Below are 49228 nucleotides of genomic sequence, written 5' to 3' on the forward strand. Positions count from 1 at the left end.
TAGCTGCGCGCTCTTACCCGAATCACTGACTTGAGTCAGCTCATCAGGATGCGTTTGCTGGCTGCCTACCTGCAACTTCAATGACTTTGGAGAATGACTTGTGTCCTTGAAGCCGCAGGGGTGTTAGCTGCGCGCTCTTACCCGAATCACTGACTTGAGTCAGCTCATCAGGATGCGTTTGCTGGCTGCCTACCTGCAACTCCAATGACTTTGGGGAATGACTTGTGTCCTTGAAGCCGCATGCGACTAGATAAAACTCACCTCTTCACCCGCCTGCGCGCTAGCCGCTTGCGATAATTTGGCGAAGAACTCTTCGCCGCTGCGTGAGCAATACCAGTGGCCTTCACGATAATTGAAATGGTAACCACCTGCTTTAGTCGCCAACCATACCTGATGCAGTGGCTCTTGGCGGTTGATAACAATCTTACTGCCATTTTCGAATGTCAGGGTCATCACCCCGCCATTAGTTTCATAATCGACATCACTATCGCCGCTAAAACCATCCAGTGTCTCTTCAATGTAAAGCATCAATTGATCGGCTAACTGATGAAACTCGCTATCGTTCATATTCGATTCCTATTGCTTTTCATGATCCACCTGCGATTATAGAGAGCATGAACGCATGAATCACAAGTATTAATGCGATTATACCCTTCATACTTGAAGCCGCAGGGGTTAGCAGTGTGCACTCACCCGAATCAATTACCGATGTAAGCGCATTGGGATTCGTTTGCGGCCAACCTGCAACGCCAGATTCTTTGGGTATAATAGGTGCTAAAACAATTTACAGGCGTTAAAAATGAAAAAAGAATTATGTTGGCCGCTGGCTGCGATGATGGTATTCGCACTGGCGGGTTGTGGCTTGAAAGGCCCGTTATATTTTCCACCCGCTGACAAACCAAAAGTAGAAACCGCGCAACCGGATAGTGGTCAGGTAGAGCGAAACCAGCAGGACCTGTCAGGTACCAACCAGACAAAATCTATTGCCGGGCCGCAGTAATTATTTTTATCGCAGCCAGATTGAGTCAGTATTTAATTTGCCCGTGCCAAATTTAGCCGGTAAATGAAAGTCAGCGGAGTATGAAATGCAGTTCTCCAAAATGCACGGTCTTGGCAACGACTTTATGGTTGTCGATGCAGTTACCCAAAATGTTTACTTTTCGCCGGAGTTAATTCGTCGATTAGCAGACCGGCACACTGGCGTGGGCTTTGATCAGATGCTGGTGGTTGAACCGCCTTATGATCCTGAGCTGGATTTTCACTACCGTATTTTTAATGCCGATGGCAGCGAAGTTTCTCAGTGTGGCAATGGTGCACGTTGTTTTGCCCGGTTTGTTCGGTTGAAAGGGTTGACCAATAAACGTGATATCAGTGTGAGTACCCAAACTGGCCGCATGATATTGAGTGTTACTGAAGACGAGCTGGTTTGTGTCAATATGGGCGAACCCAATTTTGACCCGCAAACGGTGCCTTTCAGAGCAACTAAAGCAGAGAAAACCTACATTTTACGCGCGGCGGAACATACGGTGTTGTGCGGCGTGGTATCAATGGGCAATCCTCACTGTGTGATGCAGGTTGATGATGTTTCGGTTGCTAATGTTGCCTTGCTGGGTCCAGTATTGGAAAGCCATGAGCGCTTCCCCGAACGGGCTAATATTGGTTTTATGCAGGTGGTTAGCCGCGAGCATATACACTTACGGGTATATGAGCGCGGTGCTGGCGAAACGCAAGCCTGTGGTAGCGGTGCTTGTGCAGCAGTGGCGGTGGGGATCCAGCAAGAGTTGTTGGCTGAAGAGGTTCATGTTGAACTGCCAGGTGGCAGCTTGCATATCAGTTGGAAAGGGCCGGGCCACCCACTGTATATGACCGGGCCGGCAACACATGTGTATGATGGCTTCATTCATTTATAGTATACCCGTCATACTTCAAGCTGCATGTGTGTTGGCCGCCTTCATGCAACTCGAATTATTTAGGGTATAAATATTCATTATGGCGGGTATTAAATGAAAAGTTATGAGGAGCAGGCGTTAGCTGGCATCGAGTTGGACGACGATGCTGTCATGCAGTACTTATTGCAAAACCCTGACTTTTTTATCCGCAATGCCCGTCTGGTCGAACAGATGCATATTCCTCATCCTGTTCGCGGCAGTGTCTCGCTGGTGGAGTGGCAGCTAGGGCGACAACGTAATCAGATTGGTCAGTTGGAAGAAGAGATCACCTTGCTAATGGAGCAGGCGGGCTTGAATGAAGTGTTGTTTAATCGCTTGCTGCAACTACAAAGCAATTTGGCTGCGGCCAGCAGCTTGCAAGATATGCTTAATCGCTTGCAGCGCTGGGCACGCGACTTCGGCTTGGCAGGTGCTAATGTGCGCTTATTCAGTGACCGCTGGCATATTGGTGCGCCGTCTGATTTCACCCATTTGGCACTTGCCCGTCACGCCTTCGAGCCACTACGTATTCAGCGTTTGGGGAGCGATAACCATTATCTGGGCGGTTTGAACGGGCCGGAACTGCTGTTGTTATTGCCTCAGGCCAAGCAGGTAGGGTCGGTCGCACTCTCGTTACTGGGCAAAGATGGCGATCTAGGTGTCATTATCTTCAGCAGCCGTGATACGCAACATTATCAGCAGGGCATGGGTACCGTGATGCTGAATCAGTTATCGACGTTATTGCCGAGCCTGCTGGAGCGTTGGATAGAGCCGGTATGACCGAATTCAGTGCCTCACTTGCCCCGCAGGTAGAGGCTTTCTTGCGTTATCTCAAAGTTGAGCGTCAGCTCAGTCCACTGACTATTACCAGTTATCGACGCCAGCTACAGGCACTCATGGAAATGGGCGAGCAAATGGGCCTGGCGCACTGGCAGCAGCTTGACGCGGCTCAGGTGCGGTCACTGGTTTCTCGCAGTAAACGTGCCGGTTTACATTCCTCAAGCCTTGCGCTGCGCCTCTCAGCTTTGCGCAGCTTTCTTGATTGGCTGGTGAGTCAGGGCGTATTGCAGGCCAACCCCGCAAAAGGGGTGAGTACACCGCGTTCAGGCCGCCATCTGCCAAAAAACATCGATGTCGATGAGGTCGATAAACTGTTGGATATCGACCTCAATGATCCCTTGGCGGTCCGTGATCGGGCGATGCTGGAAGTGATGTATGGCGCGGGTTTGCGTCTATCCGAACTGGTTGGCATGAACTGCAAACACGTAGATTTAGCCAGCGGTGAAGTCTGGGTGATGGGGAAAGGCAGTAAAGAGCGTAAAGTACCGATTGGCAGGACCGCAGTGACCTGGTTACAGCATTGGCTGGAACTGCGCGAGTTATTTGAACCTGTTGACGATGCTATCTTTTTAGCCAATACCGGTAAGCGAATTTCAGCGCGCAATGTGCAAAAACGCTTTGCCGAATGGGGTGTAAAGCAAGGTGTCAGCAGCCATATTCACCCACACAAATTGCGCCACTCTTTCGCCACTCACATGTTGGAATCCAGTGGTGATTTGCGCGCGGTGCAGGAGCTACTGGGCCACGCCAATCTGACGACCACACAAATTTATACTCATCTCGACTTTCAACATCTGGCGACAGTGTATGATGCTGCTCATCCACGCGCCAAACGAGGCAAATCCTGATGCATTTTTATCGCCCACTCGAGAGTATTTCCGCCATTAGCTTCGATTTGGATGACACCCTGTATGATAATCGGCCAGTGATTACCCGCACTGAACAAGAGTCGGTGGCATTCTTACAGCAGTATCATCCCAATCTGGCGCAGTTACAGGCCGCTGATTTTCACCGTTTTCGCGCTGAATTGCTGGCGCAGGACCCGGGCATCTACCACGATGTTACCCAGTGGCGTTGGCATGCGATTGAACTGGGCTTGATACGTCATGGCTTAAGTAAGTCTGAGGCGCAATGTGGCGCTGATGCAGCCATGGAGAATTTTGCCCTATGGCGTAGCCGTATTTATGTGCCAGCGGCCACCCATGACACTTTGAGCGCGCTGGCGGAGCATTATCCGCTGGTGGCTATCACCAATGGCAATGCCGATCCTAAAGCCTGTGGTCTGGATCGATACTTCCAGTTTGTGCTGCGTTCCGGCCCCCATGGCCGTGCCAAGCCTTTTCGCGATATGTACCATAAAGCGGCAAACCATCTGGATATCCCACTCAAACAGATTCTGCATGTGGGTGATGATTTGACTACCGATGTCGCCGGCGCGCTACGTTGCGGTATGCAGGCTTGCTGGATTAATGACCGTCAGCAGAACCTGATGACAGCCAGTGATAGCCGCTTATTGCCACATATTGAGATTTCTCAGTTGGCTTCCCTGACAGCATTGCTATAATCCCCTGCAATAAATCTGTATAAATTCACAGTGGAATGGTGGCAAAATACCCGAATACTCGGCGATTTCGCTATTTTCCCTTACCCGATAAACGGTGCCTATGGACGTTTCTGATCTGCTCGACAGCCTGAATGAAAAACAACGCGAAGCCGTGGCTGCGCCACGCTGCAACCTGTTGGTCCTGGCCGGTGCAGGCAGTGGCAAAACCCGGGTGCTGGTTCATCGCATTGCCTGGTTGTTATCAGTAGAAAATGCGTCTCCGTACTCAATTATCGCAGTGACGTTCACCAATAAAGCGGCGGCCGAAATGCGCCACCGTATTGAACACTTGATTGGCACCAGTCAGGGCGGAATGTGGATTGGGACTTTCCATGGGTTGGCGCACCGCTTGCTGCGCGCTCACCATATGGATGCCAACTTGCCGCAGGATTTTCAGATTCTCGACAGCGACGACCAGCTACGGTTATTAAAGCGGTTGGTTAAAGCACTGAATTTAGATGATAAACAATGGCCACCGCGTCAGGCGATGTGGTACATCAACGGCAAAAAAGACGAAGGATTACGACCACAGCATATTGAGAGCTATGGCAATCCGGTTGAAGCCACCTGGCTGCGTATCTATCAGGCGTATCAGGAAGCTTGTGACCGCGCCGGTCTGGTGGATTTTGCCGAGCTGTTGCTGCGAGCACACGAATTGTGGCTAAACAAACCCCATATTCTTAATCATTATCGTGAACGCTTCACCAACATTTTGGTGGATGAGTTTCAGGATACTAACAATATCCAATACGCCTGGATTCGTCTGCTGGCAGGCGACCGTTCTAATGTGATGATTGTCGGTGACGATGACCAATCAATCTATGGCTGGCGTGGGGCGCAGGTGGAAAATATCCAGCGCTTTTTGAAAGATTTCCCCGGCGCTGAAACCATCCGGTTGGAGCAGAATTACCGTTCTACCAGCAATATTTTGACGGCAGCAAATACCCTGATTGCCAATAATGATGGCCGCATGGGGAAAAATCTGTGGACGGACGGTGCCGAAGGCGAACCGATCTCACTCTATTGCGCCTTTAACGAACTGGATGAGGCGCGCTTTGTGGTTAACCGCATCAAAGCCTGGCAGGACAACGGTGGTGCTCTGAATGATTGTGCCATCTTGTATCGTAGCAACGCCCAATCGCGCGTTTTGGAAGAAGCACTATTGCAGACCGCGATGCCGTACCGTATTTATGGCGGTCAGCGCTTCTTCGACCGTCAGGAGATTAAAGATGCACTGGCTTATTTGCGGCTAATTTCCAACCGTAATGATGATGCTGCTTTTGAGCGAGTGGTCAATACACCTACTCGCGGTATTGGCGATCGTACCTTAGATGTGGTGCGCCAAACCGCCCGTGACCGTCAGCTAACGCTGTGGCAATCAACCCGTGCCATGTTGCAGGAAAAAGTGCTGGCAGGCCGCGCAGCCTCTGCACTGCAACGGTTTGTTGAGCTGGTCGACTCCCTGGCTCATGAAACGGCGGATATGCCGTTGCATGTCCAAAGTGACCGGGTGATTCGTGATTCCGGTTTGTGGTCGATGTACGAACAAGAAAAAGGTGAAAAAGGTCAGGCGCGCGTTGAGAACCTTGAAGAGTTGGTCAATGCGACCCGCCAATACAGTTATCAGGATGAAGATCAGGATCTGATGCCACTACAGGCATTTTTGTCTCATGCGGCGCTGGAAGCGGGAGAGGGGCAGGCCGATGCTTATCAGGATGCAGTGCAATTAATGACTCTCCATTCCGCGAAAGGCTTGGAGTTCCCACAGGTGTTCATTGTGGGTATGGAAGAGGGGATGTTCCCGAGCCAGATGTCACTGGATGAAGGTGGCCGCTTGGAAGAAGAGCGCCGACTGGCCTATGTTGGGGTCACCCGCGCGATGCAGAAACTGACTCTTTGCTATGCAGAGAGCCGCCGTCTGTACGGCAAAGAAGTGAATCATCGGCCATCCCGTTTTATCGGCGAACTGCCGCAGGAATGCGTCGAAGAAGTACGGCTACGTGCAACGGTTTCTCGCCCGGTTAACCACCGCAATATGGGGACGCCGATGAATGAAAATGACAGTGGTTTCTCACTGGGTCAACGGGTGCGTCACCCTAAATTTGGTGAAGGTACCGTGGTTAATCTGGAAGGTAGCGGCGAACACAGCCGGTTGCAAATCGCTTTCCCCGGAGAGGGGATTAAGTGGTTGGTCGCGGCTTACGCCCGATTAGAGGCTGTATAAATTTACCCTGCGGTCTTGACGCCGCAGCGGCGTTAGCGGCACTCACTTACCCGAATCACTTGACTGTGTAAGCTCATCGGGATGCGTTCATTTGCTGCCTTGCTGCAACGCCAATAACTTTGGGTAATTAATGTAGCCGCGGCATTAGCGGCTCTCATCCTGAGGCGCTTGCCTGGCATCGGTTTCAGCCTGCAACAAAATCGCTTTCCCCATCCACTGCGTCACATCTTGAATACCCGCATCATCCAAATGCCAAATATCTTTCAGCACCATAAACACTTCTGAGCCATAGATTAACGAGAAAGCATAGATCACCCGTTGCAAGGCTTCCGGTGACAACTTCCCTTCCAGCGGCTCGACAGCCAGCTTCAATAACCGCTTACGGTTACCACGCACCAACTTCTCTTCACTGTTAGGATTGCTGCGGTCAGCCGCCCATTGTTGCAATGACAGATGCAGCGCGGCACGAAGTACACCTTCGTGTTGCAACATGCGTGGATAAGCAAAAGAGAGCAGTTCCGCAATGCGTTGCCGGGCATCTGGTTGGGTAGGCTGCCATGCCAATATCGGCCCAAGGCTTTCATCGACCATGGCAGAAACCAACGCACTTTGCGTCGGGAAATAACGATAAGCCGTAGCGCGCGAGAGTTGCGCCGCATTTGCTACGTCTGTTATCGACGGAAATGTCCCTTGTTCATACATCGACATCGCCGTATCGATCAGTAACCGCCGGGTTCTGGCTTTGATGGTGGTCAGTGATGGAGAGGCGCGCTCCTGTTTATCCTGATTATGCACGGTCACTCCATGGTCAATAACGAGTATCTGCGCTCACTATAACAAACCGACCGCACAAATCGCCATGAATGCATTTCACCTGCAAACTAATTTTGAGACTCCAGTCTCAAAAAACAGCAGTACCCTTTGCGAAAATGATACTCTAGTCTCAATATGATTCTATCTTAACCAACTCGCTTCGTTGTTCGGCTGTAAGTAGAAAATAAACTTCCAATAAAAAGAAGTGAGCTACACGCGCATTCATAGAAGGATGTTCAGATGCCTCGTCATATTTTTATCGCGACTACCACAGATACCAAAGGCGAAGAGCTGACGTATGTCAGTGAATTGATTAAAGCAACCGGGCTAACAACGGTCACGGTGGATTTATCGACTAAAGAAGGCCAACGAGCCAGTGGCGCAGATATCTCTGCCGAGACAGTAGCGGGCTATCACCCGGATGGGCGTCAGGCGGTGTTCTGTGGTGATAGGGGGCGGGCGATAAGTGCAATGGCCGTCGCTTTTGAGCGTTTTATTGCCAGCCGTGATGATGTGGCCGCGTTATTAGGTCTGGGAGGTTCCGGCGGCACCGCGCTGATTACACCGGCGATGCAAAGCTTACCGATTGGTATTCCTAAACTGATGGTATCTACCATGGCTTCTGGTGATGTTTCAGGTTACATCGGTGCCAGTGATATCGCCATGATGTATTCCGTCACCGATATTGCCGGGCTTAACCGTATTTCTCGTCGTGTACTGAGTAATGCGGCTCACCAGATTGCCGGAGCAGTCTATTTCGCCAAAGAAGAGTTACTGGTTGATGATAAACCGGCGCTGGGCTTGACCATGTTTGGTGTGACAACTCCCTGTATTCAGGCCGTCAGTGCCGCATTATCAGACGAATATGACTGTTTGGTATTCCACGCCACAGGTAGCGGCGGCAAAGCCATGGAAAAACTGGCCGAAAGTGGCTTGCTGGCGGGGGCACTTGATCTGACCACCACCGAGGTCTGCGACCTGTTATTTGACGGGGTATTGGCCTGTGGGCCGGAACGCTTCGATGCTATTGCTCACAGCAACATCCCGTATGTCGGCTCTTGCGGTGCATTGGATATGGTCAACTTCGGCAGCCCGGCAACTATTCCGGCTAAATATGCCGATCGCTTGTTCTATAAACATAACGCCCAAGTGACACTGATGCGCACCACCGAGCAAGAGAATATTCAAATGGCACGCTGGATTGGTGAAAAGCTCAATCGTTGTCAGGGTGAAGTGCGCTTCTTAATTCCAGCCGGCGGATTCTCAGCATTGGATGCGCCGGGCCAGCCATTCTGGGATGAAAAAGCGTTGAAAGCCTTTATTGATACGCTGGAAGAGACCGTCATTCAAACTGATAAACGCCGCTTGGTGCACTATCCGTTCAACATCAATGACCCAGAATTTGCCCAGGCCGCAGTAGAAAACTTTAAAGAAATAACAAAGAGCCCATCCCATTAGGGCCATTTTATTCGTGGAGAAACATATGCCAAAATTTCAACGCCAGGCCATTTTAGCCAAATTTCGGGAAATGATTGCCCGCCGTGAGCCGATTATCGGTGGCGGTGCGGGCACAGGGCTGTCAGCTAAATGTGAAGAGGCTGGTGGAATTGATCTTATCGTTATCTATAACTCAGGCCGCTATCGTATGGCGGGGCGTGGGTCGCTGGCAGGTTTGCTGGCCTACGGGAATGCCAATGAAATCGTGGTCGATATGGCCAAAGAAGTGCTGCCGGTAGTCAAAAATACGCCAGTGCTGGCGGGAGTGAATGGTACTGACCCATTCTGTCAGTTCGATCACTTTTTGGACCAATTGAAAGCATTGGGTTTTTCTGGCGTGCAGAACTTCCCAACCGTTGGGTTAATTGACGGTAACTTCCGTGCCAATCTGGAAGAGACCGGCATGGGTTATGGCTTGGAAGTGGATATGATCCGCCTGGCTCACGAAAAAGATTTACTGACCACCCCTTATGTTTTCAGTGCCGCCGATGCGGTTGCCATGACACAAGCGGGTGCTGACATTATTGTGCCACATATGGGGCTGACGACTGGCGGTAACATCGGTGCGGACACGGCACTGAAACTGGCGGACTGTGTGCCTCTGATTAATGACTGGGCTGCGGCGGCAAAAGCGGTACGTGAAGATATCATTGTGCTGTGCCACGGTGGGCCAATTTCCTCACCAGAAGATGCCCAATACATTATGGATAACTGCCCGCAATGTGACGGTTTTTATGGTGCCAGTTCGATGGAACGTCTGCCGACTGAAATTGCACTAACGGACACCACCAAACAGTTTAAAAATATAAAGCGTTGATATTTTGCCAATACCAAAGGGAAAGCCTGTTTTGTGAATTTTGCCGGTTTTTGGCTAAATGAAGATGCAGGATACACAAAACCGAAGTCGATGTTGGCTTCGGTTTTTTTTTGCTTTTTAGCCAGTTCATGCCAAATAGCTGCCGCCAAGATGTGTTATCGCCTGTTGTGTCCGTAACAACTAAAAATAAAGCTCAGCTATTAACTACTTTTAACCGGTTGACAGTCTTTTTCTTCTCGGCGTAACATGCGCGCACTATTCTTGATGAGGACATTCGCCTTGGACACACCCAGTAGATACTGGCTCAATAACCTGTTCATATGGTGCAACTTCTAAGGCTATCCTCATATTTGCTGATAGCCTTCGTGGTTGTCAGCGGCCCCGCTAAGCCGTCGCTGTGAGTCAGATCTCCTTATGGTCTGAAACATAGAGTATTTCTCAATACCTCGCTGTTTCTGTGCTTCAATGCGTTATCCCTATCCATCACCGCAAGGGAGTTTTGGCACATGCTGAGCGCATTTAAATTAAGTAACAATCGCTTATCCCGTTTGGAGCTGGATGAATCAGATGAGTCAGATGATCTGACCTCATCAATTTGGGTCGACTTAGTTGAACCGGAAGAAGGGGAGCGCGAACGCGTCCAGTCTGAGTTAGGGCAAAGCCTGGCGACCCGGCCAGAGTTGGACGACATCGAGGCTTCCGCTCGCTTCTTTGAAGATGAGGATGGCCTGCATATCCACTCCTTCTTCTATTATGAAGATGCTGAAGACCATGCGGGTAACTCAACCGTGGCATTTACCATCCGTGATGGTCGCCTGTATACCCTGCGTGAGCGCGAGTTACCGGCTTTTCGTTTATATCGGATGCGGGCGCGTAACCAAACACTGGTTGATGGCAATGCCTATGAGCTGTTGCTGGATCTGTTCGAAACCAAAATTGAGCAGCTAGCCGATGAAATCGAAAACATTTATAGCGATTTGGAAGCCTTAAGTCGCGTCATTATGGAAGGGCAGCAAGGTGATGAATATGACGCCGCGTTGTCTACCTTAGCGGAACAGGAAGATATCGGCTGGAAAGTGCGCTTGTGTCTGATGGATACCCAGCGAGCACTGAATTTCCTGGTACGTAAAGCCCGCTTGCCGAGTGGTCAACTGGAGCAAGCCCGTGAGGTATTGCGCGATATCGAATCCCTATTGCCACACAATGAATCCCTGTTCCAGAAGGTTAACTTCCTGATGCAGGCAGCAATGGGCTTTATCAATATCGAGCAGAACCGGATTATCAAGATCTTCTCGGTGGTATCGGTGGTGTTCCTGCCGCCAACACTGGTGGCATCCAGCTACGGGATGAACTTTGAGTTTATGCCGGAATTGCGCTGGTCATTTGGCTATCCGGGCGCGATCAGTTTGATGATTATCGCGGGTTTAGCACCGTATCTCTATTTCAAGCGCAAGAACTGGCTCTAACCTAACCTTCGCCCTTGAAGCTGCAGGGGTGTTAGCTGCGTTCACGCACCCGAATCACTTGACTGTGTAAGCTCATCGGGATGAGTTCACTGGCAGCCTACCTGCAACTTCAAGTTCTTTGGTTATCAATATCATAACTCGATGAGTAACCGGGCATGTTTTGTCGGCTTGATATCTAGGCGCGGCGCTTACGTTGGGTGTAGAGCGCATCCAATGTGAACAGCAACAGTGCCGCCCAGATAAAGGCGAAAGTCACCATTTTATCGTTGCCAATGGTTTCGCCGTAGAAGGTTACCGCCAGAATAAACATCAACGTTGGCCCGAGGTATTGGAAAAAGCCCAATGTCGATAGTTTTAAGCGAGTGGCGGCGGCGGTGAAGAACAGTAGCGGGATAGTGGTAATCACCCCGGCTGCTGCCAATAACAGGTTAAGCGACCACGCATTGGTGCTCATGTGGCTGGTTGGGCTATCGGCAATAAAGAACAGATACACCGCTGCTATCGGCAATAGCCACATAGTTTCCACCAGCATGCCGGTTTGGGCATCTATCCCGAGTTTTTTACGAATCAGACCGTATAAAGCAAAGCTTATCGCGAGTCCCAGGGCGATTATCGGTAGCGAGCCAAACTGCCATAATTGAATCAATACCCCGCCGAACGCTAATGCCACCGCAACCCACTGCATGCGACGAAAACGCTCACCCAGAAACAACATGCCGAATAACACATTTACTAGCGGGTTAATGAAATAGCCCAAACTGGCTTCCAGCATATGATTGTGGTTTACCGCCCAGATAAACAACAGCCAGTTACTGGCAATCAACACAGCAGTAACTGCTAGCAATAACAGGCGTTTGCCGTTTCTACAGGCACTGCGTACCTGTGGCCAATTGCGGCTAACAGTTAGCAGGATCAACATAAAGAAAAATGACCAGATAATCCGATGAGTCAAAATTTCATCAGCCGGCACCTGCTGGATGAGCTTGAAATAAGCTGGGGCAATACCCCAAATAAAATAGGCTGCCAGAGCAAATAAAATGCCCTGACGGGTTCGTTGTTTATCCATGGTGTAGCTCGGGACAAGAAAGGAGATGCGGTGAGTGTACTTAACTTCGCGTTACGAATCATCACCGCTGACGGGTAAATCAGCCAACCAGATAAGTTGCCGTTGCGCTAGCGATGTGCATTTGGCTTTCATTATGCAGCTCAACCCGGGCAACCGACACTTTATTGCCACTGCGCAAAATACTGCTGCTGGCAATAAAATGTTTGCCGCGGCCGGGGCGTAGATAGTCAACACGCAGATCGATAGTGCCCATTTTAGCCAGATATATTTGCAATTGTTCTTTAATGAGCGGTTCATGGCGTACCAGGCTATTCCCAACGCACACCAGTCCGGCAGCCACATCCAGCACTGCGGCAATAACGCCACCATGCAAAATTTGTTGTGCAATATTGCCAACTAACTTGTCATTATTATCGAAAGCAATCTCGGCGTAATCTTGCTCGAAACGGGTTAATCGCAGACCAAGCTCACGGTTAAATGGCATGTGATACACAAATACTTCGCCAATCATGCGGCGAGCATCCTCTAACGTTAAAGTTGTTGCTGGCATTTTTCCCTATTCTCTTCTTGGTTGCCGATAAGCAATCATAGTGTGAGTTAACGAATTGTTTATTTTATGCTTCTGCTTTGTTGTTTTCCAGCCGTTAAGCCATAAATATAAACAACACTAATCTCAGATAACATTTGTGTGTAGAATGAGCTGTTTTCATTACAAATAGAAATAATCCGTAAGGTGATGGGGGAATAATGGGAAGATTTTGGCGGATACTGATAGCGCTGTTACTGGTGCCAACGTTGGCACAGGCAGAAGCTGCAACGGTTGAGAAGATTCATGATGCACCTGAGGTGCGTGGTAGTATTATTGCGGCAATGTTGCAGGATCACGATAATCCGTTTCTGCTTTATCCATATGAAACAAACTATCTGTTATATACCTATACCAGTAATATCAATAAAGATGCTATTAGCTCTTATGATTGGGCTGAAAATGCCAAGAGAGATGAAGTTAAATTCCAACTGAGTTTAGGTTTCCCTATTTGGCGTGGTATTGCCGGTGATAACTCATTACTGGGTGCTTCTTATACTCAACGTTCTTGGTGGCAGGCATCCAATAGTGATGAGTCCTCGCCATTCCGCGAAACAAACTATGAACCGCAACTGTTCCTGGCATGGGCAACTGATTACGAGTTGGCGGGCTGGACTTTCCGTGAAGTAGAGTTTGGTTATAACCACCAGTCTAACGGTAAAGCGGATCCAACCTCACGTAGCTGGGACCGTGTTTACACCCGTGTGATGGCACAGCGTGGCAATTTAGAAATTGACTTGAAGCCTTGGTATCGTCTGCCAGAAAGCGACGAGAAAGATGACAACCCGGATATCAATAAATACATGGGTTATTATCGTCTGAAAGTCGGTTATGCCTTGGGTGACAGTGTATTCAGCGTGGATGGCCATTATAACTGGAATACCGGTTATGGCGGCGCAGAAATGGGTTGGAGCTATCCTATCACCAAGCATGTTCGTTTCTATACCCAAGTGTTCAGTGGCTATGGTGAGTCAATGATTGACTATAACTTTAGGCAAACACGGGTGGGTGTGGGTATCATGTTAAACGATGTCCTTTAACGTCATCCGGCGTTAGAAAAGTTTCAGACACAGGCCGGTTAACCGGCCTGTGCAGATCTTATAGTTGGGGAAGAGTGTGTCGACCGCAGCAGTGATAAATAGGGAATTACTGGCAGTGCAGGTATTGCGAGATACTTTCGGCTATCAGCAATTCCGGCCCGGACAACAGGAAATTATCAACGCCACCCTATCAGGGCAAGACTGTCTGGTAGTGATGCCTACCGGTGGTGGTAAGTCCTTGTGTTATCAGATTCCGGCACTGGTGACGGATGGGTTGACGCTGGTAGTCTCTCCGTTGATCTCGCTCATGAAGGATCAGGTCGACCAACTGCTGGCTTACGGCGTTGGTGCGGGGTGCTTAAACTCATCGCAAACGCGTGAACAACAGTTAGCCGTGATGGACGGTTGCCGTAGCGGTCAGATTAAGCTGTTGTATATTGCCCCAGAACGCTTGGTCATGGAGAGTTTCCTCGATCAATTGTATCAGTGGCGGCCGGCTTTATTGGCGGTGGATGAGGCGCACTGTATTTCTCAATGGGGTCATGATTTCCGCCCGGAATATCGTGCTCTAGGCCAGTTAAAGCAACGTTTCCCTGATTTACCGGTTATTGCGCTCACTGCCACGGCGGATGACGCGACGCGGGGGGATATTGTTCGTCTGCTTAATCTGGATCAGCCACTGATTCAAGTCAGCAGTTTTGACCGCCCCAATATCCGTTACACCTTGGTAGAGAAGTTCAAACCGCTCGATCAATTATGGCGTTTTGTGCAAGACCAACGTGGCAAAAGTGGCATTATCTATTGTAACAGCCGGGCAACAGTGGAAGACACCACCGCCCGTTTGCAGAGCCGTGGCTTAAGTGTGGCGGCCTACCATGCCGGGCTGGATAACGAGCGTCGGGGGCAGGTGCAGGAAGCATTCCAGCGCGATGATCTGCAAGTGGTGGTCGCGACCGTGGCCTTTGGTATGGGGATTAACAAACCCAACGTCCGCTTTGTGGTGCATTTTGATATCCCGCGCACTATCGAGTCTTATTATCAGGAAACCGGCCGTGCCGGACGTGATGGCCTGCCTGCTGAAGCCGTGTTGCTGTACGATCCGGCGGATATGGCGTGGTTACGTCGCTGTCTGGAAGAGAAACCTGCAGGGGCACAGCAAGATATTGAACGGCATAAATTAAATGCTATGGGCGCTTTTGCCGAGGCGCAGACTTGTCGTCGTCTGGTGCTGCTCAACTATTTTGGTGAGGGTAAACAGCAGTCGTGTGGTAACTGTGATATTTGCCTCGATCCGCCGAAGCGCTACGATGGGCTGGCTGATGCACAAAAAGCCCTCTCGTGTGTTTATCGTGTCGGACAGCGGTTTGGTCTGGGGTATATTGTCGAGGTGCTGCGCGGGGCGAATAACCAGCGTATCCGTGAAATGGGTCATGACAAGTTATCAGTGTATGGGATTGGCCGCGAACAAAGCCACGAACACTGGGTCAGTATATTGCGCCAGCTTATCCATCTCGGGTTGCTGAGCCAAAATATCGCAATGTTTTCAGCGTTACAACTGACTGAGGCCGCTCGCCCGATTCTGCGTGCTGAATTGCCGTTACAATTGGCAGTGCCGCGTATTCAGAGCCTGAAAGTGCGCAGTAGCGCTAATCAAAAATCTTATGGCGGCAATTATGATCGCAAGTTGTTCGCCAAATTGCGCAAGTTGCGTAAATCTATCGCTGACGAAGGCAATATTCCGCCTTATGTGGTGTTTAACGATGCTACCTTGCTGGAGATGGCGGAACAGATGCCGATTACTGCCAGCGAGCTGTTGAGCGTCAATGGTGTTGGGCAACGCAAACTGGAGCGTTTTGGCGCGCCGTTTATGGCGATGATCCGCGACCATGTAGACAACAACGACGACTAACCAGTCGCCTTTCGCTAACGCCCCTGCGATTTTCGGTTCGCAGGGTATATGAGAATCTATCATGTTGATGCTATTCCTTACCGTTGCGCTGGTCCATCTGGTTGCATTAATGAGCCCAGGGCCGGATTTCTTTTTTGTCTCGCAAACCGCCGCCAGCCGTTCGCGCCGTGAGGCGATGATGGGGGTGGTCGGGATCTCGCTGGGAATTGTTATCTGGGCTGGTGTGGCGCTGATGGGGTTGAACCTTATCTTGCAGAAAATGGCGTGGTTACATCAGATTATTATGGTCGGTGGTGGGCTATATCTGTGCTGGATGGGGTGGCAACTGCTGAAATCTGCCCGAGCCAAACGTCATGGTAGCGAGGGGGAGGTTCAAGTTGCACTACCCGCCCGTGGTCGGACCTTCCTGCGCGGCTTCCTGACTAATCTGTCGAACCCGAAAGCCGTTATCTATTTTGGCAGTGTGTTCTCACTGTTTGTCGGCGATGACGTCAGTGCGGGTGCGCGCTGGGGCTTGTTCGTGCTGATTGTTGGTGAAACCTTCGTCTGGTTCACTATTGTCGCCTGCGTATTTGCCTTGCCGGTGATGCGCCGTGGCTATCAGCGTTTATCAAAATGGATTGATGGGCTGGCGGGAGTACTGTTTGCCGGTTTTGGTATCCATTTGATCTTATCGCGCTAATTAATGCCCCAACTGGCAGATGATGCCGGTTGGGTAATCATTTGTTTGAATTAGCATTACACTTTTCTGGCGGTTGCCAATAACGCGCCTACCAGCATAAATAAGCCACCAAATATCCGGTTCAGTAATTTCATTTGTTGTGGTGATTTAATCCAGCCAGCAATTCGGGTGGCAAGGGTGGCGTAACCAATCATCACAATAATATCAACCACCACGCTGGTGGTGCCGAGAATCAGATATTGCGCCACTTGCGGTTGATGTGGCAGCACAAATTGTGGGAATAATGCCGCCAGAAAAACGATGCTTTTTGGGTTGGTAAGGTTAACAAACACCGCGCGTTTAAACAGTTTTCGCCGCGGCATACTGTTGGCTAGCGCATGCAGATCCAGCGCACCGGCAGCGCGCCATTGCTGAATCCCAAGCCAGATTAAGTAAGCTGCACCAAGCCATTTTAGTATTTCAAATGCCAGCAAGGATTGTGAAATCAGTGCACCCAACCCCACGCCAACTAATACAATGTGCACGGCTAATCCCAATTGCAGTCCGCAAATTGAGGCTACAACCCCGCGCGTACCGTGGCTGATGGCGGTGCTCATGGTGTTAATGGCCCCAGAACCAGGGGACAGGCTGAGGATCAATGTGGTCAGTAGATAGGTTAACCACCAGTCTAAGGTCATCGGCAAAGCTCCCTGAATGCATAAATTTATGCCACAATACTCTATTGCTAATAGTTGTGCTATGGCTCACAGAACGACTGGGTTTACCAGAATATCAGGTGTATTGAACATTGAGCAATTCCGGTCAAAGGATGTCATCAGTCATGATTTACAAGGTCATGCTATATCGAGCCACGCTATGCCGTTAGACAATAGCTGGTTAATGCGTGAAGAGCAGTTTGCTGCTTTTGTTAACGGGCCGCTGTTAGATTTTTGGCAACAGCGAGATGAGGATGAGTTTATCGGCGTCGATGATATTCCGATTCGCTATGTCCGCTTTCGTGCACCACAACACACTCGAGTGGTGGTGGTGGTGCCCGGCCGCATTGAAAGTTACGTTAAATATCCTGAAGTGGCTTATGATCTGTTTCAGCAAGGCTATGATGTGATAGTGCTGGATCATCGTGGGCAAGGGCGGTCGGGTCGCTTGCTTGAAGATGGTAACCGTGGTCATGTGATTAAGTTTGATGATTATATTGAGGATTTTGCGCAGTTAGTGCAGCGCGAAATAACTGATAGCCATTATCAGCAGCGATTTGCCCTGGCTCATTCAATGGGGGGGGCAATTCTCACGCGTTATCTGGCCAGAGAACCGGATGTGTTTAATGCGGTAGCATTATGTGCTCCGATGTTTGGTATCCACTTACCGATGCCCGGCTGGCTGGCTCACCGCATTGTCGACTGGGCCGAAAGGTATCAAACGCTGCGCGACTATTATGCTATTGGTACCGGCCAGTGGCGGCCACTACCCTATCTGGTCAATGTGTTAACCCATAGCCGTGAGCGATATCGCCGCTATTTACGCCAATATGCGGATACACCGGAAATACGTCTTGGTGGGCCAACCTATCATTGGATCCGAGAAAGTCTGCTGGTGGGCGAGCAAATCATCGCGCAAGCAGAAAAGATAACCACGCCGGTTCTATTATTACAAGCCAGTGAGGATCGGGTAGTACATAACCCGGCTCATGATGCTTTTTCTCAGGCAATGACTTTGGCAGGACACCCTTGCGAAGGGGGGCAACCTAAGAGAGTTCAAGGTGCACGCCATGAGATCCTGTTCGAGCGGGACCAGCTTCGTGCCGAGGCGCTGAGCGCCATATTGCGCTTTTTCGCGCAACATCAATCATCAGTCGGCCATTATGGCTCCGACGCCACCAGAGGTTAGAACATACCGCTATGTATCATGTTGTTGCTTCCGATTTAGATGGCACCCTGCTATCACCTGATCATCTTTTAACGCCATATACCAAAGAAACACTCAAGTTGCTGACGCAGCGCGACGTGCATTTTGTGTTTGCCACTGGTCGCCATCATATCGATGTGGCACAAATCCGCGATAGCTTGGAAATCAGTGCCTTTATGATTACCTCCAACGGCGCACGGGTGCACAACACGGCGGGAGAGCTGATTTTTAGTCATAACCTTGATGCAGATATTGCGCGTGATTTGTACAATATTGAACACCATAACCCGGATATCCTGACCAACGTCTATCTGAACGACGAATGGTTTATGAACCGTGAAAGCCCGGCACAGAAAGAATTTTTCCGTGAGTCGGTATTTAATTATCAGGTATTTGAACCTGCATTACTGCCAACCGATGGTGTGTGTAAGGTTTACTTCACCTGTGAAGATCATGACAAGTTGTTGATTTTAGAAGAAGCCATCAATGCACGTTGGGGCGATCGAGTTAATGTCAGTTTTTCTTTCCCAACCTGTCTGGAAGTGATGGGCGGCGGTGTCTCTAAGGGGCATGCGCTTGATCAAGTTGCCAAAATTATCGGTTATTCACTGAAAGAATGTATCGCTTTTGGTGATGGTATGAATGACCTGGAAATGCTGTCGATGTCTGGCAAAGGCTGCATCATGCGTGATGCGCATCAACGGCTAAAAGACATGTTACCGAATCTGGAAGTGATAGGTTCAAACGCCGATGATGCTGTTCCACACTATTTGCGTAAGATGTTTTTAGGTACAGATAAGTAACTGATTTATAGAAGTAAATGCAACTTGCCGTAAACGAAAAAGTGGCGCATTAAACATAATTGCGCCACTGGTTTATTCCGTTATCTCAGAGCATCAACTTACTGGTGTTGCCCCTGTTTTTGCAGGAACTGCACACCTTGATCCGGGAAGTCAGTAAACACCCCGTCAACCTGTGCTTGATTGTAGATAATATCGAATAGCTGATTGACGTTAGTCGCGTATTTCGGCAGCTTATCCGCACGGATGGTGTATGGGTGAACCATCATATTGTTGGCATGCGCATCTTTGACCATATTGGTCAGCTTGATGTTATCCGGCGTAGAGGTTTCAACCACCAGCATATGGTAGTCAGGGCCGATGCCATCGGCATACTGTGCTACTTGCTTCATCGCTCCTGGCTTGAACATCCAGTCGTAACTGTAATTGACCCATTTGCCATCAGGCTTCTGTTCGTAGGTTTCATTCCAGTCGGTATAAGCCACCAGTTGGACCAGTTTTAGGTCCATACCCATCTTCGGTTCCAGCTCGTTTTTGATGCGCTTTAATTCATTGGCATCAAAGCATTGCAGATAAACTTTATCGCCCTTGGTGGTGTAACCGTACTGTTTCAGTACTTCCAACACCTTGGTTGAGATGTCTTTCCCTTCTTGTTTATGGAACCACGGTGCTTTTATTTCTGGGTAAATCCCAACGTTTTTACCGGTCGAATGATTCAAACCTTGAACAAATTCAATCTCCTCCTGGAAGGTATGTACACGGAAGTCAGATTTGCCCATCGGGAAACGGCCCGGATAGCTCTGCACTTTCTTACCGTCTTTATCAATATCAAAGCCTTCGGTAAATTTCAGTGATTTAATTTCTGGTAGCGTAAAGTCAATGGCGTAATAGCGGCCATCTTTGCGTGCGCGATCGGGGAAGCGCTCAGCCACATCGGTCACGCGATCCAGATAATGGTCGTGCAGAACCACCAACTCATTATCTTTGGTCATCACCAAATCTTGTTCAAGATAATCCGCACCTTGCGCGTAGGCCATGGCTTTAGCGGGCAGTGAATGCTCCGGCAGATAACCACTGGCACCACGGTGTGCGATGACAACTTTGCTTGCCGACGGTTTGGTGACTACTGATGACTGCTCGGCGGCCTGCGCCATACCGGTAACTGAGGATGCCAGAATAATACTCGCCAACAGGGTTTTGATGTGGGTTTGCATTGATAGTGCTCCATTTATCAATCTCAGGGTATGAAAAAGGCTATGTCGCTATAAATCCATCAATAACGACACAGCCTGAAAAAACGTAACTAGATGAACTTATAAGCCCTGTTTTCTAGCCAGCTCTGCGTGATGCTTTTTCTCACTAAACATCACAACGATCAGTAACAGAACAGCCAAGATACTGCCGCCGATCATGACCATAAAGCCGCCGTCCCAACCGAAGTAGTCCACGGTATAACCGACGATGGCACTCGCTGCTACCGAGCCGCCCAGATAACCGAACAAGCCGGTGAAGCCCGCGGCGGTCCCTGCTGCTTTTTTCGGTGCTAATTCAAGCGCATGTAAGCCAATCAACATTACCGGGCCATAGATCAGGAAGCCGATGGTGATCATACAGGCCATATCGATACCTGGGTTACCGACCGGGTTCAGCCAGTAAATGATGGTAGCGATAGTCACCAGAGTCATAAAGAACACACCGGTAGCCCCGCGGTTACCTCTAAACACTTTGTCGGACATCCAACCGCACAACAGCGTCCCTGGAATACCAGCGTATTCATACAGGAAATAAGCCCATGAGGATTTATCCAGTGCGAAGTGTTTCACTTCTTTCAGGTAGGTCGGTGACCAGTCGAGGATGCCGTAACGCAGTAAATAAACAAAAACGTTAGCAATCGCGATATACCACAACAGTTTGTTGGGCAATATGTATTGCATGAAGATCTGTTTAGCAGTCAGTTCTTCTTCTGCTTCTTCGCTGTAGTCATCTGGATAGTCGTTTTTGTACTCTTCAATCGGGGGCAAGCCCACGGATTGAGGGGTATCACGCATCAGACCAAAGACAATCAATGCCACCAGAATGGCACCAAAAGCAGGCATGTAGAGTGCGGCTTTCCAGTCGTTAAACCACGCCATCCCCAGCAGGAACAGTAATGGTGGTAAGCCACCACCGACGTTATGGGCGCAGTTCCAGACTGACACGATACTGCCGCGTTCCTTCTTCGACCACCAGTGCACCATGGTACGGCCACATGGCGGCCAACCCATACCCTGGAACCAGCCACATAAGAACAGCAGCACGAACATCACGGCGATACTGGATGTTGCCCAAGGCACAAAGCCCATAAACAGCATCACGGCGGCGGCGAGAATCAAACCGGCAGAGAGGAATACCCGTGGGTTAGACCGGTCAGAAACCGAACCCATGATGAATTTTGAGAAACCGTAGGCAATAGAAATACCCGATAACGCGAACCCCAGATCCCCGCGAGAGAACCCTTGTTCGATCAAATACGGCATGGCGAGAGTAAAGTTTTTACGCACCAGATAGTAAGCGGCGTAACCGAAAAAGATGCCCATAAAGATTTGCCAGCGTAGGCGGCGGTAGGTGGGATCAATCTGTTCTGCTGGAAGCCGGGCCTGATGCGGCGCGGGCTTAAAAATACTCAACATGAGTGCCTCCGATGGCTTTTTTGTAGTTTTTGACCCCGGTATAGCCTGGTATCTACCCGGTAGTTAAACGGCTAACTTGCTGTCGTTTATGTTCCATAACGAGCGCCATGCTAGATAAATTCGCATAACTTATCTGTGAGTGATGGCTCATTTGTTACAGTTATATGAAAGCGGCGGCAATTTTGAGCGATTGGTTAACATTTTGAAACCCACAATGACAAATTACCTGTGACTTTGATCACAATCATGGTTTTTAAACACCACATTGCTTTCGTTTTTCGTTCGTTTTTGTTCCTTATCAAACAATAACCTTAAAGATTGTGGCCCAATAGACGCATAATTAGCCGCCAGGCGGCTGTCTGATAATGTGGGGTCCTTCATGACGAACAGTTCTCCTTACACAGAAACGGATGTCATCATCATTGGTGGTGGTGCGACCGGCGCCGGGATTGCCCGTGACTGCGCTCGCCGTGGTTTAGCCTGTACGCTCTTGGAGAGGCATGACATTGCCACTGGTGCGACTGGCCGTAACCATGGCTTGCTACACAGCGGCGCACGCTATGCGGTAACTGATGGCGAATCTGCCCGCGAATGTATTGAAGAAAACCGTATTCTGAAACGTATTGCACGCCATTGTATTGAGCAAACGGATGGCCTGTTTATCACGTTGCCGGAAGACTCGCTGGAATATCAGCAGCAATTTATCGCGCGCTGCCAGGACGCCGGTATCGAGGCCGAAGCCATTGATCCAAAGCTGGCCTTACGGCTGGAGCCGGCTGCTAATCCGACGTTGATTGCTGCCGTCCGCGTGCCAGATGGTACCGTCGATCCCTTCCGTTTAACTGCCGCGAATATGCTGGATGCGCGCGAGCACGGTGCGAATGTACTGACTTATCACGAAGTTATTGGCTTGCTACGCCACGGTGATAGGGTGAGCGGCGTGCGCGTTTTCGATCATAAGAATCAGCGCCAGTATGATATTCATGCACAAATAGTGGTCAATGCTGCGGGGATCTGGGGGCAACATATTGCTGAATATGCTGATCTTCGTATCCGCATGTTTCCGGCAAAAGGTGCTCTGTTGATCTTGGGCCATCGGATCAACAACATGGTGATCAACCGCTGTCGTAAACCGGCTGATGCTGACATTTTGGTTCCGGGCGACACCATCTCATTGATCGGGACGACCTCAACCCATATTGAATACGATCAAATCGATAATATGGTAGTAACGGCACAAGAGGTGGATACCTTAATCCGCGAAGGATCAAAACTTTCACCCCAGTTGGCGCAAACGCGCATCTTACGTGCTTACGCCGGTGTCAGGCCGCTGGTTGCCAGTGATGATGACCCGTCGGGGCGTAATGTCAGCCGTGGTATTGTGTTACTGGATCATGCTAACCGCGATGGTCTGGAAGGTTTTATCACCATTACCGGTGGCAAACTGATGACCTACCGTCTGATGGCTGAGTGGGCAACAGATAAAGTGTGTGAAAAATTAGGTATTACCGCAGCCTGTACCACCGCCCAAGCGCCACTACCCGGTTCACAGCAATCAGCGGAGCAAACTCTCAGCAAAGTCATTTCTCTGCCTGCCAGTATTCGTGGCTCAGCGGTTTATCGCCATGGGGATCGCGCGACACAACTATTGGCCGGAAACCGTCTGGATAACAGCCTGGTGTGCGAATGCGAGGCAGTGACTGCCGGCGAAGTGCGCTATGCGATTGAATCGCTATCGGTCAATAACCTACTGGATTTACGTCGTCGTACCCGTGTTGGCATGGGGACCTGTCAGGGTGAACTCTGTGCCTGCCGGGCCGCGGGTTTACTCAGCCGCTTTAAAGTGACCACGCCGCAGCAATCCCGTGAACAGCTGGTGCAATTTCTTAATGAGCGTTGGAAAGGTGTGCGCCCGATAGCTTGGGGTGATGCTTTGCGGGAGAGTGAATTTACGCATTGGGTCTATCAAGGGCTGTGTGGTCTGGATGACACCCCGTCTGCGGCCAACGTTCAGGAGAAACACGATGAAATTTGATGTCATTATCATCGGTGGTGGCTTGGCTGGTCTGGCGTGCGGTATCCGCCTGGCTGAGCAAGGCAAATATTGTGCGATTGTCAGCGCCGGGCAAAATGCGCTGCACTTTTCCTCCGGCTCTTTGGATCTATTGGCAAAATTACCGGATGGGCAGGCAGTCAGCCAGCCGTTATCCGCACTCGCGACCTTGGCTGAATTAGCGCCTGAACACCCCTATAGCAAGATGGGGCAAGTGGCACAAGTGGGTGAATTAGCACAAGAAGCTGAATCCCTGTTACAGCGGTGCGGCCTGAAATTGGTGGGCAGCGCGGCGAAGAACCATCTGCGGCTTACGCCGTTGGGCAGTTGCCGACCAACCTGGCTCAGCCCGGCGGATATCCCGGTTGCGCCATTGGAAGGCCCACTGCCGTGGCAAAAAGTCGCGGTAATTGGTATTGAAGGTTTCCTCGATTTCCAACCACAAATGGTTGCCAGCGCCTTACAAGAGCAGGGTGTTGATGCGACGCCAGATTATCTGCATTTACCGGCGCTTGATCGTCTGCGGGATAACCCTAGCGAATTTCGTGCGGTCAATATTGCTCGTGTGCTGGATTTACCAGAAAACCTGCAACCGCTGGCGGATGAGTTATCCCGTCTGTCATCAGCAGCAGAAATGATTTTACTACCAGCTTGTATCGGGCTGGATGTGTCTGCGCCACTGGAAGCATTGCGAGCCGCAGTCGGGAAACCCATTCAACTGCTGCCGACGCTACCACCGTCGTTACTTGGTATGCGATTACATCAGGCTCTGCGCCATCGCTTCCAGCAATTGGGGGGCATTATCATGCCCGGTGATGCGGTATTACGTGCTGAGCTGGTGGGGGACCGGATTACCGGGCTTTATAGCCGTAACCATGGCGATATTCCGTTGCGTGCCGCCCAGATGGTGCTGGCCAGCGGTAGCTTCTTCAGCAATGGGTTAGTGGCCACTTTTGAGCATGTTTACGAACCGATACTGGATCTGGATATTTTATCGCTACCGAACCGTGCCGACTGGAGCCGCAGCAATATGTTTGCGCCCCAGCCTTATCTGCAATTTGGGGTTAACACTGATAACCGGTTACGGGCGCTACGTGGGGGTATTGCACTGGATAATCTACATGTTATCGGTGCGGTACTGGGGGGATACGATCCGTTGCAACAAGGCTGTGGCGCAGGGGTTTCACTAACCAGCGCACTGTTTGTTGCAGAGCAGATTGTCAACGCAATGGAGGTGACATTATGACGTGGTTACCGCAGAACGGAGACAGCAACACTTTTTCTCAGAATCAACATTTGCCGCAGGATAAACACTTGGCACGGGATAACAGTTTTGAAAGTTGTATTAAGTGCACGGTTTGCACCACTTATTGCCCGGTCGCCAAGGTTAACCCGCTTTATCCGGGGCCGAAGCAGGCTGGCCCTGATGGTGAGCGCTTACGTTTGAAAGATCCGGCACTGTATGACGATGCATTGAAATATTGCACGAACTGTAAACGTTGCGAAGTGGCATGCCCGTCCGATGTTAAAATCGGCGACATCATCCAACGTGCGAAAGCCAGTTACAGCAGCAATAAACCCAAACTGCGCGATGCGATCCTCAGTCATACCGATATCATGGGCACCCTCTCAACACCGTTTGCACCGGTAGTGAATGCGGTCACCGGTTTGAAACCGGTGCGTGCCTTGTTGGATAAAGCACTGAAAATTGATCATCGGCGTGAATTACCAAAATACTCGTTTGGTACCTTTCGCCGCTGGTATCGTAAACAGGCTGAAAAACAGCAGCAATATAGCGAACAAGTGGCATTTTTCCATGGCTGCTTCGTAAATTACAATCATCCCCAGTTAGGTAAAGATTTAGTCAGTGTATTCAATGCGATGAACATTGGCGTTGAATTACTTAAACGGGAAAAATGCTGTGGCGTACCACTGATTGCTAATGGATTTATTGAGCAGGCGAAAAAACAGGCACGGGTGAATCTGGAATCACTGACTGATGCGGTTATCGGGCGGGATATCCCGGTAGTGGCAACTTCATCAAGTTGCACCTTTACCTTGCGTGATGAGTATCCACACTTGTTAGATGTTGATACTGCCCCCGTGCGCGACAAAGTGGAGTTGGCGACACGCTATCTCTACCGCTTATTGGATCAGGGCCGCGACTTACCGTTGAAAGCGCTGTTCTCGGCAAACAATACGCCGTTGCGTATTGCCTATCACACGCCTTGCCATATGGAGAAAATGGGCTGGACGGCCTATACCCTGGCTTTGCTACAGCGTATCCCCGGTATTGAGCTGGTGGTATTGGATTCGCAGTGTTGCGGGATTGCCGGAACTTATGGTTTTAAATCAGAGAACTACGCAACATCGCAAGGGATTGGTGCCTCACTGTTCCAGCAAATCGAGGAGAGTGGGGTTGATTCGGTGATTACCGATTGCGAAACCTGTAAGTGGCAGATTGAAATGTCGACCAGCAAAAAATGCGAACATCCGATCACTTTATTGGCACAGGCTTTAGCTTAATTTTGGAATAGGATAATGCAGGCAGAGCGCTGATGAGCCGCGCTCTGTTAAGGAATACTATTTTAGCTTGAGCGTGCTAATAATCGATTCAGCTTCAGTCTGAGCTTGCTGCTGATTATCTGCGGGCAGCGTAATTTGTATTGTCATCAAATGGTTATCGACTTTACCCATCAACACGGACGAATAGGCTTTCTGGCCGCCACTGGTAATAATGCTATCTAACTGCTGGAACGGTTGTCCGTCAATTTTAATGGCTTTATTGGTGACGACTTGCAGGTTAGCATCACGGGCGCGTTGCTGGTCTGCTAAACGCGTTGTCAGCACTTCCAGTTCTTCATTGGTGTTATCACCTAAAATCACGATAACTGCTTTATCGCCGGTTTTATTGGCGTAAACGTGCATGTTATTCGCTTGATTGCCCATCTTTCCGCTTTGATCAGACAAGTCTGCCGGCAAGCTGAAGGCCACTTTGCCTTCCAGCAGGCTGACCGGTTGGCCCACGTTACTATTGCTGTTGCCATCACAAGCACTTAATCCTGCAACCAACAGACCGACAGCAAGAAATTTGGTTATTTTATGCATGGGAATCCCTTTATTGATGATTAATATCCCCTTGTTACTTGAACTTACAGGGGGTTAGTGACACCCCTGCAACGCCAACTAATCTGGGTATAGCCTTATCGCACCTTATTCAGACGCTAAAAGCAATCTATTGTTCAGTGGCAGTAGCCTGCTTTAGTGCTTGCTGTTCGGTTTGTCGGGCAAAATATTTCAGCAATACATTGAGCATCACGCCATAGGCGGGAAGGAAGAACAACATGCAGATCAGCAGCTTAAAGCTATAATCCACCAAAGCGATTTCTACCCAGTTTGCAGCCATAAATGGGTCAGTACTGCGATAGAACGCAATAAAGAAGAACGCCATGGTGTCACTGATATTGCCAAAGAACATGGCAGCAGTAGGGGCAACCCACCAGGCACTGCGCTGACGCAGGCGGTTAAATACCTGAACATCCAGAATCTGGCCGAGTACATAGGCCATAAAGCTGGCAATCGCGATACGGGCTACCACCAAATTAAAGCTGGTTAATGCCGGTAACCCCTGCCAACTCCCCTGATAAAACAGGGCTGAAATCAGATATGAAATCAGCAACGCTGGCACCATAACCGACAGAATGATCCGGCGCGCCAAAGGAGCACCAAAAATCCGCACAGTCAGGTCAGTGGCAAGGAAGATAAACGGAAAAGTAAAAGCGCCCCAGGTGGTATGAAAACCGAAGATAGCGATCGGTAATTGCACCAGGTAGTTGCTGGAGGTAATGATGACAATATGGAATAGCGACAGCCATACCAAAGCGGTCATCCGCTGTTGGGCAGTAAACGAAAACATAAATGTGACCTTTTTGGTTATTGGGGTGAGGGAACCCAAACAGAATGTGCCGCAATTTCTGCGACGCGGCGGCATAATACGCGTTTGCGCAACGAATGCAATGGCTAATTTTAACGCAAACGTTAGCGTCGCTTGCGCCTAAAAATCGACGGGGTAAACTATCCGCCTTCGCACACAGGCTTATATTTTATCTTTATACTGCTAGCAAACCCATAACGACCAACAAGAGACTCACCATGACCGATATTTTTGCCAATCCAGACAAAACACTTGATGCACTGGGCCTGCGCTGCCCTGAGCCGGTGATGATGGTGCGAAAAACGGTCCGGCACATGGAAGATGGCCAAACTCTACTGATTATTGCTGACGACCCTGCCACCACCCGCGATATTCCTGGTTTTTGCCGTTTTATGGACCATCAGTTGTTGGCACAAGATACCGGGCAGACGCCGTATCGGTATTTGGTCAAGAAAGGGGCAAAAGCGCAGTAACACCCGCCTCTGCCCCAATTATCAGAACCGATGCTTGATTCAAACATCCCGCTTGCGCAGTAGCCGTAACGCATTGGCTGTTACTAAGGCGGTAGCACCGGAATCTGCTAATACTGCCAACCAGAGACCGGTTAACCCCAGTAGTGTGGTAACCAGGAAGATTCCCTTTAGGCCCAGTGCGATAGTAATGTTCTGGCGGATATTGGCGTTGGCCGCCCGTGATAACAGAATAATTTCTGCTAATCCGGTTAACCGGTTGTGGGTCAACGCGGCATCGGCTGTTTCCAATGCCACATCGGTGCCACTGCCCATGGCAATACCAATACTGGCTGCTTTCATCGCCGGAGCATCATTGATGCCATCACCGACCATCACCGTAGGTTGTGCCGCATTCAATGCCATAACCGCTTGCACTTTATCGGCGGGTAGTAATCCGGCGCGGTAATCAATCCCCAATTCACCGGCAATTGCCGCTGCGGCTCGTGGATTATCGCCAGTGAGCATCACCCCCTGAATACCTAACTTCTTCAGCGCATCAATGGCTTGTCTGGCATCAGTTCGTAACGTGTCACGTAATGCCAATAAACCAATTAGCGTTTCATCTTCCAGCACGGCGACGGCTGTTTTACCGCTGCTTTCCAACTGGTCGAGCTGTGTTTGCCACTCAGCAGTCAATAACTGTGGGGGCAACTTACTGGGGGCGCTGACGCGCACCGTCAGACCATTAACCACACCTTCAACGCCCACCCCCGCCAGAGCTCGACGCTCACTCGCCAGTGGCAATATTGGGGTGTTTTGCTGTGCGCGTTGCATAATAGCTATCGCTAACGGATGGTGGGAACCAGCTTCAACGGCGGCGGCCAATGCTAACAGGCGGGTTTCACTCACACCGGATATAGGCAGAATATCGGTAACTTTAGGTTTGCCCTCGGTCAGGGTGCCGGTTTTGTCAAAGGCAACCGTTTGAATTCGGCCCAACTGCTCCAGTGCTGCTCCCCCTTTGATCAATGCACCACGGCGGGTTGCCGCCGCTAATGCAGATGTAATTGCCGCAGGTGTGGAGATAACCAACGCACATGGGCAACCTATCAGTAATAGTGTCAGGCCGCGGTACAGCCAGGTTTCCCAAGGTTCGGCGAAAGCCAAAGGCGGTACTAACATGACCAGCGCTGAAAGCAGCATGATCGCTGGCGTATAAATACGACTGAAGCGGTCAATGAAACGCTCAATGGGTGCACGGCGTTCTTCTGCTAATTCAATTAGTTGCAGAATACGGTCAATAGCATTATTGCCCGGTTCTGAGATAACTCGCATTTCAGTGGCGCGATCGACCGATAAGCTCCCGGCCGCAACTTTTTCGCCTTGCTGACGCTCAACAGGGATAGATTCTCCGGTGAGGGCGCTTTCATCGAAACTGGCAAAAGGGGTCATTAATTCGGCATCTGCGGGTAAGCGGCCACCGGGCGAGATTTCGATGATATCGCCGGGGCGCAAACTGGCGACAGGAACCTGCCTACGCTCACCGTCTTTTAACAACAGTGCCTCTTCTGGTACCAGTGCCATCAGGGCAGTTACCCCACGGCGTGCACGGTTTGCGGCATAAGATTCGAGCAGTTCGCCGACCATAAACAGCAGTAATACCATGGCCGCTTCAGCGGTTGCGCCAATAAACATCGCCCCGATAGCTGCCACGCTCATCAAGGTTTCAATGGCGAAGGGAGTCCCAGAGCGGATAAGCTTCCAGGCTTTGGCGGTGATCGGGATCAGCCCGACAATGGTGGTTGCAGTGAAGGCAAACTCACTTAGTTCAAGGCTGAATAACGAGATCCCCCAACTGATAAGCATCAGTGTGGTTAATAATGCGATAGGTAAGTATTCGCGCAGGCGTGATTCTGGCGCGGCGGCTTTACTTCCTGCGCTTGATTGGGTATCGACCAGAGTGAATCCAGCCTGAGTGACTGCATTCACGACTTGAGGGCGAATATCTGTGCGTGCATCAACCACTAATTTTTCTGTGGCAAAGAGGACTTTTACATTTTCAATCCCGACCAGATTACTGACGGCATTTTCAATTTTTCGGGCACAGCTTGGGCAGTCCATCCCTTTGACCTGCCAACTGAAGCGCTGGCTATCTGAAGGTATCGCTGGCGCGAGTATGTCACTTTCGTCATCACCCTCATCACTTTGGCCCTGACTACAGCAACCCCCATCATTATGTGAGTGTTCACTCACTGAGTCTGGGCTGTCATTGCTGGCACTGGTTGTTTTCTGGCTGCTGCAACCGGTTTGTTGTTTGGCATGAGTGTGACCACAGCCACAGTTGTTGTGTGTATCCGTTGGATGCTGATGTTCAGAATGTGAATGCATGGTGCCTCCTGGAAAGCATGTAACAGGTATTGCAGCACTCTACACCTTGGAGTCAACTCCAGAGTCAAGAGGGAAATGAGAGTAATTGCTAAATGGGATTTTTGCTACATGGCAGGGTATGACTAAAGTGAGCGTATCCAGCGCATTGAAATGCGTGCCCCTTCGGTGGAGCACGCAGCTCAAACGGCTAAAAACGTATTGCGGTACTGATTTAATTACAAATACAGCGACCGGACAATCAGGAAATGCCCGACAAAGTAGCAGCCAGCGACAATTGCATCTGAAGCCCGGAATGAAAAACGATAGCGATTCAGTAGCCAAATGCTATGCGAAACCAGCAGTAACACGGTACCCGCCAGCAGAGAGAAGCTTAAATCTGTACTGCGGGCAAAGTATTGCTCGCCCGCCATCCAGACCATCAGTAACGTCATGCCAACGAAAGCGATCACTGGCCAGCGCATATCTTCCAGCCGTGTCCAGATAGTAGCTATCAGTAATGCGCCAATCACGATCAAAACCAACGGAAGAGGCCAGAACAGCGTGAATGTCATCTGGCTGGCAAAACTGATGGTATAGAGTAAATGGGAAAGGAAGAATGCGCCCAGAGCATAAAGTAAGCGCTCACTGGGTAGCAGTAATAATGCATCAGCTACCAGAGTCGCAAGTAAGCCCAAGACAATGAGATAGCCGACAGGACCAAGAATAGGTGCTTGCCAGGCAAGTAACAGTAAAAGTAACAGGGTGACAGGTTTGAATACCCAACGCTGCCAGCGTGGGCCTCGGTAAGTTGCATCAACAAACAACCAACCAGAAAAAAATACGGCAAGGAATGGCCAGCTCATTATTTATCCTTTTTTCTATGCAGGTTTCAGTGAAAGTACCTGTGTTGTAATGATAATCCGTAATGCTAATGACTCCGAGTATACATTCATCAAGTGTAAGGGATGGAAGCCAAGAGCGATAGCGACGCTATTGTGATTTGCATGATTTGTGCCACTTAATGCGTAACAGTCCGCATAATCAGATTTAGCGGCACCATCCGCCAGCGGAGATCTTGGTGTTGTTTGGTCCACATGTTATGTTAAGGCCAATTTCCTTTCGCTAAATCAAGGGATAGAGGCAGTAGCGCCATGGCCAATGAACAATTGCTTTATCGTATTCAATTTATAAATAACGGTAAGAATTATCAGCTCTATGTCCGTGAGGTAGGCCCGAGTAACTTGTTTGGGTTTATTGAAATTGCTGATTTTGTCTTTGATAGTCAATCAACATTGCTGGTGGACCCTTCAACTGAAAAACTGAAAACAGAATTTTCAGGTGTTAACCGCAGCTATATTCCTCTTCATTCGGTGATTCGTATCGATGCCGTAACGGAAAAGGGCAGCGCTCGGATCTCTGAATTGGGCAGTAATGTGATGAGTTTCCCCTATCTGCCGGGCAATAAGTCCTGATGGATAGTGTATGAATAAACCTCCGTTATTATTGATTGCTGTGGTGGTACTGATAGCCGTATTGGCGACCCGTCAGTATTGGCAAAAAAAACGGCAGGATACAGAAAATGACCGAGCGCTGGTGCGCAGTTTACACGTTGAAGTCATTAATAAACGAGAAGTATTAGCGCCCAATCGTCGCTCACGGCAGCGCGAAGAAATTGTTGCAGAAGAAAAACGCTATGAAGTTACTTTCCAGCCGCTTATCAGTAGTATTGAGGTGAAAAGTAACCGTGAAATCAAAATGATACTGCCACAGCAGGCGTATAATACTATTGTACAAGGCGCACAGGGAACGTTACGTTTACAAGGCTCCCGCTATATTGGTTTTACCCCGACGTCAGTCCCCGACTAAATCTGTCGCCAAATAAGTCAGCCTGCAATCAACAATTTGCCGCTACAACCAAGGTATATCCAATAGACTTGAAGTTGCAGGCGGCAGATAAGTTTATTTTTTAGGCAGTGATGGTTGCTTCTTTTGCCAGGCCAGTAATTCAAAGACACCGAACACAAAGATTTTAAGTTGCTGTAAGCCACTGATCGGTTGATCTTTAGGTTGTGTGGATTTGAGTAGAACCAGTTGCAAACCATGCATCAAAACCATAAATATCATGGCGACATTAATAAAGTATCTCAATGGTTTAGGGAAGGGTTGGAACAGGTTTAGCAGTAAGAAAAACCATACCCCTAACATCAATAACCGGCCGAGATTAATCCACATGGTGTTGCTCCAGTTCTTCCGCTGATACAGCGTGTTGGTGAGTCTGTTCATTACGAATATAGAGACGATAGGCCACTTGACCGGCAATTTTCTCGCGATGTAACTGCCAACTGCCGGGAACATCCGCAGCGGCACTTTCAGCCTCTGCTTCAACGTAAATCCAAGCCTGTTCTGCCAGCCAGTTATATTGCTCCAGCAGTGTGATGGTTTCAGCTAACAAGCCTTTACGGAAAGGGGGATCAAGGAATACCAGATCAAAAGGCTGCCCCGGTTGAGCCAGCCACTGCAAAGAATTGGTATTCACTACTTGACCATTCTCGGCACTCAATAATGCCAGATTGCTGCCAAGTTGCTTGGCGACATGCCGATCGGCTTCTAATAATATGGCTGCACCGGCATAACGGGATAGCGCTTCCAGCCCCAATGCGCCGCTGCCCGCAAAGCAATCCAGACACCGGGCACCCTGAATCATCGGTGCCAGCCAGTTAAACAGTGTCTCTCTGACCCGGTCAGTGGTTGGGCGTAGCCCTGGGCTATCAGGCACGGGCAATTTACGGCCTCGCCATTTGCCACCAATGATGCGGATCTGCCCCGCTGCCTGATGTGCTGCCGGTTTTGCGCTAGGCCGTTGGGTTGTCGATCGTGTTGTAGGTCGTTTTGCCATAGATTGCTTTGCTTGAAAGTTGAGTCAGTATTGCAGCGCTGAATAAAAGAGTTAATCGCTATTCTACCTACGACTGCTGTGTGGGGGAAACGTTAAACCTTTGTTGACTGAATTCACAATAGAAACCAGCATCGTGCGCGTGTTGCTGTTCAGGGGAAAGTGATAGACTTGCAAACTATTATCTTATTTATGCAAACCCGAAGTCATAAGGGTAAAGCCATGATTAAACCGCGAGGAGTGTAGTCGCAAATGGCAAAAGAAAAAAAACGTGGTTTTTTTTCCTGGCTGGGCCTTGGCCGTCAGAATGAAGAACAACCAACAGAGCCATTGGCTACTGAAAAAGAAGGTGTTGCTGAGCATGCTGAAGAGCAAGCCATCAGTGAGAAACAGATTGAGATAGCATCTGAGCATCCGCCTGTTGAGCTAGAAGAGCATGTCACTGCCGCACCGGGTGAATGGGATAGCGCCGTTGTCAGTGAAGCCGCGGCTGAAATTCTGCCTGAGCTGGATGTAGACCCTACAGCGCAAGGAGTTGAGGAACCGATAGATTTCTCTTCTGATCCTCAGTATTTACAACATCATTTCTCACAACATGAGAATGAAGACGATAATGTTGCTCAATGGGATGAAGGCACCGTCAGTGCGCCAGAACTGCCATTGACAGAAGATAACCTGGTTCTCGATGTCTCTGCGCCACAAGCTATTGTGGAAGAACCGTGGGTCGAGGTTAGCGGCGAAACAGCAGTAATTGAAGAAGAATTTGAGTCACAAACAGAGCTTGAAGCGGTAAACGAAATTGTGCCGGTAGCGGTTCAGGAACAAGAACGCCCAACCAAAGAAGGTTTTTTTGCTCGTTTAAAACGCAGCTTACTTAAAACCAAGCAGAATCTTGGCTCCGGTTTTATGGGGCTGTTCAGTGGTAAGAAAATCGACGACGATCTGTTTGAAGAATTAGAAGAACAGCTCCTGATCGCCGACGTTGGCGTCGAAACTACCCGTAAAATTATTACCTCTCTAACCGAACATGCCAGTCGTAAGCAGCTAAAAGATGCCGAAGCGTTATATGGCAAGCTTAAAGAGGAAATGTCTGAAATTCTGTCTAAAGTAGACAAGCCATTGGATGTCAGTGGCAAAAATCCCTTTGTTATCCTAATGGTTGGCGTTAATGGTGTGGGGAAAACTACCACCATCGGGAAACTGGCACGCCAATTCCAGGCTGAAGGTAAATCTGTCATGCTGGCGGCGGGTGATACTTTCCGCGCGGCTGCGGTAGAACAACTGCAAGTTTGGGGGGATCGTAACAAGATTGCCGTGGTGGCACAGCATACCGGTGCAGACTCTGCTTCGGTGATTTTCGATGCTATTCAGGCAGCGAAAGCCCGAGGTATTGATGTGCTGCTGGCGGACACTGCCGGGCGTTTACAAAATAAAGCCCACCTGATGGAAGAGTTGAAGAAGATTGTCCGAGTGATGAAAAAGCTGGACGGCGACGCCCCCCATGAGGTTATGCTGACGTTAGATGCCAGTACCGGACAAAATGCGGTGAGTCAGGCGAAACTGTTTAATGAAGCAGTCGGTCTGACCGGAATTACCCTGACTAAACTGGATGGTACCGCCAAGGGCGGGGTGATTTTTGCCATCGCAGATCAGTTCGGAATCCCAATCCGTTATATCGGTGTTGGGGAAGGTATAGAAGATTTGCGGCCATTTAAGGCTGACGATTTTATTGAGGCTCTTTTTGCCCGAGAGGACTAATACGGATGATTCGCTTTGAACAGGTCAGTAAAGCTTATCTGGGCGGACGACAGGCGCTCCAAGGGGTCGATTTTCATCTGCGCCCAGCGGAAATGGCGTTTCTGACCGGCCATTCCGGTGCAGGGAAAAGCACCCTGCTGAAACTGATTTGTGGTATCGAGCGCCCCAGTGCCGGTCATATATGGTTTGGTGGTCACGATATCAGTCGCTTGAAAAACCGAGAAGTACCTTTCCTGCGTCGCCAGATCGGGATGATCTTCCAGGATCATCACCTGTTGTTGGACAGAACGGTATATGACAATGTCGCTATGCCATTGATTATTGCTGGTGCCAGCACTGAAGATATTCGCCGCAGAGTATCCGCAGCACTGGATAAAGTAGGGTTGTTGGATAAGGCGAAAAACTTCCCAATTCAACTTTCCGGCGGTGAGCAACAGCGTGTAGGCATTGCTCGGGCGGTAGTGAATAAACCGGCAGTATTACTGGCTGATGAACCGACGGGTAACCTGGACGATGCATTATCCGAAGGTATTTTGCGTTTGTTTGAAGAATTTAACCGTGTGGGCGTTACCGTGTTGATGGCAACCCACGATACGTCGTTGATTGCCCGGCGGCGCTACCCGATTCTGACATTGAGTCAGGGGCGGATGTTAGGAGCGCATCATGGCGAATAACGCACAGAAAGCAAAAACCAAAGCGCTAAAAGGCGGTTGGCGTGAACAGTGGCGCTATTCGTGGGTTAATGCCATTGCCGATATGATGCGCCAACCACTGGCGACACTGTTAACGGTGATGGTGATTGCCATTTCGTTAACACTGCCAAGCGTATGCTATATCGTGTGGAAGAACGTCAGTCAGGCGGCAGATCAATGGTATCCAACCCCACAACTGACGGTCTATTTAGATAAAGCACTGGACGATAACGCAGCTGAGAACGTGGTGACTACGCTGAAAGCGGAAGCAGGTGTGGAGAAGGTTAATTATCTGTCGCGGGAAGAAGCGATGGGTGAGTTCCGCAACTGGTCCGGTTTTGGTGGAGCGCTGGATATGCTGGAAGAAAATCCGCTGCCCGCAGTTGCCATTATCACCCCTAAATTGGATTTCCAAAGCTCAGGGACGCTGGATACCCTGCGTGATCGGGTTAGTAAGGTGGAAGGGGTGGCTGAAGTCCGCATGGATGATAGCTGGTTTGCCCGTTTGGCCGCGCTGACAGGCCTGGTCGGGCAGGTCGCGGCCATGATTGGTGTTTTGATGGTGGTTGCCGTGTTCCTGGTAATTGGTAACAGTGTGCGTCTGAGTATCTTTAGCCGCCGCGATACTATCAATGTTATGAAGTTGATTGGTGCAACGGATGGGTTCATTCTGCGACCGTTCCTGAACGGCGGGGCAATGCTGGGATTTGGTGGTGCGGTGTTATCTCTGATCCTATCAGAAGGGCTGGTATGGAAGCTTGGCTCGGTGGTTACGCAGGTGGCAGCGGTGTTCGGTACCCAATTTACCTTACATGGCTTGAGCTGGGATGAGTGCCTGTTGCTGGTATTGATCTCTGCCATGATCGGCTGGATTGCAGCGTGGCTGGCAACGGTCCAACATTTACGTCGATTTACACCGCAGTAAAGAATGTTTGTTATACTCTTTCCCTGCGGTGTTGAACTAAAGCAGGGAAAGAGGTGTTTGCTGTAGTGAATTCCATCTACACTTCCTGATCCGCTTGACCGGTTATCTGCTAAGATCCAGAGTCAAAAAGTGTGATCTGGTATGAACTTTTACGGCAATAACCAGTCCAATAACACAGTGAAATGATAATGTGCCCAGCGCTTGAATCTGTTTAAGCAGATGCTAAAATATCTGCGCTGAGACAAAACTGCACTAAACATGCAATGAGAGGGTTTTGAATGACCAAAGAAATGCAAACTTTAGCCTTAGTACCCCAAGGTAGTCTGGAAGCCTATATTCGGGCCGCCAACGCCTATCCGATGCTGACCGCAGAGGAAGAACGGGAGCTGGCTGAACGGCTGCATTACCAGGGCGATCTGGGAGCGGCTAAACAGCTTATCCTGTCTCACCTGCGCTTTGTCGCTCATGTTGCCCGCAACTATTCCGGGTATGGTTTGCCGCAGGCTGACCTTATTCAGGAAGGTAATATTGGCTTGATGAAAGCAGTTCGCCGTTTTAACCCTGAAGTCGGGGTACGTCTGGTGTCCTTTGCGGTACATTGGATCAAAGCAGAAATTCACGAATATGTTCTGCGTAACTGGCGAATTGTCAAAGTCGCAACCACCAAAGCTCAGCGTAAATTGTTCTTCAACCTGCGTAAAACCAAGCAGCGTCTGGGTTGGTTTAATCAGGATGAAGTCGAGCTGGTTGCCAAAGAACTGGGTGTGACCAGTAAAGATGTTCGCGAGATGGAATCACGCATGTCCGCACAGGATATGACATTTGATCCATCTCCAGATGACGAAGCACGTGATGGCCAATCTATGGCGCCGGTCCTGTATTTACAGGATAAAACCTCTGATTTTGCTGATGGCATTGAAGAGGATAACTGGGATAACCATGCGGCAGATAAACTGTCTTATGCGTTGGAAGGATTGGACGAGCGGAGCCAGCATATTATTCGCGCCCGTTGGTTGGACGATGACAACAAGTCAACGTTACAGGAGCTGGCCGATCAGTACGGTGTATCTGCTGAACGTGTGCGTCAGCTTGAAAAGAACGCGATGAAAAAATTACGCATGGCGATTGAAGCCTAATACCCAAAACCATTAGCATTGCAGTTAAACACTACTGCGATGTTAGCTATAAACGGGATATGGCGTAACATGAAGGGCGATATTATTTATTAATGTCGCCCTTTTGCTTTTTTGGCACTCTCCATCAACAAAATTTATTTAGCAAAACCCGTTTTATCTAGCAAAATCAAATGAGCTGAGATCGCTATTTTATTGATACTGGCTATTTGTGCCAGCCTTGTGTGCCACGGCTAAAACCACAGGCGTGCATAAAACCATCCATCGCCTCATGTTGTTCGGCTATAACCTGCTCATCCTTAAGTTGCCAGTGCTGTACTGTCGGTAACTGACGCTGCGTTTCTTCAATCAAATATAATCCCACGCCACGGCGACGAGTCACCTCTCTGACATACAAATCCTGAAACTCAGCCTGCTGACCATTCACCGTGATTTTGACTGCACCTAATAGACGCTCGTTAAAACGCGCGCCAAACAGCGGCTTACCATCGTTAATCCACTGCTGCCAGAGCGTTGGCTGTTGTTCAGGCCAGATCTTCGCTAAATCGATAAGATCCTGATGAGTAAGGGTTGTTAATCGTTCAATAGTCAGTTTCATCGTCGAGAGACCACAAAAAAGTAAGGGTAATGGGGCTGTGGTTTATTGTACTAGATCACAGACCAGAGCGTTGTGTAAGTTTTTCTGTACGTTCACGGCGGAAAATGTTTTTTCGCTACTGCATTTTCCGAGTTTTACCGGAGTAAAAGATCACATAACCAGCACAACCCACTATCATTTGAGTAAAACCCATTCAATTTAATCCTAATTTTATGCTGTTTACACCGCTTGTTTCTGCTTGTCTTAGTTGATTTACAGCATAAAACTCCTGTTTAATGACATGAAAAATAAAGTCTTATTAGAAAAATCTATTACTTTTGAGACTAAATCATTATTACTTATGAATAAAACGTTACATTCGATAAAACGTTAAGACCGACACAACAAGCACGTTCACAATGACAGATGGGGAATTCGCGGATGAAATTAACAAAAGGTAAAGTGTTGCTGGCTGGGTGTATAGCAATGGCGATGAGCCACTCTGTACTGGCTAAAGACATTAAAGTCGCCATTGTTGGCGCGATGTCAGGCCCGGTTGCCCAATATGGTGACATGGAATTTACCGGCGCACGTCAGGCTATTGCTGATATCAATGCCAAAGGTGGAATCAAAGGCGATAAACTGGTTGGCGTGGAATACGATGATGCCTGCGACCCGAAACAAGCTGTCGCCGTTGCCAACAAAGTCATTAACGACGGTATTCGTTATGTTATCGGCCATCTGTGCTCTTCTTCAACTCAGCCTGCCTCAGACATTTATGAAGATGAAGGCGTGATTATGATCACTCCTGCTGCAACCAATGCCGATCTGACCACGCGTGGTTATAAAATGATCATGCGCACCACCGGTTTGGATTCTGATCAAGGCCCAACCGCTGCCAAATATATCATTGAGACTATTAAGCCTAAACGTATTGCAGTGGTACATGATAAGCAGCAGTACGGTGAAGGCTTGGCGCGTTCTGTACGTGACAGCTTGAAAAAGCAAGGTACCGAAGTGGTGCTGTTTGAAGGCGTGACCGCGGGTGATAAAGATTTCTCTACGTTGGTGGCTCGTCTGAAGAAAGAGAATGTCGATTTCGTCTACTTTGGTGGTTACTACCCAGAGATGGGTCAGATCCTGCGTCAGGCGAAGCAAGCAGGTCTGACAGCTCGCTTTATGGGGCCAGAGGGTGTTGGTAACTCCTCACTATCTAATATCGCTGGTGACGCTTCTGAAGGCATGCTGGTGACATTACCGAAACGTTATGATCAGGTGCCAACTAACCAGCCTATTGTTGATGCGCTGAAAGCGAAGAAACTTGACCCAACCGGTCCGTTTGTTTGGACAACCTATGCTGCATTGCAATCGCTAACCACGGCAATGGAACGTAGCGGCAGCCAAGAGCCGGCTGATTTGGTCAAAGATCTGAAAACTGGTAAGCCGGTTGAAACAGTGATGGGGCCATTGAGTTGGGATGAAAAAGGCGATTTGAAAGGGTTTGAATTCGGTATTTTTGAATGGCACGCAGATGGTTCGTCAACTGCGGTCAAATAACAATAATATTAGAATCATCAAGTTGTAGGGTTGCTCCCGCAGCAACCCGGCCCCTTTTACCAACTGCATCCCCCCATGTTTCGGGGGGATTTTCCTCTCTGCACACAGTAGATTTGGCGCAGTTGGCTAGGGCAGCCAGGCAAGTGAATCAAAGGGTTAGGGTATGTCAGAGCAGTTTCTTTATTTTCTGCAACAGATGTTCAACGGTGTTACGTTGGGCAGCACGTATGCGCTGATCGCCATTGGTTATACCATGGTGTACGGCATTATCGGCATGATCAACTTTGCTCACGGCGAAGTGTATATGATCGGCAGCTACGTTTCGTTTATCGTGATCGCCGCATTGATGATGATGGGGATCGACGCTAGCTGGTTATTGATCGGCTCTGCTTTTCTCGTCTCTATCGTGATCGCCAGTGCTTATGGCTGGAGTATTGAACGGGTGGCCTATAAGCCGGTTCGTAGCTCCAAGCGTTTGATTGCACTGATCTCGGCGATTGGGATGTCAATCTTCCTGCAAAACTACGTCAGCTTGACGCAAGGCTCACGGGATTTAGCACTACCGAGTTTGGTTACCGGGCAATGGACTTTGGCAGAAACCAATGGGTTTGCCGCGACCATAAGCACCATGCAACTGACCATCTGGGTAGTTACTTTCTTGGCGATGCTGGCATTAACCTTATTTATCCGCTATTCCCGTATGGGTCGTGCCTGCCGTGCCTGTGCTGAAGACTTAAAAATGGCGAGCCTGCTGGGTATTAATACTGACCGGGTTATCTCGCTGACCTTTGTTATCGGGGCATTGATGGCCGCCGTGGCAGGGGTATTACTTGGCCAGTTCTATGGGGTTATCAACCCATATATTGGTTTTATGGCCGGTATGAAAGCCTTCACCGCAGCCGTATTAGGTGGCATTGGTAGTATTCCTGGCGCGATGATCGGTGGCTTGATTCTGGGTGTGGCTGAAGCATTAACTTCTGCTTATCTAAGCACTGAATACAAAGATGCAGTTTCATTCGCATTGCTGATTGTGGTGCTGCTTGTTATGCCTACTGGGATCTTAGGCCGTCCAGAGGTTGAAAAAGTATGAAACAACTCAACTTTGTTAATGCCATTATTTCCAGTTTTGTGCTCTTCGTCCTCGCCTCGTTTGTAATGGGTTTGCAGTTGCAGTTAGACGGCACCAAACTCATTGTGCAAGGGGCAGCAGAAGTCCGCTGGCTGTGGATTGGCGCGGGTTGTATCGTGGTGTTTTTCTTCCAACTGGTGCGCCCGTACATCCAGCAAGGTATTAAAAAAGTCTCTGGTCCGGCATGGGTATTGCCTAGTTTTGATGGCACCACCCCCCGTCAAAAACTATTAGCCGCAGCAATTATTATCGCCGCAATCGCCTGGCCGTTCCTGGTCTCCAGAGGTTCAGTGGATATTGCGACCCTGACGTTGATTTATGTCATGTTGGGGTTGGGATTGAACGTTGTCGTGGGGCTGTCTGGCCTGTTGGTACTAGGCTACGGTGGATTCTATGCCATTGGTGCCTATACCTATGCGCTGTTGAATCACTATTACGGTTTAGGTTTTTGGGAGAGTTTACCGCTGGCTGGCATAGTCGCAGCACTGTCTGGCTTCTTGTTGGGCTTCCCGGTATTACGCTTGCGGGGGGATTACCTGGCGATTGTCACTTTGGGTTTCGGTGAAATTGTGCGTATTTTGCTGCTCAATAATACGGAAATCACTGGTGGGCCGAATGGGATTAGCCAAATTCCAAAACCAACACTGTTTGGTTTAGAGTTCAGCCGCACTGCGAAGGATGGCGGTTGGGATACTTTCCACAACTTCTTTGGCCTGACTTATGATCCTAGTGACCGTATCATTTTCTTGTATATGGTGGCGTTGTTATTAGTGATCCTGACCTTGTTTGTGATCAATCGACTGCTGCGTATGCCGCTGGGCCGAGCATGGGAAGCATTGCGTGAAGATGAAATCGCCTGCCGCTCATTGGGCCTTAGCCCAACAAAAATCAAGCTGACTGCATTTACTATCAGTGCCGCGTTTGCTGGTTTTGCCGGTACTTTGTTTGCCGCCCGACAGGGTTTCGTTAGTCCTGAATCCTTCACCTTTGTTGAATCGGCTTTCGTGCTAGCGATTGTGGTGTTAGGTGGCATGGGGTCGCAGTTCGCGGTCATCCTGGCGGCGGTATTGCTGGTGGTTTCGCGGGAATTAATGCGTGACCTCAATGCTTACAGTATGTTGCTGTTAGGTGCATTGATGGTACTGATGATGATTTGGCGTCCACAAGGGTTGCTGCCAATGAAACGGCCACAGCTAAAGCTAAAAGTCGCAGAGATAAAAGCTAAAAAAGGGGAGCAGATATGAATACGCAACCTTTGTTAGCAGTTGAAGGGCTGTCCATGCGTTTTGGTGGGTTACTGGCGGTGAACAATGTGGGTCTGACCCTCAATCAGGGTGAGATTGTCTCGCTGATTGGCCCTAATGGGGCAGGTAAGACCACAATTTTTAACTGCCTAACCGGTTTTTACCGCCCGACCGGCGGCACGATTAAGTTACGTGATCGTCATCTTGAAGGGCTACCCGGCCAGATGATTGCCCGAATGGGGGTGATTCGTACTTTCCAGCATGTGCGTCTGTTCCGTGAAATGACGGTGGTAGAGAACCTGCTGGTGGCTCAGCATCGGCACCTTAAAAGTGGGGTTTTTGCCGGTTTGCTGAAAACCCCCGGTTTTCGGCGAGCAGAGGCCGACGCGTTGGAGCGTGCAGCCACTTGGTTGGAGCGTGTCGGCCTATTAGAGCTGGCAAACCGACAGGCGGGGAATTTGGCCTATGGCCAGCAGCGTCGTCTGGAAATTGCCCGCTGCATGGTGACTCGCCCTGAGCTATTGATGTTAGATGAGCCCGCTGCGGGATTGAACCCCAAAGAGACTGATGAACTGAATCAGTTGATTATGGAGTTACGTGACCAACACCAAGTCTCGGTATTGTTAATCGAACATGATATGAAACTGGTGATGGGAATTTCTGATCGCATTTATGTGGTCAATCAGGGAACGCCGTTAGCACAAGGCACACCCAGCGAAATCCGTAATAACCCGGATGTGATCCGGGCCTATTTGGGCGAATAACTTATTTTTAAGTAAAAGTATTTTTGGGTAAATAAAAAGTGGGCGAGGCATAAACATAACATGTTGTCATTTAATAACGTTTCTGCCCATTACGGCAAAATTCAGGCATTGCATCAGGTTAGCCTGCATATTCAACAAGGTGAGATCGTTACACTGATTGGTGCTAACGGTGCGGGTAAAACCACACTGTTGGGGACATTGTGTGGTGAGCCGCGTGCGACCGAGGGCAGTATTGTTTTTGGTGAGCAGAATATTACGGATTGGCAGACCGCACGCATTATGCGTGAGGCGATTGCGATTGTTCCTGAAGGCCGACGGGTATTTTCCCGAATGACGGTTGAAGAAAATCTGGCGATGGGGGGATTTTTCGCTGATCGTCAGCAATATCAGCAACGTATTGAACGGGTTTACGACTTGTTCCCGCGATTATTTGAACGTCGGGCTCAGCGAGCAGGAACCATGTCTGGTGGCGAGCAACAGATGTTGGCGATAGGCCGTGCCCTGATGAGCCAGCCAAAATTACTGTTACTGGATGAACCTTCATTAGGATTAGCACCGATAATTATTCTGCAAATATTTGATACTATTCAACAATTACGAGAAGAAGGGATGACTATTTTCCTCGTTGAGCAGAATGCGAATCAGGCTTTGAAGTTAGCAGATCGTGGGTATGTACTAGAGAATGGTCGTATTGTTCTGGAAGACACGGGGGCTGCGTTGTTAGCTAATGAAGCCGTGCGTTCAGCTTATCTGGGCGGTTAAATCGTCGTTTTTCATTATCTATGAAGGCCCGTTTCCGGGCCTTAGTTATTAGCTAATCATAAAGCTATCTTCTAGCTGTTCGGCATCATGCCTGTGGTGTAATAGTGAAATTGAGTGTATCGCTATAACTTCCTTTATCGGTTGTCTTGGTATTATAAAGCCGTATGCGTGGTGACCAGCACATCTCACCGTTATTATCATTTCTCAACTGAATAAACTTTTTCTCTTTTGGCAGTAAAAAGTTTTTCGTATTACCTGCTTGGTTTTGAAATTCCACGGTATAACCGATGGTCTTATCACTCTCAGCTTCCTTTAACTGAAAATGTGCAGTGTTTGCTGCTAATCCATTTCGGTTGGTGGCGCTAATCATATAACGCGTCCGTTGAATCCCGGTGGCGCGATAGCGGATACAAAAACGGTTACCTGCTGGATTAATCAATGGCGCGTGTACGCTTTTCCCTTTAGCGCTGCGCTCAATTTTCTCAAGTAATTCATCTAAATCGAAAGACTTCAATTGCCATGTTTTCGCGTTCATACGGAATTTAGGATCAATTTTAAAGGCTTCTGGTGCCACGTCCGCCTGAGGATTAAAGAGTGTGCATTGTTTGCCATTCTGACCAAAGGAAACGCCAGTAGATGACATCAATGAGTGATATTGCCCTTTGTAATGGATCGCACCACCTACAGTTGCACCGATTCTGATATCCTTGAGGACATGTGCGGCAACTTTGAATGAAACATAGTAATACTTCTTGTCAAAGGGTGATGATTTGAGATCACGGTTGAACAGTATTTCCTGAGTATTATCATTCGAATCTGAGGGTGCTTCGCCATTGAGCGAAAGATTAGTGATATCATTAAATTGAATACTGAAATCTCGTGAGCCATCAGCTTTATAGAAATAAAGTGACAGGAGCGCACGCCGGTTAGGTAACCCGATATTTTTCATCTCATCAGTTGGGATATTTAGTAATTTTCCCCAGGCTAATATATGTTTTCCATTTACCATTGTTCCTGATGAGGAATATAAATCTTTCAGCATCGCCCGAAAATAAACCTCCACGCTGTCATCATCGTTTAGTTTGATTTTGCAATTAGAGTATTGTTGGGTGTAGGGATAAAAATAGAGGTTTGCCATAGCTATAGGCTGAATTATTAGCAATAATAGCCCCATAAGGAATAGTCTGTATTTAACATTCACTTGATTATCTCTCCATGACTATCAGTTATTTATTTCAGCTATTCGTTTCAAATATTAATGTTAGCTGCCCGTGATATTTCCCTGCGGAATTTGGCCCACTGGGCGCTAATGCTGAAATATGTAATATATAGTCGGTACTGGTTTGGCGGGTTCTACCCTGGGTTATGTTGAATGTCTCAGGGATGGCTGATAACACGCGCAGGTTGGCGCGATCCGTGCCCCAGCGCACTTGCGCGGGGGAGAATGCCTGATCTGCTCCCGTCAATACAGTAGAGTGACGAGTCAGTATCAGTGGATTTTTCACCGAAATTCGAAATCCTTCTTGCCGGCGTAGCTTGACGACTACTGGGAGTTCCTTTTGATACAGCAAGTGATTTTCGGGGCTACTTTCCAGTTTTATACTGCTATACCAACCCCCTTGTGGCTTTTCAACCTCGATCCTGGGGTGTGCTGTCACTTCTAATCTGACATCGATATTCCCCAGAGGAATTGAATCTGCCCTTGCCTGTGAGGGGAGTAATAGGGATAGGGCGACGATTTTTATGATATTCATAATGTTCCTTATCTTTACCCTGCGATACATCGCAAGTTGAAGGGCTTATCCTCGATCATTCCTCGTACATCACTGACCGCCAGCTGCCGATGCTGGTCGGGATAGAGATTAAAGTCCTCTATATCCTGTTCCTGGGTTTTCAACTGACGCCACTGTAGGCGGGTGTTACCGGTATTCTCCAACACTATCCCCCCGTCAAGACAGCGGTGTGCCCACTGGGGTTGCGGTGATGCAGCCAGATGCCTGACCAATCCCATATAACTTAACTGCACCCCCAACACGGCAGTATGGCCACCGGTAACTTGCAGGTTATTAACCGGTGCTACTGCGAGTCGATATACCTGCTCTTTATCCGGCGTGCTAAGTGCTTTAAGAAATATTCTCCCACTCTGTTTTGGTCCCAGAGTCAGTTTTGCTGGGAATGCAAACAGTGCGGGATGTCGCTGTTCGCCTACCGAGGTTAGTGATTCTTGTTCTGGCGACTCGCCTGGGTTATTAAGCTGGTACAGTTGAACTGTCACGTACTCAGGGTCTAAACCGTAATTAGTTACTGTCACCACCGTACTTTCCTGCTCTATTTCCAGCACATGTGGCTGAATATCTATGGCACTGAAAACCGAGGGCGGCAGGAGGCTAGCCGCAATGAACAGTAAACGTTTCATTATCTACCTTACCGCTGAGTTGTTTGGTTGACAGGGTGATGGGGGTTCCGGGATATAGATTCAGGCTATCTGTCTTGTCGCCGGAGTTCAGTTGCTCAAATTTGCTATGAACTGTGCCGCTGGAGGTAAGCATGAGATGACCGCCCGGCAAGCATTGATGTTGCCAGTGACGAACCTGTGCAGTTAAAGGGGGCACATGATGAATCAACACACCATAACCAATACTGATGGTCATAGGAGCATGGATTTTGCTTTTGTCCTCATGCTGACCGACCGCTTTGATATCGACTACCGGGTTGATATACAGCCGATACAGCGTTTCCTGCGTCGGAGATTTTAAGGGCAATAGTTTAATATCACGCTTCTGCTTCGGTCCTAAAGTAATCCGGTTGGGGTTAAAAATCATTTCAGGCTGCGAGATATCACTTATCAGTGTTTTCTGTTCAGGATGCACCCCGGGGTTATCTACTCGTTGTAGTGTGATATCCAGATACAGTGGCTTATCACCGCTGTTATAGACCTGGATTGTCCGGTGTTGGTCCAGTGATTCCACTGTGGTACGGGTAGGGATAGCCACTAACTGCGCATAAGTAGCGGTAATCGGCGCCAACAAGAAGGCGAGAGTGAAGAGTAAATAAGCATATTTCATAACAATTCCTGTTGGTATTAATCCAAGTGACAAAGATAAATATGATCGCGTTGCTGGCTCATATTGCAGCGGTAACGGGCTAAGTTGTTTTGAACCTGAATATTTTTCAGCTTGGCACGAGAGTGAATAGAAAATAGTCCATTGGGGTGGACGGTATCACCAGTTTCCTGAATAACCCCGCTAACAGGTTGTCCGTGCTCATCCTTGAGGAAACCGCTGTAAAGCAGGTTCAATGTGATATCGGCCTTACTGGAAAATACTTGCCCAGGATGGGCGCGAGCAATATTGACGGGTAGCTGAATATTCATATCCAGATCATTGCGTTCGGTATGTGTTTGCACAAAGAAACGGTCCTGATACCGTGGAATCGGTATAGCGTAAGTACCCGCGCCGGTTATCGGATGGCCTTCCGCATTGAAGCTATATGGCGTGCCAGCCAAGTCCGGTGTCTCTATCAGTAATGCGGTTCCGCTGTAGCTGCTGCGACCTAATGCCATACCTTGCGGGCTGATAGCCAGCATGCCGCTATAACTGATGCTGCCATTGGCTATCTTGTTATCAACTCCCATTCGTGCCGATACATCACCACGGCTGCCACTGCGATAAGCAAAGCTGCCGATACTGGACGTTTTCCCACTGGTACTGCCATCAACACCCAAGGTGCTGGTGCCATAGTTATCGTTAAACTCTTTTTGATAACTGGCACTGGTAACTAACTGCTGCTGATCATAGGCACTGTTGATACTGGCACTGCTTTTGATAAATGAGAGCGTGGTATTCAGAAATACACCGTAATTATTTTGGTTGCTCCATTGCCCACCTTTTTGTACACCCAGGGACAGTGCAAGGTTGTATTGTGGCCGACGCCAATCCCAGCGGCCTTGGATACGGTGTTGCTGGCTGGTGTTAAATTGATTGAATTGATAGCTAAGTTGGACTGGCCCCAATTGGCGACTATAAGAAGCTGATGTGCTACCCGCGTTTGGTGCATATATAGACACATCTGGCGTTTGATAGCGGGATACCGCTGCATATCCCAGTGCGGTACTTCCACCGGCGATGCGCAGATATCCTCCATCACGTTTTTCGCCAGACATCACGCCCAGAGTCGGGGTAAGATCGAGATCGGAAAAAATGTAGGGGCGCGAAATACTCCCTTCTGCTGCCCAGTGGCTAGCGCTATCTTTGAGTAGCGTGATATTCGTTTGCACGCTTTGCAGGTTCATACTGCGACCAAACTGCATCAGGTGGGGAGAGCTACGGTTACGCGCCATTCCTTTACCCATAGTCAGGAACCAGCCATTATTGGTTTGAGTGCTGATATTACTGATGGTTTGGCTTTCCTGACTGACGACTTTCCCTGTACGGTCGACTAACCGGATCTCAACGTTGTAATAGCCGCCGGGAAGTTGGTTGTAATCAATTTCATTACGGCCCAGTTGAGCAGGGATTCGGCGGATAAGTTGGTTATCGCGATAGATTTCGAAATCGCCATCGCTGGTGGCATATAGCACTAAGCTGCCCGCGGAGGGCTTATCAATAGCTAAATAACTTTGGCTGCCCAGCGTCACGAATTGGTCTAAAGCAGGGTTAATCAGGGTATGAATGCTGCCAGCACTGTTATCCAGATTATTTTGTCTACCTGCCCGTAGGTAGAGTGCCTGGAAGTTCTTTTGCAAGTACCAACTATCGATACCCATTTGAGTTTGCTGCTGATATTGAGCCTGATGTGTGGTGTGATAGTTGCTCTTTGAACGGGTGGTGTTATAAAACCAATTGGCAAAGCCAAAAGATTGCAAGGGTAGACCAATATATCCTTGCCCACGGCCTGAAATAGCGCGGTAATTTTCTGCGGTCATACGCAGGTCAAAGGATTGATTATGGACCAATCCCCAAGTAGTGACGGGCATTAAATAACGGTTGCTGTTATTGGTTATCGTTACTACATTATTGACCTTATCTACGGTGACGCGATGGTTAGATAAGATATAATCGCAGCCATTCTTGCATTGCAAATAAGGTATTTGGGGTAAAATGTTTTCTAATAAAATAATTGATTTTTCATCAATGTGGTTATTGCG

At 49.1% G+C, this 49228-nt stretch carries 48 protein-coding genes; 29 read left to right on the forward strand and 19 right to left on the reverse strand.

Annotation, left to right across the window (positions count from 1 at the left end):
• Positions 1 to 246: 246 nt before the first annotated feature.
• A complete protein-coding gene (gene cyaY / locus V1952_RS02020; RefSeq protein WP_083161903.1) occupies positions 247 to 567 on the reverse strand; it encodes an iron donor protein CyaY in 321 nt (106 codons plus the stop codon).
• A gap of 232 nt (positions 568 to 799) precedes the next feature.
• Between cyaY and lptM the strand changes: the two genes are divergently transcribed.
• The 6 genes from lptM (at position 800) to uvrD (ending at position 6595) form a co-directional block, all read left to right on the forward strand.
• A complete protein-coding gene (gene lptM, locus V1952_RS02025; RefSeq protein WP_083161905.1) occupies positions 800 to 1000 on the forward strand; it encodes an LPS translocon maturation chaperone LptM in 201 nt (66 codons plus the stop codon).
• Positions 1001 to 1085: 85 nt separating this feature from the next.
• The gene (gene dapF / locus V1952_RS02030; RefSeq protein WP_372560070.1) at positions 1086 to 1910 is read left to right on the forward strand and encodes a diaminopimelate epimerase; all 825 of its coding nucleotides are present in this window, start codon (positions 1086 to 1088) and stop codon (positions 1908 to 1910) included.
• Positions 1911 to 2003: 93 nt separating this feature from the next.
• Positions 2004 to 2708: a DUF484 domain-containing protein gene (locus V1952_RS02035; RefSeq protein WP_083161909.1), complete on the forward strand. Its 705-nt coding sequence runs from the start codon at positions 2004 to 2006 to the stop codon at positions 2706 to 2708.
• Positions 2705 to 3616 (forward strand): tyrosine recombinase XerC, encoded by a 912-nt coding sequence (xerC, locus tag V1952_RS02040; RefSeq protein ID WP_420074255.1) that lies wholly within the window; start codon positions 2705 to 2707, stop codon positions 3614 to 3616. Before V1952_RS02035 ends, xerC begins: the two co-directional genes overlap by 4 nt.
• Entirely contained in the window at positions 3616 to 4332 is a 717-nt protein-coding gene (gene yigB, locus V1952_RS02045; RefSeq protein WP_083161913.1) for a 5-amino-6-(5-phospho-D-ribitylamino)uracil phosphatase YigB, read from the forward strand. The genes xerC and yigB overlap by 1 nt, the downstream gene beginning before the upstream one ends.
• 100 nt (positions 4333 to 4432) lie before the next feature.
• Positions 4433 to 6595, forward strand: coding sequence for a DNA helicase II (gene uvrD / locus V1952_RS02050; RefSeq protein ID WP_420070851.1), 2163 nt, complete (start codon positions 4433 to 4435; stop codon positions 6593 to 6595).
• 144 nt (positions 6596 to 6739) lie between these two features.
• Here uvrD and V1952_RS02055 read toward each other — a convergent pair whose 3' ends face one another.
• Positions 6740 to 7390 (reverse strand): TetR/AcrR family transcriptional regulator, encoded by a 651-nt coding sequence (locus V1952_RS02055; RefSeq protein WP_372560067.1) that lies wholly within the window; start codon positions 7388 to 7390, stop codon positions 6740 to 6742.
• Positions 7391 to 7648: 258 nt separating this feature from the next.
• Between V1952_RS02055 and V1952_RS02060 the strand changes: the two genes are divergently transcribed.
• The 3 genes from V1952_RS02060 (at position 7649) to corA (ending at position 11188) form a co-directional block, all read left to right on the forward strand.
• Positions 7649 to 8866, forward strand: a complete 1218-nt coding sequence (locus V1952_RS02060; protein WP_420074256.1) for a Tm-1-like ATP-binding domain-containing protein — start codon at positions 7649 to 7651, stop codon at positions 8864 to 8866.
• 25 nt (positions 8867 to 8891) lie between these two features.
• Positions 8892 to 9722: a phosphoenolpyruvate hydrolase family protein gene (locus V1952_RS02065; protein WP_083161917.1), complete on the forward strand. Its 831-nt coding sequence runs from the start codon at positions 8892 to 8894 to the stop codon at positions 9720 to 9722.
• A 506-nt stretch (positions 9723 to 10228) separates the two neighbouring features.
• Entirely contained in the window at positions 10229 to 11188 is a 960-nt protein-coding gene (corA, locus tag V1952_RS02070; RefSeq protein ID WP_005188027.1) for a magnesium/cobalt transporter CorA, read from the forward strand.
• A 175-nt stretch (positions 11189 to 11363) separates the two neighbouring features.
• On the opposite strand, the gene rarD is transcribed toward corA, so the two are convergent.
• On the reverse strand, positions 11364 to 12254 hold the full coding sequence (rarD, locus tag V1952_RS02075; RefSeq protein WP_083161919.1) for an EamA family transporter RarD: 891 nt from the start codon (positions 12252 to 12254) through the stop codon (positions 11364 to 11366).
• 79 nt (positions 12255 to 12333) lie between these two features.
• On the reverse strand, positions 12334 to 12804 hold the full coding sequence (locus tag V1952_RS02080) for a thioesterase family protein (RefSeq protein ID WP_372560065.1): 471 nt from the start codon (positions 12802 to 12804) through the stop codon (positions 12334 to 12336).
• A 197-nt stretch (positions 12805 to 13001) separates the two neighbouring features.
• On the opposite strand from V1952_RS02080, the gene pldA reads away from it, so the two are divergent.
• The 3 genes from pldA to rhtC all read left to right on the forward strand — a co-directional run bounded on the left by pldA (position 13002) and on the right by rhtC (position 16471).
• Positions 13002 to 13880 carry a phospholipase A gene (pldA, locus tag V1952_RS02085; protein WP_083161924.1) on the forward strand — a complete coding sequence of 293 codons (879 nt, stop codon included), beginning with the start codon at positions 13002 to 13004 and terminating at the stop codon, positions 13878 to 13880.
• Between the two features lie 76 nt (positions 13881 to 13956).
• Positions 13957 to 15789, forward strand: a complete 1833-nt coding sequence (gene recQ, locus V1952_RS02090; RefSeq protein WP_420074257.1) for an ATP-dependent DNA helicase RecQ — start codon at positions 13957 to 13959, stop codon at positions 15787 to 15789.
• 61 nt (positions 15790 to 15850) lie between these two features.
• The gene (gene rhtC, locus V1952_RS02095; protein ID WP_372560063.1) at positions 15851 to 16471 is read left to right on the forward strand and encodes a threonine export protein RhtC; all 621 of its coding nucleotides are present in this window, start codon (positions 15851 to 15853) and stop codon (positions 16469 to 16471) included.
• 56 nt (positions 16472 to 16527) lie between these two features.
• Here the strand turns inward: rhtC and rhtB are convergent, their stop codons facing one another.
• Positions 16528 to 17148: a homoserine/homoserine lactone efflux protein gene (rhtB, locus tag V1952_RS02100; RefSeq protein WP_005188003.1), complete on the reverse strand. Its 621-nt coding sequence runs from the start codon at positions 17146 to 17148 to the stop codon at positions 16528 to 16530.
• Between the two features lie 178 nt (positions 17149 to 17326).
• Here rhtB and pldB point away from each other — a divergent pair, with 178 nt between their 5' ends.
• Both pldB and yigL read left to right on the forward strand, forming a co-directional pair.
• Positions 17327 to 18355: a lysophospholipase L2 gene (pldB, locus tag V1952_RS02105; RefSeq protein WP_420074262.1), complete on the forward strand. Its 1029-nt coding sequence runs from the start codon at positions 17327 to 17329 to the stop codon at positions 18353 to 18355.
• 11 nt (positions 18356 to 18366) lie between these two features.
• Complete coding sequence (yigL, locus tag V1952_RS02110; RefSeq protein ID WP_372560061.1) at positions 18367 to 19176, forward strand: sugar/pyridoxal phosphate phosphatase YigL; 810 nt, start codon at positions 18367 to 18369, stop codon at positions 19174 to 19176.
• A 98-nt stretch (positions 19177 to 19274) separates the two neighbouring features.
• On the opposite strand, the gene glpQ is transcribed toward yigL, so the two are convergent.
• Together glpQ and glpT are read right to left on the reverse strand one after the other, a co-directional pair.
• A complete protein-coding gene (gene glpQ, locus V1952_RS02115; RefSeq protein WP_372560060.1) occupies positions 19275 to 20387 on the reverse strand; it encodes a glycerophosphodiester phosphodiesterase in 1113 nt (370 codons plus the stop codon).
• A gap of 99 nt (positions 20388 to 20486) precedes the next feature.
• Positions 20487 to 21842: a glycerol-3-phosphate transporter gene (gene glpT / locus V1952_RS02120; protein ID WP_005187993.1), complete on the reverse strand. Its 1356-nt coding sequence runs from the start codon at positions 21840 to 21842 to the stop codon at positions 20487 to 20489.
• Between the two features lie 379 nt (positions 21843 to 22221).
• Here glpT and glpA point away from each other — a divergent pair, with 379 nt between their 5' ends.
• Genes glpA through glpC form a run of 3 tightly spaced genes read left to right on the forward strand, consistent with a single transcriptional unit; the run spans position 22222 to position 26421 of the window.
• Positions 22222 to 23877, forward strand: a complete 1656-nt coding sequence (gene glpA, locus V1952_RS02125; RefSeq protein ID WP_372560059.1) for an anaerobic glycerol-3-phosphate dehydrogenase subunit A — start codon at positions 22222 to 22224, stop codon at positions 23875 to 23877.
• A complete protein-coding gene (glpB, locus tag V1952_RS02130; RefSeq protein ID WP_372560058.1) occupies positions 23867 to 25141 on the forward strand; it encodes a glycerol-3-phosphate dehydrogenase subunit GlpB in 1275 nt (424 codons plus the stop codon). The genes glpA and glpB overlap by 11 nt, the downstream gene beginning before the upstream one ends.
• Complete coding sequence (glpC, locus tag V1952_RS02135) at positions 25138 to 26421, forward strand: anaerobic glycerol-3-phosphate dehydrogenase subunit GlpC (protein ID WP_420074258.1); 1284 nt, start codon at positions 25138 to 25140, stop codon at positions 26419 to 26421. The genes glpB and glpC overlap by 4 nt, the downstream gene beginning before the upstream one ends.
• 57 nt (positions 26422 to 26478) lie before the next feature.
• Here glpC and V1952_RS02140 read toward each other — a convergent pair whose 3' ends face one another.
• Together V1952_RS02140 and V1952_RS02145 are read right to left on the reverse strand one after the other, a co-directional pair.
• Positions 26479 to 27003 (reverse strand): DcrB family lipoprotein, encoded by a 525-nt coding sequence (locus tag V1952_RS02140; RefSeq protein ID WP_083161941.1) that lies wholly within the window; start codon positions 27001 to 27003, stop codon positions 26479 to 26481.
• Between the two features lie 127 nt (positions 27004 to 27130).
• The gene (locus V1952_RS02145; protein WP_372560056.1) at positions 27131 to 27811 is read right to left on the reverse strand and encodes a 7-cyano-7-deazaguanine/7-aminomethyl-7-deazaguanine transporter; all 681 of its coding nucleotides are present in this window, start codon (positions 27809 to 27811) and stop codon (positions 27131 to 27133) included.
• A gap of 236 nt (positions 27812 to 28047) precedes the next feature.
• Between V1952_RS02145 and tusA the strand changes: the two genes are divergently transcribed.
• Positions 28048 to 28302, forward strand: a complete 255-nt coding sequence (tusA, locus tag V1952_RS02150) for a sulfurtransferase TusA (RefSeq protein WP_372560055.1) — start codon at positions 28048 to 28050, stop codon at positions 28300 to 28302.
• A 39-nt stretch (positions 28303 to 28341) separates the two neighbouring features.
• Here tusA and V1952_RS02155 read toward each other — a convergent pair whose 3' ends face one another.
• Positions 28342 to 30669 carry a zinc/cadmium/mercury/lead-transporting ATPase gene (locus tag V1952_RS02155; protein WP_372560054.1) on the reverse strand — a complete coding sequence of 776 codons (2328 nt, stop codon included), beginning with the start codon at positions 30667 to 30669 and terminating at the stop codon, positions 28342 to 28344.
• Positions 30670 to 30884: 215 nt separating this feature from the next.
• Positions 30885 to 31511 carry a lysoplasmalogenase gene (locus tag V1952_RS02160; protein ID WP_083161950.1) on the reverse strand — a complete coding sequence of 209 codons (627 nt, stop codon included), beginning with the start codon at positions 31509 to 31511 and terminating at the stop codon, positions 30885 to 30887.
• 288 nt (positions 31512 to 31799) lie between these two features.
• Between V1952_RS02160 and V1952_RS02165 the strand changes: the two genes are divergently transcribed.
• Positions 31800 to 32120, forward strand: coding sequence for a DUF1820 family protein (locus V1952_RS02165; RefSeq protein WP_083161953.1), 321 nt, complete (start codon positions 31800 to 31802; stop codon positions 32118 to 32120).
• 10 nt (positions 32121 to 32130) lie between these two features.
• Positions 32131 to 32514: a DUF2500 domain-containing protein gene (locus V1952_RS02170; protein WP_372560053.1), complete on the forward strand. Its 384-nt coding sequence runs from the start codon at positions 32131 to 32133 to the stop codon at positions 32512 to 32514.
• Between the two features lie 93 nt (positions 32515 to 32607).
• Here the strand turns inward: V1952_RS02170 and V1952_RS02175 are convergent, their stop codons facing one another.
• Entirely contained in the window at positions 32608 to 32880 is a 273-nt protein-coding gene (locus tag V1952_RS02175) for a DUF1145 family protein (RefSeq protein ID WP_032906890.1), read from the reverse strand.
• The gene (gene rsmD, locus V1952_RS02180; protein WP_372560052.1) at positions 32870 to 33544 is read right to left on the reverse strand and encodes a 16S rRNA (guanine(966)-N(2))-methyltransferase; all 675 of its coding nucleotides are present in this window, start codon (positions 33542 to 33544) and stop codon (positions 32870 to 32872) included. Before rsmD ends, V1952_RS02175 begins: the two co-directional genes overlap by 11 nt.
• Before the next feature lie 249 nt (positions 33545 to 33793).
• On the opposite strand from rsmD, the gene ftsY reads away from it, so the two are divergent.
• From ftsY to rpoH, 4 genes are all read left to right on the forward strand, one after another.
• Positions 33794 to 35299, forward strand: a complete 1506-nt coding sequence (ftsY, locus tag V1952_RS02185; RefSeq protein WP_372560051.1) for a signal recognition particle-docking protein FtsY — start codon at positions 33794 to 33796, stop codon at positions 35297 to 35299.
• A gap of 5 nt (positions 35300 to 35304) precedes the next feature.
• A complete protein-coding gene (gene ftsE / locus V1952_RS02190) occupies positions 35305 to 35973 on the forward strand; it encodes a cell division ATP-binding protein FtsE (protein ID WP_019213191.1) in 669 nt (222 codons plus the stop codon).
• Entirely contained in the window at positions 35963 to 36916 is a 954-nt protein-coding gene (ftsX, locus tag V1952_RS02195; RefSeq protein ID WP_083161961.1) for a permease-like cell division protein FtsX, read from the forward strand. Before ftsE ends, ftsX begins: the two co-directional genes overlap by 11 nt.
• 278 nt (positions 36917 to 37194) lie before the next feature.
• Complete coding sequence (rpoH, locus tag V1952_RS02200) at positions 37195 to 38052, forward strand: RNA polymerase sigma factor RpoH (RefSeq protein WP_004391342.1); 858 nt, start codon at positions 37195 to 37197, stop codon at positions 38050 to 38052.
• A gap of 202 nt (positions 38053 to 38254) precedes the next feature.
• Here the strand turns inward: rpoH and panM are convergent, their stop codons facing one another.
• Positions 38255 to 38647, reverse strand: a complete 393-nt coding sequence (panM, locus tag V1952_RS02205; protein WP_083161963.1) for an aspartate 1-decarboxylase autocleavage activator PanM — start codon at positions 38645 to 38647, stop codon at positions 38255 to 38257.
• 420 nt (positions 38648 to 39067) lie between these two features.
• Between panM and V1952_RS02210 the strand changes: the two genes are divergently transcribed.
• From V1952_RS02210 to livF, 5 genes are all read left to right on the forward strand, one after another.
• On the forward strand, positions 39068 to 40183 hold the full coding sequence (locus tag V1952_RS02210; RefSeq protein ID WP_083161965.1) for a branched-chain amino acid ABC transporter substrate-binding protein: 1116 nt from the start codon (positions 39068 to 39070) through the stop codon (positions 40181 to 40183).
• Positions 40184 to 40346: 163 nt separating this feature from the next.
• Positions 40347 to 41273, forward strand: coding sequence for a high-affinity branched-chain amino acid ABC transporter permease LivH (livH, locus tag V1952_RS02215; protein WP_083161967.1), 927 nt, complete (start codon positions 40347 to 40349; stop codon positions 41271 to 41273).
• Complete coding sequence (locus tag V1952_RS02220) at positions 41270 to 42556, forward strand: high-affinity branched-chain amino acid ABC transporter permease LivM (protein WP_372560050.1); 1287 nt, start codon at positions 41270 to 41272, stop codon at positions 42554 to 42556. The genes livH and V1952_RS02220 overlap by 4 nt, the downstream gene beginning before the upstream one ends.
• Positions 42553 to 43320, forward strand: coding sequence for a high-affinity branched-chain amino acid ABC transporter ATP-binding protein LivG (gene livG, locus V1952_RS02225; RefSeq protein WP_420074259.1), 768 nt, complete (start codon positions 42553 to 42555; stop codon positions 43318 to 43320). The genes V1952_RS02220 and livG overlap by 4 nt, the downstream gene beginning before the upstream one ends.
• A 60-nt stretch (positions 43321 to 43380) precedes the next feature.
• Entirely contained in the window at positions 43381 to 44082 is a 702-nt protein-coding gene (gene livF, locus V1952_RS02230; RefSeq protein ID WP_083161973.1) for a high-affinity branched-chain amino acid ABC transporter ATP-binding protein LivF, read from the forward strand.
• 85 nt (positions 44083 to 44167) lie between these two features.
• Here the strand turns inward: livF and V1952_RS02235 are convergent, their stop codons facing one another.
• The 5 genes from V1952_RS02235 to V1952_RS02255 form a co-directional block, all read right to left on the reverse strand.
• On the reverse strand, positions 44168 to 45283 hold the full coding sequence (locus V1952_RS02235; RefSeq protein WP_420074260.1) for a hypothetical protein: 1116 nt from the start codon (positions 45281 to 45283) through the stop codon (positions 44168 to 44170).
• A gap of 34 nt (positions 45284 to 45317) precedes the next feature.
• Positions 45318 to 45836: a fimbrial protein gene (locus tag V1952_RS02240; RefSeq protein ID WP_420070859.1), complete on the reverse strand. Its 519-nt coding sequence runs from the start codon at positions 45834 to 45836 to the stop codon at positions 45318 to 45320.
• A 14-nt stretch (positions 45837 to 45850) separates the two neighbouring features.
• Positions 45851 to 46498 carry a hypothetical protein gene (locus V1952_RS02245; protein WP_372560047.1) on the reverse strand — a complete coding sequence of 216 codons (648 nt, stop codon included), beginning with the start codon at positions 46496 to 46498 and terminating at the stop codon, positions 45851 to 45853.
• Complete coding sequence (locus V1952_RS02250; protein ID WP_372560046.1) at positions 46470 to 47147, reverse strand: pilus assembly protein; 678 nt, start codon at positions 47145 to 47147, stop codon at positions 46470 to 46472. Before V1952_RS02250 ends, V1952_RS02245 begins: the two co-directional genes overlap by 29 nt.
• A gap of 17 nt (positions 47148 to 47164) precedes the next feature.
• Positions 47165 to 49228: TcfC E-set like domain-containing protein (locus V1952_RS02255; protein ID WP_420074261.1), on the reverse strand; the 2064-nt coding region annotated here is incomplete at its 5' end.

The organism is Yersinia sp. 2542 StPb PI (assembly GCF_048593855.1).
GTDB classification, from domain to species: Bacteria; Pseudomonadota; Gammaproteobacteria; order Enterobacterales; family Enterobacteriaceae; genus Yersinia; species Yersinia enterocolitica_E.

Coding starts and splice junctions, on each gene's coding strand:
- cyaY (WP_083161903.1), bottom strand. CDS start 567: ATGAACGATAGCGAGTTTCATCAGTTAGCCGATCAATTGATGCTTTAC.
- lptM (WP_083161905.1), top strand. CDS start 800: ATGAAAAAAGAATTATGTTGGCCGCTGGCTGCGATGATGGTATTCGCA.
- dapF (WP_372560070.1), top strand. CDS start 1,086: ATGCAGTTCTCCAAAATGCACGGTCTTGGCAACGACTTTATGGTTGTC.
- V1952_RS02035 (WP_083161909.1), top strand. CDS start 2,004: ATGAAAAGTTATGAGGAGCAGGCGTTAGCTGGCATCGAGTTGGACGAC.
- xerC (WP_420074255.1), top strand. CDS start 2,705: ATGACCGAATTCAGTGCCTCACTTGCCCCGCAGGTAGAGGCTTTCTTG.
- yigB (WP_083161913.1), top strand. CDS start 3,616: ATGCATTTTTATCGCCCACTCGAGAGTATTTCCGCCATTAGCTTCGAT.
- uvrD (WP_420070851.1), top strand. CDS start 4,433: ATGGACGTTTCTGATCTGCTCGACAGCCTGAATGAAAAACAACGCGAA.
- V1952_RS02060 (WP_420074256.1), top strand. CDS start 7,649: ATGCCTCGTCATATTTTTATCGCGACTACCACAGATACCAAAGGCGAA.
- V1952_RS02065 (WP_083161917.1), top strand. CDS start 8,892: ATGCCAAAATTTCAACGCCAGGCCATTTTAGCCAAATTTCGGGAAATG.
- corA (WP_005188027.1), top strand. CDS start 10,229: ATGCTGAGCGCATTTAAATTAAGTAACAATCGCTTATCCCGTTTGGAG.
- rarD (WP_083161919.1), bottom strand. CDS start 12,254: ATGGATAAACAACGAACCCGTCAGGGCATTTTATTTGCTCTGGCAGCC.
- V1952_RS02080 (WP_372560065.1), bottom strand. CDS start 12,804: ATGCCAGCAACAACTTTAACGTTAGAGGATGCTCGCCGCATGATTGGC.
- pldA (WP_083161924.1), top strand. CDS start 13,002: ATGGGAAGATTTTGGCGGATACTGATAGCGCTGTTACTGGTGCCAACG.
- rhtC (WP_372560063.1), top strand. CDS start 15,851: ATGTTGATGCTATTCCTTACCGTTGCGCTGGTCCATCTGGTTGCATTA.
- rhtB (WP_005188003.1), bottom strand. CDS start 17,148: ATGACCTTAGACTGGTGGTTAACCTATCTACTGACCACATTGATCCTC.
- pldB (WP_420074262.1), top strand. CDS start 17,327: ATGCCGTTAGACAATAGCTGGTTAATGCGTGAAGAGCAGTTTGCTGCT.
- yigL (WP_372560061.1), top strand. CDS start 18,367: ATGTATCATGTTGTTGCTTCCGATTTAGATGGCACCCTGCTATCACCT.
- glpQ (WP_372560060.1), bottom strand. CDS start 20,387: ATGCAAACCCACATCAAAACCCTGTTGGCGAGTATTATTCTGGCATCC.
- glpT (WP_005187993.1), bottom strand. CDS start 21,842: ATGTTGAGTATTTTTAAGCCCGCGCCGCATCAGGCCCGGCTTCCAGCA.
- glpA (WP_372560059.1), top strand. CDS start 22,222: ATGACGAACAGTTCTCCTTACACAGAAACGGATGTCATCATCATTGGT.
- glpB (WP_372560058.1), top strand. CDS start 23,867: ATGAAATTTGATGTCATTATCATCGGTGGTGGCTTGGCTGGTCTGGCG.
- glpC (WP_420074258.1), top strand. CDS start 25,138: ATGACGTGGTTACCGCAGAACGGAGACAGCAACACTTTTTCTCAGAAT.
- V1952_RS02140 (WP_083161941.1), bottom strand. CDS start 27,003: ATGCATAAAATAACCAAATTTCTTGCTGTCGGTCTGTTGGTTGCAGGA.
- V1952_RS02145 (WP_372560056.1), bottom strand. CDS start 27,811: ATGTTTTCGTTTACTGCCCAACAGCGGATGACCGCTTTGGTATGGCTG.
- tusA (WP_372560055.1), top strand. CDS start 28,048: ATGACCGATATTTTTGCCAATCCAGACAAAACACTTGATGCACTGGGC.
- V1952_RS02155 (WP_372560054.1), bottom strand. CDS start 30,669: ATGCATTCACATTCTGAACATCAGCATCCAACGGATACACACAACAAC.
- V1952_RS02160 (WP_083161950.1), bottom strand. CDS start 31,511: ATGAGCTGGCCATTCCTTGCCGTATTTTTTTCTGGTTGGTTGTTTGTT.
- V1952_RS02165 (WP_083161953.1), top strand. CDS start 31,800: ATGGCCAATGAACAATTGCTTTATCGTATTCAATTTATAAATAACGGT.
- V1952_RS02170 (WP_372560053.1), top strand. CDS start 32,131: ATGAATAAACCTCCGTTATTATTGATTGCTGTGGTGGTACTGATAGCC.
- V1952_RS02175 (WP_032906890.1), bottom strand. CDS start 32,880: ATGTGGATTAATCTCGGCCGGTTATTGATGTTAGGGGTATGGTTTTTC.
- rsmD (WP_372560052.1), bottom strand. CDS start 33,544: ATGGCAAAACGACCTACAACACGATCGACAACCCAACGGCCTAGCGCA.
- ftsY (WP_372560051.1), top strand. CDS start 33,794: ATGGCAAAAGAAAAAAAACGTGGTTTTTTTTCCTGGCTGGGCCTTGGC.
- ftsE (WP_019213191.1), top strand. CDS start 35,305: ATGATTCGCTTTGAACAGGTCAGTAAAGCTTATCTGGGCGGACGACAG.
- ftsX (WP_083161961.1), top strand. CDS start 35,963: ATGGCGAATAACGCACAGAAAGCAAAAACCAAAGCGCTAAAAGGCGGT.
- rpoH (WP_004391342.1), top strand. CDS start 37,195: ATGACCAAAGAAATGCAAACTTTAGCCTTAGTACCCCAAGGTAGTCTG.
- panM (WP_083161963.1), bottom strand. CDS start 38,647: ATGAAACTGACTATTGAACGATTAACAACCCTTACTCATCAGGATCTT.
- V1952_RS02210 (WP_083161965.1), top strand. CDS start 39,068: ATGAAATTAACAAAAGGTAAAGTGTTGCTGGCTGGGTGTATAGCAATG.
- livH (WP_083161967.1), top strand. CDS start 40,347: ATGTCAGAGCAGTTTCTTTATTTTCTGCAACAGATGTTCAACGGTGTT.
- V1952_RS02220 (WP_372560050.1), top strand. CDS start 41,270: ATGAAACAACTCAACTTTGTTAATGCCATTATTTCCAGTTTTGTGCTC.
- livG (WP_420074259.1), top strand. CDS start 42,553: ATGAATACGCAACCTTTGTTAGCAGTTGAAGGGCTGTCCATGCGTTTT.
- livF (WP_083161973.1), top strand. CDS start 43,381: ATGTTGTCATTTAATAACGTTTCTGCCCATTACGGCAAAATTCAGGCA.
- V1952_RS02240 (WP_420070859.1), bottom strand. CDS start 45,836: ATGAATATCATAAAAATCGTCGCCCTATCCCTATTACTCCCCTCACAG.
- V1952_RS02245 (WP_372560047.1), bottom strand. CDS start 46,498: ATGAAACGTTTACTGTTCATTGCGGCTAGCCTCCTGCCGCCCTCGGTT.
- V1952_RS02250 (WP_372560046.1), bottom strand. CDS start 47,147: ATGAAATATGCTTATTTACTCTTCACTCTCGCCTTCTTGTTGGCGCCG.